This is a genomic window from Sphingomonas benefaciens (assembly GCF_052907485.1).
The window spans coordinates 57672-112838 of record NZ_JBREIC010000001.1; the positions used below are offsets into that span (position 1 = coordinate 57672).

The following is a 55167-nucleotide window of genomic DNA, read 5'->3' on the forward strand; positions in this document are numbered from 1 at the left end:
CGGCTACCAGTTCGGCGCGCCGCAGGATCGTTACAAGGCGATCTACGAGGCCTCCGGCCTGCAGTGCATTCTGTTCCAATATCCCGACGTCACCAAGGCCACTTACAACCTCAAGACCCAGCTGGAGATCGCCGCACAGCCGGGCGTCGTCGCCACCAAGAACGGCGTGCGCAACATGAAGCGCTGGGACACCGAGATTCCTGTTCTGCGCGCCGAATTCCCGGATCTGCAAATCCTGACCTGCCATGACGAATACCTGCTGCACACGATGTTCGACGTCGACGGCGCACTGGTCGGCTACGGCAATGTCGCTCCCGAGCTGCTCGTCCAGCTCATCGAGGCAGGCAAGGCAAAGGATTATGTCCGCGCCCGCAAACTGCACGACCAGCTGCTGCCCGTCACCAAGAACATCTACCATCGTGGCAGCCATATGGAGGGCACCGTCGCGCTCAAGATCGCCCTGCGCGCGCGCGGGATCATCGACAACGCAACGATCCGATCGCCGCTGCTCGACCTTAGTCCGGAGGCGGAAGCGGAGATCGAAGCCGCGCTGAAGGAGGCGGGCATCGTCTGAATGACAGGGCCGGGGGCCGCACGGCGGCACCCGGCTCATCCGCGCCGGTGATCCCGGTCGAAATCCCAACGAGAACAGACGTGCCGGCTTCGCTGCCAGAGCGCGCCAATGGGAGAGAATGCTGTGAACGCATCCATTGCCTCGGCCAGCGGATTGGCCGACGACTACGCCATGGCGCACAGCCGGGCGGATAGCGGAACCCTGATCGCGCGACTGGAGCGCCTGCCCGTGACGCGGCCCGTCCTTTGGGCGCGCGGGTGCGTGGGAATGGCCACCTTCTTCGACGGCTATACGACCATCGCGCTCGCCTATGCTTTGCCGATACTTGCGAAGGAATGGGGCCTGGCGCCCGCGACCACGGCGGCGATTATCTCGTCGGGCTATCTTGGCCAATTGTTCGGCGCGATCTTCTTCGGCTGGTTGGCGGAGCGTATCGGGCGCCTTCCCGTGCTCGCGATCTGTATCGGCATCTTCGCAGCGATGAGCGCTGCGTGCATCTTCTCCTGGAGTGCCAGCTCGCTGATGCTGTTCCGCTTCCTCCAGGGCATCGGAACCGGAGGAGAAGTGCCGGTCGCGAGCGCCTATGTCAACGAACTGTCGGGCGCGAAGAAGCGGGGCCGGTTCTTCCTGCTCTATGAGCTGCTCTTCCTGGTCGGCCTCACCGCGGCAGGCGGCATCGGCTATTTCCTGGTACCGTCGCTCGGCTGGCAGGCGATGTTCGTCGTCGGCATGGTGCCGGTTCTGCTGGTGATGCCGCTTCGCTTCTTCCTCGCGGAGAGCCCGCGCTGGCTGATCACGCGTGGCCGGTTGGCGGATGCCGAAAAGGTCATTGCCCAATTGGAGGCGAGTGCCGTCAAGCATGGCCAGCCCTTGGCCGAACCCCGTGCCATCGTGACGACGACGCCGACCTCCGGTCGGCGAACCAGCTCGTGGCGGGAACTGTTCAGCCCGCTCTACGGCCCGCGTACGCTGCTGCTGTGGGCGATGTGGTTTGGTGCCTATATGGTCAACAACGGCCTGCTGACCTGGCTGCCGACCCTGTACAAGACCGTTTTCGACATGCCGCTGGACCAGGCGATCGGCTACGGCTTCGCCATGACCGGCGTTGCCTTGGTCGCCTCGTTCATTTGTGCGATCACCATCGACAAGGTCGGGCGGCGCAATTGGTATACCGGCGCGCTGCTCTTCGCCGCCGTCCCGTTGCTCGCCCTGTGGTGGCTCGGCGCGACGACCCCGATGATGGTGTTCGCGCTGGCGACACCTGCCTTTGCGGCTCTCCAGACGGTGACCTATTCGCTCTACCTCTATTCGGGTGAGCTCTACCCGACGCGGCTGCGGTCGCTTGGCGCGGGATTGGGATCGGCATGGCTGCGAGCCGGGTCGATCACGGGTCCGTGGGTCATCGGTCTGATCATGACGAGCGGGTCGGTCGCCCCCGTGTTCCTGACGTTCGCGGTCGTGGCGGCGCTGACCGGACTGGCGGTGCTGCGCTGGGCACCCGAGACGACCGGGCGTCCGCTCGAGGAAGTCTCTCCCTGATGACGACGGGGCGTGTGGCGCGACCACATTCCCCGCCGCCCTTGTGACAATCAGGCCGCCATCGCGGCTCGTCCTGGAGAGTGTTCGTGACCAACAGCATCTATCGCTGGCCGATGCTGGCCAGCGGCCTCCTCGTCGCGTGTCCGTGCCTCGCGCAAAGCACGCCGTCGGACAGTGACAAGGCCGGGTCGCCAGCATCTCCTGCGGCGCAATCGGATGCGAAACCGCAGGCGACGTCCCCCGCCATCTTCCTCAACAACTATCCGAAGCCGCAGGTGCAGAGCACGGCGAGCGTCGCCGGACCGCCAAAGGGTCCGCTCGTCGGTATCGGCCAGGCCCTGGCGGATCGCGGTATTTACCTGCGAGCGCTAGCCGTCGACGAATTCGCCGGAAACGTCACTGGTGGGCAGGGGCGTGGAACCGCCAACTCCTATGTCTTTCCGTTCGGCTTCGATCTGGATTTCGATCGGCTCGCCGGCTGGAAGGGGGCCGCCCTCCACTACAGCATGAACGTGTCGCAGGGCTCCTCGCTCGCCGTCGATCACACCGGCAATGCCATCAGCTTCCAGACCCGCTACAAGGCGGTGCAGAACCTGCGTCTGGCCGCGCTGGCGCTCGAGCAGAACTTGTGGGGCGGCAAGGTCAACATATCGGGCGGACGCGTCGCCCCGTTGACCTATTTCAACCAGTCCAACATCTACTGCACCTTCCAGAGCAACTCGGTGTGCTTCAACCCGGCGGTGGTCCCCATCCAGGACCGGGCACTGGGGTTCTTCCCCTACAACACCTGGGGTGGGCGCATCAAAATTGCGCCCACCAAATGGTTCTACGCTCAAGCCGGGATCTTTGAGGCCAATACGTCGCTTATTTCGACCAACGGCTTCGACTGGTCGACGAAGGGCTCCACCGGTCACCAGACCGCCGTCGAGATCGGCCTGCAATCCGCTGATCCGAGGGCACGGAACCTGTATCATCTCCGCATCGGTGCGTTCGGCAACACGTCCGACGTCACCGATCCATACCTCAACACGCGTGGTCGCCCGCGGCTCGGACGCGGTGCGGCCGGCGGGGCTGCGCTCGTGCATGACGGACAGGCGGGCGTCTACGTGATGGGCGACATCGCGGCGGCGCACATGGACGGCGATGCCAAGCGTCCCATCACCGTCTTCGGCGGCGTGATCAGCGCGACCAACGACTATGTGCCGTTCAAGGGGCAGGCGCTGGCGGGCGTGATCGTCACCGGCCCGCTGCCGGGTCGCACGAACGACACGTTCGGGATCGTCGGCAGCTACATTCGTCTCGGCGACCGGCAGCGACAGTTCCTGCAGGCGTCGCGTGCGCTGGCTGGCGGGACCGACACGGTATTCCCGGACGAGGGGGTGTTCGAGGTCAACTACGGCATCGCCGCCCACCGCGGCGTCAGGATCAGCCCGAACGTCCAATATGTCGTCAGCCCCGACAATTTCGCCAAGCCTCGAGCCATCAAGCGATCGGGAGACATCTTGGCGTTCGGTCTGCGCGTGTCGATCGACGGCGCCGCCTTGCTCGGGCTGCCTGCACAGCGATGATGCGCACGTTCCGCGACGAAGTGATCCGTACCCGAACCCTTGCTCGGAAGAGCGATGATCTTCGTGACGTCGGGAGGGCGGCCGCGCCCGACTAACACCAGCTTCGCTGCGATGTCGACCCGATTATGATGTTGGGTCCCGCCGCCTGGACGGAGCTCCTAAGCGGCGCTCCCGCACGTCGGCCCTGAGCGTGACGCCGGTAGCTTCCCGGCATCGCTTAAGGGGACCCGCTCTCGCGCGATGAACGAGCGGCGGAAAGCTGGAAGTGGCCTGGCAGCCTCGACCGATGGCAATTGGATCAGGTCCGGCAGACTTCACACAGTAGTCGACCGATTGCCGACACCAGACCAAGGTTTCGCTAGTCTTCCGACCAGAACAGGCATGGCCAATAACACGAGGGGGTATTGCAACAGCAATCCGGCGATGATCGCGATCGCCAGCGGCTGCTGGATGCCTGCGCCCTGCCCGAGCGCGAGGGCGAGTGGCAGCAGCGTCAGGATCGCGGCGAGGGTCGTCATCGTGATCGGCCGCAGCCGGTTGTACGCGGCCGTCCGCGCCGCCTGTCCGGGCGGCAAGGTACTGGCCAGCTCCTGGAATTCGCTGACGTAGAAGATCGCCATTTCGGTACCGATGCCGATGATCATGGTCATGCCCATCAAAGCGGTGATGTTGAGGTCGACGCCGGTGATCCACAGCGCGGTGAAGACCGCGGTCGTCGACAGCAGCGAACAGCCGATGATGATCAGCGGCAGCAGCAGCCGGCGGTAGAGGATCAGCAGCAGGATGAACTCGGCGATCAGTGCGGCGAGAAACACCTTGATGAGACCGGCAAAGGCGATCTGCTGTTGCTGGTAGAGGCCGCCGAGATCGTAGCGCACGCCGGGACCGAGCACGCCGGGCCGGGCAAGCGCGCGCGTGACGTCCGCTATCGTCGCACCCAAGCCGCGGCCCTGGATGCGCCCCGTCACCGCGACCATCGGTTCCAGATTCTCGCGCGCGATCTGCGGCTGGCCGGTGACGGGCACCAGATCCGCGACGCGGGACAGCGGCAGGACGTGGCCGTCGGCGGCGCGAATCGGCAGCCGCGCCAGCGCCTCGCGCGTGATCGTGGTGGCGCCGGGCAGCCGGACGCGGACGTCGACCGCTTTGGTCGGCAGCGCCAGCGTGGTGGCGACGCTGCCCTGCAGCGCGACGTCGACCGCGGTCTGGACGTCGGCGGGCGTGACGCCCTGAAAGCCCGCGCGGATGGGATCGATGCGCACGTCGATCGCGTCGCCGGCGAGCTGGACGCCGTCCTTCACCTCGACGACGCCAGCGACCTTGTCGATCACGGCGGCGACCTTGCGCGCCTGATCGGTGAGGACCGTGGGGTCCGCGGCGAACAGCTTGATCTCGATCGGCTGGGGCACCGCGGTCAGGTCGCCGATCAGATCCTCCATCAGCTGCGCGACCTCGACCTGCACGCCCGGCACCTGCGAAGCGACCCGATCGGCGACGGCCGCGGCGACATCCTCGGTGCCGCGGGCGTGATCCGCCTTGAGGCGCACGAAATAATCGCCGTGGTAGCTCTGGCCGAGATCGCCGCCGAGCCCGGTGCCGAGCCGGCGCGAAAAGGTGAGGACGTCCGGATCGGCGCGCAGCAGCGCGTCGACCTGCGCCATCCGCCGTTCCGTCTCGTCGAGCGACGTACCGGGCGGCGTGTAATAGTCCATCACGAAGCCGCCTTCGTCCACCTTGGGCATGAAGCCGGTGGGCACGTCGGCATAGCCGATATAGCCGAGCGCGAGCAGCGGCACGGCGATGATGGCGAGCAGCCAGGGGCATGCCGACAGGCGGTCGAGGACAGCGGCGTGGCTCCGCGCGAGCCGGCCGTCGTCGTCGGTGGCGCCATGGGCCGTACCGAACGTCACCCATCGCTGCGCGAGCACGGGGACGACGAAGGCGGTCATCGCCCAGGAGATCGCCAGCGCCGCCGCCATCGTCACCGACAGCGCCTTGGAAAAGGCGCCGGTCACCCCGGTCAGGAACGACAGCGGCAGGAAGACGATCAGCGTCGCGAGGCTCGATCCGGTCAGCGGCACGAGGAATTCGCGCGCGGCGGGCAGCGCCGCGGCGCGTCCGACCGGGGCGCCGTCGGTGGCCGGCGCGGCGGCGCGGCGGACGATGTGTTCGACCATGACGATGACGTCGTCGATGAGCAGCCCGACCGCAGCCGCGATGCCGCCCAAGGTCATGATGTTGAAGCTCATGTCGAGGATCGCGAGCACCAGCACGGTGGCGGCGAGCGTCGCGGGCACGACGATCGCGGCGATCAGCGTGATCCGCCAACTGCGCAGGAAGAGCAGCAGCACAAGCGCGGCGAGCGTCAGGCCGATCAGCACGGCGTCGCGGACGCTCGCCACGGACTGCGTGACGAGTTCGCTTTGATCGTACCAGCTGACCAGCCGCGTGCCCGGCGGCAGCGAGGCAGTGGCGAGCCTGGCGGCGACGGCATGGGCGATCTGCACCGCATTGCCGTCCGGCTGTTCGTAGATATTGAGCAACACCGCTGGCCGGCCGTCCTCGCTGACCCGCAGCCATTGCGGCACGACGCCCTGCTGCACGGTCGCGACGTCGCGAACGCGTACGACCCCGGCGGGGTCGGTGCGGACCACGACATCGCCTACTGCGGCGGGACCGGCCAGCGTGCGGTCGGCGACGACCAACGACAGACGACCGCGATCCTGCACCCGCCCGACCGCGCTTAGCACATTGCCGTTGGCGATGGCGGTGGATAGGTCGCTCATCGCGAGGTTGTGGCTGGCGAGGCGGGCAGGGTCGGCGAGCACCTCCACCTCCGCCGTCTCGCCGCCCTGGACGTCGACGCGCGCCAGCCCCTCGATCCCGCTGAGCAGCGGCACGAGCTGGTAGCGGGCGACGTCCTGTACCTGGGTCGGCGATGCGCGCGAGGTTTCGATCGCATAGGAGATGATCGGGAAGACGGTCGGGTCCATCCGCCGGACGTTGTAGGTGGTACCTGGCGGCAAGGCGCCGAGCGCGCGCGACATCGCGGCTTCGACCAGCAGCGTGCTCGCGACCATGTCGCGGCCCCAGCCGAAGTCGATCGAGATCTGTGCGGAACCGCGCGTCGTTTCGGAGCGCACGTTGCGGACGCCCTGGACGGCGCGCAGCGCCTGTTCGACCGGCTTGGTGACGATGAGCGCGGTCTGGTCGGCGGGGCGCGAGCCGGCGTCGATGTCGACGACGACGCGCGGAAAGGCGACCTGCGGGAACAGCCCGATCGGCAGCGACAGCGCCGCCACGGCGCCGGCGAGCGCGACCGCGAGCGCGATGATGACGATCGCCAGCGGCTGGCGTCGCAGCAGCGCGGCGTAGCTCACCGAATGCCGCCGGTACGCACCGGATCGCCGTCGGCAAGCTGATAGGCGCCATCGACGATCACCGGCGCGCCGGACGACAGACCGCCGCTGACGAGGTCGTCTTGCGCGCCATCGACCACGACGCTGACGGGCACGGCCTTCGCCTTGCCGCCGTGCAGCTGAAACAGCTGGGCGCGGCCGTCGGCGGCGACGACGACCGCGCGGTGGGGCACGCGCCAGCCGGTTGCCTGGCCGGTCTCGATCGCGACGCGCAGCGCCTCGCCGGACAGGATCGCGCCGGCAGGATAGGCGATGTCGACGTCGATCTGGCGGGTGCGCGGGTTGAGCATCGCGTCGATCCGTCGCACCCGGCCGGCGATCGGCGCGCCGCCGCCGTCGAGGCGGGTCAGGGTGACGGGCGCATCGACGCGCAGGTCGCCGCGATGTGCGGGATCGACGCCGACGGTGACGATCAGCCCGCCGGCGCGTGCGATCGTCGCCAGCGCCTGGCCGGGCTGGGTCCGATCGCCCGGGGCGACGGGCAGGGTCGCGACCACACCCGAAAAGGGCGCCCGCATCACCGTCTCGCCGACGCCGGCGCCCTCGCTGCGCAGGGCGGCGAGCGCGGTGCGTGCGTCGGCGACCGCCTTGTCCGCCTGAACGAGCTGGTCGCGCGTCGCGAGCTGCTGGGTCAGCAATTGGGCGGTGGTCGCGCGCTGTGCCGTTGCCGCGTTCACCGCGTCGACGGCCTGGCGGTAGGCGCTGCGCGCCGAGGGCGCGACCGTGAAGCGGAGTATGGGCTGGCCGGCGCGGACGGTGGCGCCGGCGACCGCGGCGACCGCCGTCACCTGGCCGGGTTGCTGCACACTGAGCGTGACGACGCCGTTGCTGGCAGGCGTCGCCTCGCCGAAGGCCTCGGTCGTGCGCGCCTCGGTATCCTGCCGCGCGGGTGTGGTGGTGACGAGCACCGTCGGCGTCGGCGTGGGTTCGGCCGCGGGCTCGCCGGTGCCACATGCGGCGAGCGCCAGCAGCGGCGAGAAGGCGAGGAGGCGCATGGTCATCGCGCCGCTCCCTGCGTGCCCGGATCGGCGAGGCCGAGCGTCGTCACCCCGGGCAATCCGAGGCCGAGCAGGGTGCTGACCGCGACTTGCCGGTCGAGCAGGCCAAGCCGCAACGTCGCCACTTCCTGTTCCTTTGCGAAGCGATTGGTGATGAGGTCGACATAGGCGCGCTCGTCCAGCGCAGCCGCACCGAAGGCGGCGGCGGCGCGCGTCGCGGCGGCGCGGGCGGCGGGCAGATCGCGTTCCACGATCATCAGTTGCCGCTGCAACTGCGCCATCTCGCCGAGCAGTGCGCCGACCTCTCCGGTCGTGGCGGCGAGACGCGCCGCATATTCGGCCTGGAGCTGCGCGCGGGTGGCGCGGGCGATGGCGACATTGCCCTGGTTGCGGTCGAACAGCGGCAGGCCGAGCTGCGCGTTCGGGCCGGCGTTGACGACGCGCGAGCTGTCGCTCGATGCACCGCCGCCGAGGATCAGGTCGGGAAACTGGGCGAGAATCGCGGCGCGCAGCGTTTCGTCCTGCGCGAGATAGCCGAAGCGCAGCGCGAGCAAATCCGGCCGCCGCGCGGGTAGCGTCGCGATCGTGGCGCGCGCGGCCGCCATGTCGAAGGCCGGCAGCTGCGGCACCGACTGCAACGGCACGATCGCATCGGGCGTCAGGCCGAGCAGCGCGTTGAGCTTGTGCCGATCCTGCACCTGCGTCTGGTCGAGCGTCTGGAGGCTGGCGCGCGCCTGCTGGAAGCCGACGGCGCTCGGTGCGGCGGTCACCAGGGTCGCATTGCCCTGCGCCAGAGCGGCCTGCGTCACGGCGTTGCGATGGCCGAGGATGCGCACCGCCTCGTCGAGCAGCGGCCGCGTCTGCTCGCGCGCGATCAGGTCGACGGCGAGCTGGCGCGCCTGGCCCGCGACCTGCCATTCCTGCCACAATAGATCGGCGCGGACCTGGGCGGTGGCGGCCCGCGCGCTGCGGACGCGTGGCTTGTAGACGAGCAGGGCCTTGATGTCCTGCGCCAGGCCGATGTTCCACGCGGGGACCTCGCCCGCCCCGGAGACGAGCGGCAGCAGCGCACCGGTCAGCGCGGGATTGGGCAGCACCCCGGCCTGCGTCCGTTGCGCCTGGGCGACGCTCAATCTGGTGCGGGCCGCGATCAGATCCGGATTTCGCGCCAGCGCCAGCGCGACGACGTCCTCGACGGCGAGCGGCGCGGCGCTCGTGGTCGCAGGCAGCGCAGGGGCGAGCGTCGGCGCCGCGGCGAGAGGCGCCGGCGTGTAGTGGGCGCAGCCCGCCGCCAGCAGGGCGAGCGCCGGCGCCAGTGGGGCCTGCATGCGCACGGGATCGTCACTCCTTCGGGCCGGCAAGTGTATCCGCCCGATCGCAGGGCGCTGTAGCGATCGCGGCGACGGACAAACATTATGTCTTCCCAATGTCGCGCAAACACGCTGGTGTCGGATCGCGTGCCACGATCAAGAGGGGCAAAGGAGACTCGTCACATGCCGTCGATCCGACCGCTCGCCTTGATCTTGCTGGCGCTCGCCGCGCCGGTCGTCGCCAGCGATGCCGTCCGTTCCGTCGCCGTACCCGGCGGCTCCGTCCGTTCGGTCGCCGTACCTGGCGACGGCGGCTGGGACTATGCCAGCGTCGATGCGACGGCGCGGCGGCTCTACATCGCGCACGGCGACGCCGTCTCGGTGGTCGACCTGACCAGCGGGCGGGCGCTGGCGCCGATCGGGCCGGCAGCGCACGCGCATGCCGTGGTGCCGCTGCCCACCGGCGAGATCGCGGTGACCAATGGTACGGACAACAGCGTGCGCTTCTTCGCCGTGACATCTGGGCGCCAGGTGGCAAGCCTGACAGTCGGCGCGAAACCCGACGCGGCGGTGATCGACCCCGCCACCGGTCATCTGTTGGCGATGGACGCCGATGCCGGATCGGTGGCGGAGATCGACGTCCGCGCGCACCGGCTGGTGCGGACGATTCCGGTCGCCGAGGGCCTGGAATATGCCGCGGTCGCGGGGCGGACGCTGTTCGTCAACAACGAGGACAGGAGCGAGATCGACGTCGTCGACCTGAACCGCGGCGCCGCCGTCGCGCCGATCGCGATGCCGGGGTGCGAGGCGCCGACGGGACTCGGCCTCGATGCGGTGCATCACCGGCTGATCGCCGCCTGCGCCAACGGTGTCGCGGCGATCGTCGACACGGCCAAGCGCCTGCTGGTCGGGCGGGTGCCGATCGGGCGCGGCCCCGATGCGGTAATCGTCGATCAAGCCCGCAATCGCGCCTATATTCCTGCAGGCAAGGACGGCGTCCTCGACATACTGTCGTTGGCCGACGCGCGGGCGGTGACGCATCAGGCAAGCGTCCGCACCGAACCGAGCGCGCGGACCGGCGCGCTCGATCCGCAGTCGGGAACGGTGTGGCTGCCCGCGGCGCGTCTGGTGCCGGCAGGCCATGGCGGCAAGCCCAGGGCGGTGCCCGGCAGCTTCCACGTCCTTGCCGTCCACCCCGGCTGACCGGAACGCCACCTGCGATGCGCATCCTGCTGGCAGAGGACGACGCCGCCACCGCCGCCCAGGTTGCGGATGGCCTCCGCGCCATCGGCCATGTGGTCGTGGTGCTCGCTGACGGCGCGGCGGTGCGCGAGGCGGGGCTGGGTGAGCCGTTCGACCTGGCGATCCTCGATCGCATGCTGCCGGCCGCCGACGGGGTCGCGATCCTCACGGCATGGCGCGCGGCCGGCATCCGCATGCCGGTCATCATGCTGACCGCGCGCGGCAGCATCGCCGATCGCGTCACCGGGCTGGATGCGGGGGCGGACGATTATCTGGTCAAACCGTTCGCCTTTCCGGAACTGTCGGCGCGGGTCAGCGCGCTGCTGCGCCGGCCGCCGATCGCGGAGACGCCGACGCAGCTCAGGGTCGGCGACGTGACGCTGGATGCGCTCCGCCGCGACGTGCGCCGGGGGCCGCGTGACGTGCGGCTGCAGCCGCGCGAGTTCCGCATTCTCGAGGAATTGATGCGCCACGCCGGTCGCGTGGTGACGCGCAAGATGCTGCTGGAGGCGGTGTGGGGGTTCCACTTCGATCCGCAGACGAATATCGTCGAGAGCCATCTCAGTCGCATGCGGGCCAAGCTCAACGACGGGTTCGATCGGGACCCGATCGAGACGTTGCGCGGCGAGGGATACCGGATGCGCAAAGATGACTGACTGGCGGCGCAGCGCCGCCTATCGCATCGCGCTGACCCATTCGGCCGCGTTCGCGCTGGCGATCGCGGTGCTCGGCACATTGGTCTATTTTGCCGCCGATGCGGCCTTCCGCCGCCAACAGGACATCGCGCTGGCGGAGGCGAGCGCCGACCTGATCCGCGACTATCGCGCCAAGGGCCTTGCCGAGGTCGCCGACACGATCGCGGCGCGCAGCGGACGTAGCGGTGTCGTCACCTTCGGCTATGCGCTGTTCGACGCGCACGGGCGGCGCATCGCCGGTACGTTCGACCTGGCGATGCCGCCGCTCGGCTATGCCGATGTCGCCTTCCGCGATCCGGTGGAGGGGGCGGATGCGGCGCGGACGCTGACCAGCCGGCTTCCCGACGGCAGCCGGCTGGTCGTCGGTGTCGATTCGCAGGCGTTGGAGCAGATCGACGACGTCATCCTCAGCCTGTTCGCCGGCGCCTTCTTCCTCGTCGTGCTGATCGGCACGGCCGCGGCACTGTGGATCGGCGGCTATTTGCGGCGACGGATAGAGCAGGTCAGCCTGACCGCGGAAGCGATCATGGCCGGCGACATCCGCCACCGCGTGCCGGTATCGGGACGCGGCGACGAGTTCGATCACCTGGGCGTCGTGCTCAACCGGATGCTGGAGCGGATCGGGCGGCTGCTCGAGAACCTGCGCCAGGTGTCGGCGGATGTCGCGCATGACCTGCGCAGCCCGCTCGCACGCCTGCGCGGCGGCATGGAGAGCGCCCTTGCCGCGCCCGATGGGCCAGCCCGCGATGCGGCGATCGCCCGCGCCATCCGCCAGAGCGACGATCTGCTCGCGCTGTTCGCCGGCATTCTGCACATCGTCGATGTCGACGCCGGCGACGTCCGCCAGCGGTTCGCGCCGCTCGACCTCGGCGCGCTGGTCGAGGACCTGTGTGACAGCTACGCGCCGGCGGTCAGCGACGGCGGGCGGAGTCTGTCCTGCACCAGCGAGTCCGGACTGATCGTCGCCGGCAGCGCCGAACTCTTATTCCAGGCGGTGATCAACCTCCTCGACAATGCCCAAGCGCATACCCCGACCGGAACGCACGTCCGCGTTGATGTCGCAGCGGCCGGCGATGGCGTCGTGGTGGTTGTTGCGGACGATGGCCCCGGCGTTCCCGCTGTCGACCGCGAGCGGATCGTCGAGCGGTTTGTGCGGCTCGACCGGACGCGCGCCGCTGCCGGACACGGCCTTGGCCTCAACCTCGTCGCGGCGATCGCCCGTGCGCACGACGGCACGCTGACGATCGGCGACGCCGGCCCCGGCCTGACCGCGACGCTGCGCCTACCGCGTGCCTGATGCGATGCGCGACGGTCGCATCGGTGCTGCTCATGCGTTCGGCCTGCGCGGGGCACAGCGCTGTGCCGACCGTCGCTGCTCGCTGGCGGGCGATGTTCGTGCCGTTGAACGGGCGCGGGCAGACGCCCGGAGCACGCGCCGCCCTGCTCGATCGGTCGATCCCGCTCTGCGACGGCGCGCCGATCACCTGATCCGCGCCGCTGCCAATTCCGCCTGCGCCTGGGTGAAGACGGCACGGAAGGCGGGTTTCGCCATCAGCCGCTCGGCGAGCAGCAGGCCGAACGCCTCGCCTGCGGTCAGGTCGCTGCGCCAATGCTGTTCGCAGGTGATGCGCGTTTCGGCATATTCGGCCGCCCGTGCCATGAGGGCCGGCGCCTTGGCCGACACCAACTGCGCGAGCACCGCGGCCATGGCATAGGCGTTGGTCGCATGCCCGCTTGGATAGCTCGACAGCGGTTCCTTGCCGAGCTTGCAGGGGGTGAGGGCAGGATCGACGATCCACGGCCGCTGGCGTGCGAAATGATCCTTGCCGCGGTCGATTGCTTCCTTTTCTGTCGCTCGCACGATGGCGAGCAGGCGGGCGGTCGCGGGGAGGCGAGCGAGGTCGAAGCGCGGGCCGAGGACGCCGGCGAAGATCGTCGCATTCTTGGTCTCGCCGGTCCGCTCCGCCGCGTCCTTCTGCTGTGCGGTCCGACTCGCCTGCATCGTCCGCAGTTCGGCGAGTTCGGCGCGCGCCTGTGCGCTGCCCGGCGCGGGCGGCGGCGGCAGCACGCGCGCCGGATCAAGGTCCGTGGCGCCCAGCATCGACGCCGCCTTGTCCGCCTGCGCCGCCGCCAACGCGAGGAGCAGCGCCAGCATCAGAAGGTCAGCGTCACGTCGCCGGTGACCGTCCGCGGCACCTGGTAGAAATATTGGTCGAATGGCGCGGTCTTGCCGGTGCTGATGTTGGTCACCCGCTGCGAATCGAACAGGTTGTTGACCTCGACGCCGACCCGCACCGGCCCGACGTCGTAGCGTGCGGCGAGGATCGCGGTGTTGTAGCCCTTCGACTGATAGGTCGGGCTGTCGTAGGTGCCGCCGACCTTGCCGTCCGGCCCGACGAACCATTGGCGCCCGACCCATTTGTCGATCAGCGAGAAGCGGATCGGGCCGCTCTTGTAGAGCACGCCGCCGGCCGCCGTCCACTCCGGCGCCTTGGCGACCTGTTGCTGGACGGTGCCCGGATTGTCGGTCTTGGCATAGTTGCGCGAGCCGTTGGCGAAGACCGCGAAACCCATCGGCAGGGCGTAGGTCACCTGCGCTTCGACACCCTTATACTGCACCGCGCCCTGGTTGACGAAGATCACGCCCTCACCCGGCGTGGCGGAGGTGAACGAGGCGAACTTGTTGGTGAAGTCGATCTTGTAGACGTCGGCGTCGAACGACAGCGACGGGCCATGATAGACGATGCCCGCCTGATAGTTGGTCGACCGCTGCGGCGCGACCGTCGAGAGGCGCGGATTGGCGACGTACAGCACGCTGAGCGGCGGGGCCAGAAAGCCGCGGGCATATTGCGCATAGGCGGCGAAGCGCGAGCTCACCGCATAGTTGATCGTCGCGAACGGCAGGTCGGCGGTATAGGTGTTGCTGAGCGATTGCGCGTAGCGGGTCGTCTGGTTGTACGACGCGCGGATCTGGCGGTTGAAGTCGACGTGCTTGTAGCCCGGCGTGATCGTCAGCCCAGGCAGCGGGCGCAGCTCCAGCTCCGCGAATTCCTCGGTATGGTTGGTGTGGCTGTTCTGGTCGAACTTGATGTTCTGCGGCGTCGCGGCGCCGCTGACCGGATCGGTCACCGCCTTCTCGACGTAATTGGGCGCCATGGTGACCAGGTTGACGTCGCGCTGCTGGCGGTAGGTGTTGGACCATTCGATCCACGCGCCGGCGGTCAGCGCGCCGAAGCCGAAGTCGAGCCGCGTCTTGGCGATGTCGCCGAACATCCGATATTTGTTGGTCTTCGTATAGCCCGGGATGCCCGCCACGGCCTTGGCGCCCGGCGCGAGGGTGACGACGTTCGCCTTGGCGATGGTCGCTGCATCCGCAGTCGCGTAGAGCGTCACGTCGTTACCCGACAGCGTCTCATTGTCGTAGCTGTAGGTATAGGCCCGGTTCTCGAACGTCGAACCGGGGGCGAGATCCGCCTCGAACTTGACGATCTCGAAATCGGTCGTCTTGCGCGTGGAATTATAGCCGTAGAACGTCTGGCTGGTCGCATCGTCGGTCAGGCTGAATTGCTTGCCGAACTTGGCAACTTGCGACAGCGTCGCGCCGTCATTGTCGGGCTGGTTGAAGCGGTTGACGTTGTAGGTGCCGAGCAGCGTCAGGCGCGCATGCGCGCCGATCGGGATCAGCACCTTGCCGAACGCATTCCACGAGCGGAACGGGCTGAAGGTGCGCGCGCCGTCGGACTTGATCCACTGCGTGCTGAACACCGCCTGCGTGCCGCCCAGACTGTCGATCGCGCCGGTCTGCGCGACGGCGCGCAGCAGATAGGTGTTGTAGCTGCCGTAGCTGCCCTTCGCCTCCAGGCTGGCGTCGTCGCGGGTCGCGCGGCTGAACAGATTCATGTTGCCGCCGAACGTCGCCTGGCCCAGCGTCGCGGCATTGCCCGGTCCGCGATCGACGATCAGCGTCTCGATCGTGTTCGACGGGAAGAAGGTGTTGCTATGGTGCGTCGGGTCGTTGGTGTCGCCGAACGGCACGCCGTCATAGGTGATATTGTATTCGCCGTCCTGGAAGCCGCGGATCTGCGCCTTGGATTCGGACAGGCCGGCGCCATTGGCGTTGCCGGTGTTCGACACCGAGGGCGAGATCAGCGCGATCAGGTTGAAGTCCGCGGTCGCAGGCAGCGAATCCTCGATGAAGGATCGCGACACGATCGATTGCGGCTGCGTCGTCTGGAGCGAGGCGGTCACCGGCGCCAGCGTGTTGGCGCGCGTGCCGGTGACGAGGATGTCGGAACCCTCGGCAATGCCGTTCGACGCCTGACCGTTGGACGTCTGCGCCTGGTCGTCGGTGGCAGGCGCGGTGGCGGCACCGGGGGCGGGCGTCGATACGGCGACCGGCGCATTGGTGCGGTCGCTCGGCGTTGCCGACGCGGGCGACACCGCACCGATCGAACATGCCAGGATGGTGGCGCCGAGCAACTGCCGGCGCGTCTGCAACGCGAATGTCATGATACCCCGCCCTTCGCCGTGATCGGCTGGCCGCGGGCTATGGATGGTGTGTGACGCTTTGGTTGCGGTTGCGCGTCAATCGGAAGATTGGGGTTTTATAATGAACGAAGTCTCCAACGTCGGCCGTGCAAGATATGGCCCGTCGTTCATAGCCCTGCGCGTGCCGCCCGCGCCCGAAAGCCGCTACGTCGTCGACCGAGACGGCGGTCGCATGGATAGTAATATGTTGCCTGTTTGCAGCAATGCGTGCCCCGAGGCTCGACGCTGGTGGGGGTTCTTCCGTCCTCGCCCGCGCCAGTCCAGTGTTCGGGTTGAACGGCGGCCATGGCGCCGTTCCGGCACGACGACATTCGCCGCGACACCGCTGCCGATGTCTCGGCGACCGTACCCGACGACGTCTGACAGATCCGGACGATCTACGTTGACGACCAAGCCAGGAATGTGGCAGTCGGCCATCGGATCGCACGCGGGTCTGTGAACCGAAGCCCCGCAAGCGGTCAGATCAGCGCCAAGTCGTTGGTTCGCGGGTGTAGCTCAATGGTAGAGCAGAAGCTTCCCAAGCTTACGACGAGGGTTCGATTCCCTTCACCCGCTCCCTGATCACTCGTGTGTGATTCGATACCCCGCCCCCGTGAAAGACGGCCAGTCCTCCGCCGATGGGGAGAGCCGACATACGACTGATCGCTGTAACTCCGGGCTACTGGCGTATGGTGCCTGGCATGGGTCCTTTGACGCGCTTCTTCATCGCAATGTTCGCGCCACTCCCATTGATACCGCTTACGGTCTTGGCCGGTAGCTCCGATGATCGCCTCGGGCGGTATCATCTTTGGGTAATGCTCGGTGTGTTTCTGTTTTCGACTATCTTCGGGCAACTCTTCGCGCGTTGCCTGAAATGCCGCTGGAGTATCCCTTTGTCCGGCAAGCCATTCGATTGCTCGCTGCCGCCCCACCAATGTCCTCGGTATGGCACCGACCTTACCGCCCCAGCTTGCCCAGCACGATTTCGGGATCGTTGGCGTTTCCTGGATCGGAGGCTGACACATCATGGATGCAAGGCAGGAGGTAACGGAAATCCGGCTCGTCCCCGACAGTCAGGAACGCGCCAGACACGTAGCCCCAGAGCTGCTGCCGCGTGATCTGGCGAAGCGGCGTTGTGAGCAGGACATCCGTCCCGCGCGTCGAAATGCAGCAGGGGCAGCCCTCGATGACGGCTGGCGGTGGCAAGTCGAAGGTGCGGTAGAGTGCTTCTACCGCTTGGCGGACGCGCTGCCCCGCTTGAGAGGATGCCTGATCGTTCACTCTGGCAGGTTGGCCACCTAACCTTGACGACGCAACGGAATCAACCGGCGGATTGTCCGCTATTCGGCATTAGCGGAACGTTCGATTTTGGCGGTGAGCGGACATGCCGCTGTCAGGCGGTCGCCTTCGGAAACCGACGCTTGTGTCTATTTCGCCTTCCCGTCAGCCACTCCAGGCGACTGCGTGCGCCGGGCAACAACACGGCCTCATCCCGCCACCAGCCTGCCTCACCTCGGCCCGCCGCTCAACCGATGCGGCCCGTGCTCCGTTCGATCAGCGCCGCGGCTTCGGCCGCCCCTGCGTCGACGAGCGTTTTTCCCGCCGCGATGTCGTCGCCGATGTTGAGCAGCCGGGCGCTGATCACCGTGCCGGTCTCCGCCTCCTCGGCGATCGCGATGCCGCCCTTGCTGTCGGCGGCCTTCGCCCAGGCGGCGCGGACCCGCGCCCAATAGTCCTGAGTTTTCGTCCAATAGGCGTCGGCAGCCTTCGTGTCGAAATCCTCGGCTCGTTGGTAGGTGTTGAGCACCGATTCCTGGACGATCGGTACGAGCCTGCCCTGCTTCAGGCCCATCTTCAGATTGTCCTGCCAGTGGATCCAGCCGGTCGGCGTTGGCTGGTGGCGGTTGATCGCATAATAACGATCGTAGACCGGATGCCGGACCGCATCGCGGCGGGCGACGGGGCGCCAGGTCCAGTTCGATCGCCAGCGCCGGATGCCGCCCTGCGTCTCGAACTGGCCCCAGCCGGCGTAACGCGGACTGTCGTCGACCTGGTAGACGGTCTGCGACCAGCGGCCGGCCCGCATCCGCTCGGGCACCGCCTCCCACACCCATTTGCCGGGACCGGCATAGACCAGCACGCGGCTGGGCTGATAATCCCAATCCTGGCGCCAGTGCTTGATGACATGCGTCTGGCCGCCCGCGGACACGACCAGCAGATGCTGGAGCGCGATATGGTCCGGCCTGTCCTCGACGACGCGGACCACCTCGTTGCCGCCCGAGATCTGGCGCTCGAGCGGCACATAGTCCGCCTGCCACGGCGTCGTCTCCTGCATGTCGAAGCGGACGCGGTAATGGCCGGCCATCGCCAGGATCTCGGCGCGGTCGGCGGCCTTGGTGGCCTGCGCCTCGGCCGCGCTCTGGCGAAGCGGGCCATCGGCGCGCGCCGGGGTGAGGGCGGGGGCGAAGCACAGCGCGACGATCGCGACGGCGGCAAGCGGACGAGTGGACATCGACGGCATCCTTTCAGAAGCGATAGGTCAGCGAGGCGCTGGCGTTACGTCCCGGCTGGGTGAAGGCGGCGGGGGGGACGTCCGCGGCGCCGGCGGGCAGGGGGCGGGGCACGGCGAGGCCGCGTACGTCGGACCAATAGGCGTAGGTCGCATCGGTCAGGTTGAAGATGCCGGCGCGCAGCGTCAGCGCCTCGTTCAACCGGGCGAATAGGGTTGCGTCGAGGATGGTGAAAGCATCGGGCCGGAAGCAGGTGCCGGTGCACAGGCCGTCGGTGTCGTGCGCGGCCTTGCGGGCGCTGTGGGTGAGCAGCAATTGACCGCCGAACCGGCCGCGCTGCGGCTCGCGCCAGCCGATCCCCGCGACCAGCTTGAGCGGATCGATCGTCGCCAGCGGCTTGGCGATGCCGTCAGGCCCGATCTGCTCGCCCTCGGCATAGGCGATCGCCAATTGCCCGCTCAGCCCGTTGGCCGCGCGCGTCGCGAAGCGCGCCTCGGCACCGCGCACGCTGGCGCGGTCGAGGTTGATGAACTGGAACAGCGCCGGATCGCTCTGCGTGAAGCGGCCGCCGACCAGCTCCTGGCTGATGAAGTCGCGGTATCGGGCGCGGAAGACGCTCGCCGACAGGACCACCGCCGTGCTGTCGAGGCGAAGGCCGGCCTCCACGGCTTCGCTCGTCTCCGGCCGCAGGGCGGGATTGGGGATGGAGGTGTAGCCGGAGGTGAGATTGGAGAAATATTGATTGATCTGCCCCGCTTCGGGCGCACGGAAGCCGCGGGCGTAGCTGGCGAACAGGCGGATCGTCGGGGCGAGTGTGGCCACCGCGCCCAGGCGCGGGCTCAGCCGGTCGCCGCTCTGTCCGGCGGTGGCGAAGTTCGGCAGCAGCGGATCGCGCCGCGGCGACAGGCGGTAGGCGTCATAGCGGACGGCCGGGTGCAGGGTCAGCGGCCCCAGGCCGATCTCGTCGCCGACGAAGGCACCGGCGAGCGTGAAATCGGTGGTCGGAAAGGCGCGGGTCGGAAAGGACTCGCCGCGCGGCGGCACGGTGCCGTCGCGCACCCCGCGCTGGCGCAGTACGCTGAGGTCGGCGCCGGTGACCAGCCGGTGCGTCACGGCACCGGTCGCAAAGCCCAGCCGCAGCTCGCCCGATGTCCCGTAGACGCGGTTCTCGAAGGTATTCAGCCGGGTGCGGCTGGGCAGCGTGCGTCGCTCTTCAGCGCTGAACTGGCGGTTGTCGGCATCCTGCGCATAGGCGGCGGCCCGCGCGAACTGGATCAAGCCGCCGCCGTCATAGGTCCAGTCGAGCGTGCCGCGCCAGCGCCGGGCCGCGTCGCGCGCCTGCAGACCGGCGACGCTGGCGTTGATCCCGGTCAGCACGTCGGTGGCGACATGATGGTCGAGCACCTCTCCGGTCGCGCGCAGCCGCTGGCCGGGGGCAATGTCCCAGACCAGCTTGCCGAGCACGGCATTGGCGTGGCCGGTCTGCGGGTTTGGCGCGGTGCGGGCGACGCCGGTGCCCTCGACGTCGCCGTGGTTCTTCAATTCGGCGAAGTCGCGACGCGTATAGGCCAGCAGCGTCGACACGTCGCCCGATCGTGCCGCGACGACGGCGGACTGGCAGAATTCGGCGTCGGCGGCATTGAACTGGGTACGCACCGATCCGCCGAACGAGCGCCCGCCGAGGATATCGGCGGGGTCGCTGGTGGTGAAACTGACCGCGCCGGCCAGCCCGTCGCTGCCGTACAGCGCCGACGCCGGCCCGCGCAGGAACTCGACCGACTTGATCAGGCCGAGGTCGACAGAGTCGCCGCGTCCGACGTCCTGCGCGCCGAAGCTGAAGCCATAGGGGACGCGCACGCCGTCGACCTGGATCAGCACGCGGTTGCCGCCGATGCCGCGCACCGCGAAGCCTTCGTTGCCGGCGCGCCCGGTCGATCCCATCGCCGCACCGAACCGCGTCGGGGCGCGGCGGACGCTGATCCCGGGCTCGAAGCGGACGAGGTCGCGGATGTCGGTCGCCAATTCCCCGGCGATGTCGTCCGCGGTCTTGGCGGAGACGGTGACCGGCGCGTCCTGCGCCGCGACCGGCGTGCGCGTGGCGGTGACGACCACGTCCCGCTGGTCTCGTGCATCATCTCCCTTGGATGGCACCGGGCCGCCCAATGCCGCCAAAGCGGCCAGCGTCACCAGCATATTTCCCCCTTACGCTATCGAAACTCAGTCGCAATAAAGCGGCAGGACGGGTCGTACAACAGTTTTTGCGAGTCGATCGCAAGAGGTGGTAGGAACAGGATTTTTGGTCTGGCCGAACCGAGCACCGGCGTACGAACGAGTCGCTTCAGGTCCGCGGCGGTGGAGTTTATTCCGGCCCGGTGTCACGGAGTGGCGATCCGCCCGGTTTCGCGGGGCCGGTCAGGTTCGCCGCGACTCCTTCATCCGGAGTGCGTGGCGGTCTAGTCTCTCGTATCAATTCGGAGACGCAAGATGCGTGTGCTGGGCGGCCTGATCCCCCTCTTGCTCGGTGTGGCGGCGCCGGTGACGTCTGTGCCGCCGGAGACGTTCTGGACCTGGGGCACCCACCCCGTCGTCCCGCTGGCGCTGACGGCCGGCGGCCTGACCGTGACGGTGACCGCCACGCCCTGTCGTGAGCGGATGCAGAACGAAGGGTGCAATAACGAAGGCGTCAGCAACCAGGCCCGGATCACGGTGACGCAGCCGGGCCTGCCGCCGTTCGACATGATCAGCGACCGCCAGGCGTCGTACGTGCGGGTCGCCATCGTCCGCCTGTCCCGGTCGGGCCGCGCCGGGGTGGTGGTGGACAATCAATGGGGCGGTTCGGCCGGGATCACCGCCGTCACGGTCGTCGAGCCGACCGCCGGCGGGTTCCGGGCGGTGCCGTTGACCCATCAGGGCTCGGCCGAGCTGATCGGCAAGGTGAGACTGGTTCCACTCGGTCGCCGGCAGCAGGGCTGGCCAGGCTTCGTGCTGGAGGCGCCGGGCTTCAACTTTTCTGAAGAATGCAATGCCTGCGGGCGAGGCATACCGATGGTCCTGACCCTGCGTCAGGGGCGAAGCGTCGACATATCCGCCGATCCCGCCGTGCGACGCCTGTTCGCCCGCGATCTGCCGGCGCGACGCCGACTCTGCCTGTCGACGGAGACCGAGCGGAACGGCGAATGCGCTGCCTTCGTCGCGGATGCCGCGCGTCTCGGGCGGGTATCCGCCGCGTGGCGCGTCATGCTGGCCCATTACAGCCGGCACACGCCCGACTTCCCGGCCCGCCTGCGCGCCTTTCTGGTCAACGACGGCTATGTCGATCCCGCGACGGCGCAGACCCTGCCCTTGGCCCAGCCGCACGGCACCGCCGCCGAACCTTCGCGTGGCCCCGGCGCGCATTAACCGGACCGACAGACATACGGCCTAAGCGGCCGGACCTGGTTGGACGCGATCGCCCGTGGGGAGCCTGGCACACGACATGAAGATCCTGGTGCTGTCCAGCCTGTATCCCAATACGGTGCAGCGTCGGCACGGCATCTTCATCGAACATCGCGTCGCCCATCTCGCCGCGGCGGCGGGGGATGCGGTACGCGTCGTCGCGCCGCTGCCGTGGTTCCCCAGCCGGCATGCCCGCTTCGGCCGCTATGCCGAACTGGCCGAAGTGCCGGCGGCGGCGGAGCGGCGCGGCATTGCGATCAGCCATCCCCGCTATCCGATGCTGCCGCGGATCGGCATGACCGCGCAGCCGTGGCTGATGGCGGCGGCGCTCTATCCGCATCTCGCGCGGTTGCGGCAGGATTTCGTCTTCGACGTCATCGATTCCTATTATCTCTACCCGGACGGCGTCGCCGCGGCGCTGCTCGCCCGGCGGCTCGGCGTGCCCTATCTGATGACCGCGCTCGGCACCGACGTCAGCGTCATCGCTGGCTTCCGCCGCCAGCGCGCGATGATGCTGCGCGCGATCCGCGGCGCGGCGGCGGTCACCACCGTCTGCGCCGCGCTGCGCGACGCGCTGATCGAGGCCGGCGCGCCGCCGGCGCGGCTCCACGTCGTCGAACATGGCGTCGACCTCGCCCTGTTCCACCCCCCGGCGGACCGCGCCGCCGTCCGCGCCGCGCGCGGTTGGGACGGGCCGGTGGTGCTGTCGGTCGGCCATCTCGTCGACGGCAAGGGCCATGATTATGCGATCCGCGCCGTCGCCGCGCTGCCCGGCGTGCGGCTGGCGATCGTCGGCCACGGACCGCGCGAGGCGGCGCTGCGTGCGCTGATCGCGCAACTCGGCGTCGCAGACCGGGTCGCGCTGCTCGGCCACGTTGACCAGCCCGATCTGCCGGCGCTCTACGGCGCCGCCGACGTCACGGTGAATTGCTCGGATCGCGAGGGAATCGCCAACGTCCTGCTCGAATCGCTCGCCTGCGGCACGCCGCTGGTCGCGACGCCGGTCTGGGGCTCGCCGGAGGTGGTGCGCGCTCCCGCCGCCGGCCGCCTCGCCGCCGGGCGCAGCGTCGCCGCGATCCGCGACGCGCTCGCCGCGCTGCTCGCCGATCCGCCGGCCCGCGCCGCGACCCGCGCCTATGCCGAGCGCTACGATTGGGCGGAGACCGGCCGCCAGCATCGCGCGCTGATCGCCGCGGCGGTGGCGGGCGATCCCGCCGACGCTTTGACGGCGTCCGTCTAGCCGCTTATCGTTCCCGTTATGGCCACCGATTTCCAGGAGCCGCCGATCGGCGTGCTCGACGCGCCCTTCGACAGCGCTTTGTCCGAACGCTATCTCGTCTACGCGCTGTCGACGATCACGGCGCGTTCGCTGCCCGACGTGCGCGACGGGCTGAAGCCGGTGCACCGCCGCCTGCTGTGGGCGATGCGACTGCTCCGCCTCGATCCTGCCTCCGGCTACAAGAAGTGCGCGCGCGTCGTCGGCGACGTGATCGGCAAATACCATCCCCACGGCGACCAGTCGGTGTATGACGCGATGGTCCGCCTCGCGCAGGATTTCGCGCTGCGCTATCCGCTCGTCGACGGGCAGGGCAATTTCGGCAACATCGACGGCGATAACGCCGCCGCCTATCGCTATACCGAGGCGCGGCTGACCCAGGTCGCGATCGACCTGATGGACGGCCTCGACGAGGATGCCGTCGCCTACCGCCCGACCTACAATGGCGAGGAGCAGGAGCCGGAGCTGTTTCCCGGCCTGTTCCCCAATCTGCTCGCCAACGGTGCGGCGGGGATCGCGGTCGGCATGGCGACCAACATCCCGCCGCACAATGCCGCCGAGCTGCTCGACGCGGCGATCATGCTGGTCGACCGTCCCGACGCCAGCGACGCGATGGTGCTGGAACACGTCAAGGGCCCCGACTTCCCGACCGGCGGCCTGGTCGTCGACCCGCCCGCGGTGATCGCGGAAAGCTATGCGACCGGCCGCGGCTCGTTCCGCATCCGCGCGCGCTGGGAGATCGAGCGCGAGAAGGGCGGCGGCTGGCAGATCGTCGTCAGCGAAATTCCCTATGGCGTCCAGAAGGGCAAGTTGATCGAGCAGATCGCGGCGCTGATCAACGAGCGCAAGCTGCCGATCCTTGCCGACGTCCGCGACGAATCCGATGCCGAGATCCGCGTCGTCCTCGAACCGCGCAGCCGCACCGTCGATCCGCAGGTGCTAATGGACGGCCTGTTCCGCTTCAGCGATCTGGAGACGCGCTTCGGCCTCAACCTCAACGTCCTCGACCATGAGCGCACGCCGCGCGTCATGTCGCTGCGCGAGGCGCTGAAGGCCTGGGTCGACCATCAGTTCGTCGTCCTGCGCCGCCGCACCGAGCATCGGCTGGCCAAGATCGCCGACCGGATCGAACTGCTCGACGGCTATCTCGTCGCCTATCTCAACCTCGACCGCGTCATCGAGATCATCCGCACGGAGGACGAGCCCAAGCAGGTGATGATCGCCGAGTTCCGCCTGACCGACCGGCAGGCGGAGGCGATCCTCAACATGCGCCTGCGCTCCCTACGCCGACTGGAGGAGTTCGAGATCCGCGGCGAGCGCGACAAGCTCGACAAGGAACAGGCCGATCTGACCACGCTGCTCGGTTCGGAGGCGCGGCAGCGTACCCGGCTGAAGCGCGACCTGGGCAAGGTTCGCGACCGCTACGGGCCGGAGACGGCGCTCGGCAAGCGCCGCACGCGGATCGAGGAAGCCGGTCCGACCCGCGACATCCCGCTGGAGGCGATGATCGAGCGCGAGCCGATCACCGTGATTCTGTCGCAGCGCGGCTGGATCCGCGCGATGAAGGGTCACGGCGATCTCGCCGCCATGAACGCAGGGGGCGCCGAGACGCTGAAGTTCAAGGAGGGTGACGGCCCGGCCTTCGCCTTCCATGCCCAGACCACCGACAAATTGCTGCTCGCAGCGGAAAACGGCCGCTTCTACACGCTCGCCGCCGACAAGCTGCCGGGCGGCCGTGGCTTTGGCGAGCCGGTGCGCGCGATGATCGATCTCGACGGGTCGGTCGGCGTCGCCGCGTTCCTCAACGCCCGGGCGCAGGAGAAACTGCTGCTCGCGGCGAGCGATGGCCGCGGCTTCATCGTGCCGGTCGCGGAGACGATCGCGGAGACGCGCAAGGGCAAGACGGTGATGACGCCGCGTACCGGTGCGAAACTGGTCGTCGTCCGCCCGGTCGCGCCGGAGGCCGATTATGTCGCGGCGGTCGGCGACAATCGCAAGTTCCTGGTCTTCCCGATCGCCGAGCTGCCGGTGATGAGCCGCGGGCAGGGGGTGCAAATCCAGCGCTTCCGCGAAGGCAGCCTGTCGGATGCCACCGCCTTCGTTTTCGCGCAGGGCATGAGCTGGCCGATGGGTGGCGAGAGCGGCCGGATGCGGACCGAGGCCGATCTGTCGCTGTGGCGCACCGCCCGCGGCGCCGCCGGCCGGACGCCGCCGACCGGCTTCCCCCGCGACAATCGGTTCGTCGGCTAGCCTGCCGCCTCGTCCGCCAGAGAGGAGGCGTGCGGCGCACAGGGACGGGCGTACCCCGTTCGCCAGACTCGCCCTCATGTCGCGCCGATCCGCCGCCCGGTCGGCAGCGAAAGACTGGCAGCGGTGAAAACGGTTACAAGAAAGGTTGGCCGCCGACCAACTTCAGAAGCCTTTAACGAACGGCCTCTAGAATGAAGCCATGGCCACCGCCTCGACCGACGTCGTGATGCCCGAACCTGCCGAGCCGGTGACGCTCGCGCAGGACCTGGAGCTGATTCCGATCCCGGCGGTGCAGGTCGTCCGCCGCGGCGATGGTTTCGACTTCCTCGCGATCAATCGCGCCTACCGGCTCGCCGGGCTCGGCGTCGTCGCCGATCGCTCGGCGATGCTGCGTGCCTTGGCGCCGCGCATCGATGCCTTCCTGCGCTCGACCGAATTGCGCAGCGATTTCGAATGGTCGATCGGCGAGGTGATCGACTCGCGCTATTACCGCGTCACGCTCGCGCGACCGGGGCAATCGGTGCGGGACCGTTGCCAGATCGGCTTCGTCGACCTGACCGCGCAGATCCACACCGAACGCTCGCTCCGCCGCGAGATGACCACCGACAGCTTGACCGGTCTGCCTAATCGCGAAGGCTTCAGCGACATGATCGAGGCGGTGCAGGCCAAGCGCCAGCGCCATGCCGTGCTGGTCGTCGACCTCGAACGGTTCGGCCGACTCAACGCCTGCCTCGGCGGCCTTGCCGGCGACGAACTGCTGATCACCGTCGCACGCCGGATCAAGGGCGCGCTTCGCGCCCGCGATGCGCTGGCCCGGATCGGCGGCGACGAATTCGGCGTGCTGATGGGGATCGACACCGATGGCGACGAGGCGCGGCATCTCGCCGATCGCATCCATCGCGCGCTCAGCACCCCGTTCCGGCTCAGCGATTATGAAATCGGCGTCGAATGTTCGATCGGCATCGCCCAGGGCGACGATGCGCTCGACGATGTCGAGGAACTGATCCGCAACGCCCAGTTCGCGGTGAAGCGCGCCAAGGCCGGCAGCAAGGTCGAATCCTACCAGACCCAGGCGTTCACCATCGCCCGCGAGCAATTTGCGATGGAGACGGCGCTGCGCCGCGCGATCGAGGACTCGCGGCTCCGCCTGACCTTCCAGCCGATCTGCGACCTGTCGAGCGGCCGCATCGTCTCGTTCGAGGCGCTGACCCGCTGGCGCGACCATGAGGGCGTCGAGCAGGAGCCGAGCAACTTCATTCCGGTGGCGGAGGAGACGGGGCTGATCCTGCCGCTCGGCCGCTGGGCGATGGAAGAGGCGGCGCGGACGCTCGCCTGGCTCGACACCGAATGCGGCGGCGATTGCGGCATGCGCGTCGCGGTCAATCTGTCGGCGATCCAGATCCAGCGCGACGACATCGCCGGCGTCGTCGAGGGCAGCCTGATCCGCCACGGCCTGCCCGGCGAGCGCCTGACGCTGGAACTCACCGAAAGCGCGATCGTCAGCGATCCCGATCGTACCGCCCGGGCGATGCATGCGCTGCGCGCGCTCGGCACGACGCTGGCGATGGACGATTTCGGCACCGGCTATTCGAACCTCGCCTATCTGCAAAAGCTGCCGATCGATGTTCTCAAGATGGACCGCAGCTTCGTCACGGGCATGCTCGCCGATCGCGACAAGATGGCGATCGTCCGGGCCATCCTCAGTCTCGCCCAGGCGCTCGGCATGAAGACCACCGCCGAGGGGGTGGAGACCAACGAACTGGCGCAGACACTGGCCGCGCTCGGCTGCACTTATGGCCAGGGCTATCATTACGCCCGCCCGCTCGAGGCGGCGCAGACCCTCGCCCTGATCCGCCAGCTCCGCGCCCGCGGGCGCTGAGCCCAGCCCAACTAGGCCGACGACATCGCCGCCACTTCGGCATCGGCGATCGCCTCGACCCGCGTGGAATCGGGAAATCCCTCCGCGATCCAGCGCGTCTCGATCCTCCGCAGCGCCCTGGCGACGTCCGGGCCCTTGGCCAGTCCGCGCGCGACCAAGGCGCCGCCACCGATCGGCAGCGCCGGCGGCGTCCAGCCGTCGAGCGGGGCGACGTCCGCCCCGGCGAGCAGCAGCCGATCGACGGCCACTGTCCCGCCGACGCGATAGGCGAGGGCGCGCGGCCCCTCGTCGCCCGGACCGGCGGTCGCCTGCATCAGCCGCTTGCGGTCGGCGTTGGACAGTTTCAGCCGCGCGCCGATCGTCTCCGCCGCGTCGGGTGGCACCAGCGCAGCGAGGCGACGGATCGGATCGGGGCTGATCCCCGCCGCCGCTTCGCGTGTCGCCAGCGCTCGCAGTGGTTCGGCGGACGTGATCTCCGGCAGCACCGCGCGCAGGATGTGCCGCTCGATCATCAGCGCGACGACCGGGACCGCCGCCGGCGCGATCAGCAGCTTCAGGAATTCCGCCGCGATCCGCTCGCGCGACAGGGCCATCAGATCGTTGGCGCGCGCCGCGCAGGCTGCCAGCCCGTCCGGATCGATCGCGTCGCCGAAGCGTGCGTGGAAGCGGAAGAAGCGCAGGATGCGCAGATGGTCCTCCGCGATCCGCTGCAACGGATCGCCGATGAAGCGCACCCGCCGCGCCGCCAGATCGGCAAGGCCGTCGAAATAGTCGAAGACGATGCCGCTCTCCGGTTCGGCGTAGAGCGCGTTCATCGTGAAGTCGCGTCGCGCCGCATCGTCGCGCCACTGATCGGTGAAGGCGACCACCGCGTGCCGCCCGTCGGTGCTGACGTCACGGCGCAGCGTCGTCACCTCGACCGCGCCCGACGGCAGCACGGCGGTGACCGTGCCATGGGCGATGCCGGTCGGCACCGCGCGGATGCCCGCCGCCGCCAGCCGCGCCATGACGTCATCGGGTGGTACGATGGTGGCGAGATCGATGTCCGCCGGCGTCAGGCCCAGCAAGGTGTCGCGCACCACGCCGCCGACCAGCCGCGCCGCCGCTGCGCCGCCCAGGGCGGCGACCAGCGCGTCGAAACCGTCGCGGGCGCGGATCGCGCCCAGGTCCAGCGTCACCGCCATGCCAGCCGCCGCGACAGATTGACGATCATCGCCGCCGTCGCGCCCCAGATCCGCCGGTCTTCCCACAGGATCTCGTAGAAATGCCGCATCCGCCCCTGCCATTCGACGCTCGCCTCGCGATGGTTGGCGGGGTCGAGCAGGAAGGCGAGGGGCACTTCGAACACACTCGCCACCTCCGCCTCGCTCGGCCGCAGCGGCAAATCGGCGGGCACCGCGGCCAGCACCGGCGTGACGGTGAAGCCGGTGATCGTGCGATAGGTGTCGACCGCGCCGATCACCGTCGCCCGTTCGCGCGGCAGGGCGATCTCCTCTTCCGCCTCGCGCAGCGCCGCGGCGATCGCGGTCTCGCCGGGGTCGAGCCGGCCGCCGGGAAAGGCGACCTGACCAGCGTGGCGGCGCAACGTCTCGGTGCGCTGGGTCAGCAGCACCCCCGGTTCCGGCCGGTCGGTCACCGCCACCAGCACCGCCGCCGGCGTCAGCTCATGGTCTTCGCGCGTGTCGAGCTCGCGGGCGTCGCCGGTCAGCAGCTCCGGCGTCGCGTCGCGGCGCGCGGCCAATGCGGCATGCAGCCGATCGACCAAAGTCATGCCGCGGCCAGTGGGAAAAAGGCGCCGCCGCTCCACACGCCGGGCGTGTCGCCGCCGTCGGCGAGCCCGCGCTCGACCAGTTCGTAATAGACCGGCCGGGCGACCAGCGCCTCCAGTCCGCCGCGCACATGCAGATAGGGGCGCGGCGACTCCGCATCGCCGGCGACGCGCAGGGGATGGTCCCGTCCGGCCGTGACGAAATCGCCGGTGTTGAGCCGGAACGCCAGCCGCGCGTCGCGTCCGATCCCTTCCGCCTTCATCTCGACCGCGACGAACGGAGCATCGTCGACCGCAATGTCCAGCTTCTCGACCGGCGTGACCAGCACGTAGCGGCCGTCCGCCTCGCGCCGCAGGATGGTCGAAAACAACCGCACCATCGCCGGCCGACCGATCGGCGACCCCTCGTGGAACCAGGTGCCGTCGGCGGCGATCCGCATCGCACTGTCGCCGCAATGCGCGGGGTTCCACTGCTCCACCGGGGGCAGCCGCCGCTGTTCGGCGAGGGTGGCGATCTGCGCCAGCGACAAGGACGCGAGGTCCGGCAACTCCTCCATCGGCATGGCCGGCAGGTAGGGGCGCCGGGCCGCGCCGTAAAGGTTCAGCGCGGTGCCGCGCGCAGTTCGCCCGTCGTGGCGGGCACGGCCGCGCCCTTGGCGAGCAGCCGCCGCGCCTCGAACGGGCCGGGCAGCCGCCAGCCGCCGGTCCGTTCCGCGGAAAAGCCGAAGAAGCGGCCATAATATTCCGGATCGCCGATCAGCATCAGCGCCCCGTCCAATCCGCCCTCGTGCGCGGCGCGCAACGCATGGGTCATCAGCATCCGGCCGATCCCGTCGCGCTGCCGCGCCGGCTCGACCGCGACGGGGCCGATCATCACCATGGCGTGGATCGCACCGTCGTCGGCGGCAAGCACCACCGGCCAGCATTGGATCGTGCCGATCAGTTGCCCATCCTCGACCGCGGCGATGCTGAGCGCGGCGATCGGCGCGCTCTCGCCGCGTACGCGATAGGCCGTGCGCGCGTGGCGGCCTGGGCCGAAGGCGCGATCGAGCAGCGCCTCGACCATCGGCGCGGCGACGCTGTCGAGCGGCACGAAGGCGACGGCGGCGGCGGGCGGGGGCAGGGTGGCGGAGGCGGTCACGGGCAGGTCCTTTGCGCGGCGCGCATGCGTCGGCGCCGCGCCGAAGGCAAGCGGGAAAAGGTCGCGATCGGGCGCTTCGACGGCAACGGCCATTGCCGCGCCCTCGTTGCGGGCCTAGGGCGCCCGCCATGCACGACACGCTTCAACTGGAGGTCCATGACCTCGAGGTCCAGGTCCTCACCGGCATCTATTCGGAAGAGACGCATCTGCCGCAGCCGCTGCGTATCTCGCTCACCGTCGACCTCGTCTGCCCCGACCGGTTCGCCCCGGATACGCCGCTCAGCGCGTCGAAGAACTATCTCGACCTCAAGCATGCCGCGACCAGCGCGCTGCCGCCCGGAGTCCATTTCACGCTGGTCGAGGCGGTTGCGGACCATATCTGCGAAACGCTTCTGCTCGGTGACGCGCGGGTGCTCCGCGTCGCGGTGAAGATCGTCAAGCTCGCCATCGCCGAGGCGGGCGAGGCGATCGGCATCACATTGGTGCGTCACCGCCGCTGAGCGGGGGTGTATCGCCGCCGCGCCGCCGCCCGCAGGGGCCCAGCGCGTCGAGCACGAAGCGATAATCCTCCTGCGCCAGCGTCGCGTCGGCCGGCGCGAGCGAGGCGGTGCTGCGTGCCGGCAGCATATGGGGCAGGGCGCAGGCGAGACGATACCACAGCAAGGTGTCGCGCGCCGGCGGCGCTGCCGCTTCATCGACGATCTCCGACAAAGCGACGGCCCAGCGCGGCTGCTCGCCGGGGCGGCGCAATACCGACAGGGACACCGGCGCGCCGTTGGCGGTGGTCAGGAACACCTGCGTCTCGCCCTCGCCGGGCAGGGCACCAGGCACGTGGAAGGCGTTGCCGATGCCGGTGATGACCGGCGGCGCGTCCGCGGCGACCAGATCGCGGGCGATCTGGCGCACGCGTGCGTCGTTGCCGGGGGTCCAGGGAAGCTGCGCGTCGCGCGCGACGAGCTGGATCTGGCCCGGGGTTCCCGGCACCGGCCGGGCGAAGACCAGCACCCGTGCCTTCTTCAATCGCGGCAGGTCGCCGTTCGTATCGGGAGCGACATCGACCAGATAGCCGATCCGCGGCGGGATGCCGCCGGCGCCACGGACCAGGGCGGTGACGTCGGCCTCGACATAGAAACGCGCCCAGCCGGGCGGCACGGAGGCGGCGTCCGCACCCTTCAGACGGCTCGCCGAGCGGATCGTCGCATCCGCGATCACCGGCGCGTCGAGGATCAGGTCGGTCATGTCGGCATAGCCGATGGTCGGCGGCGCCATCGGCGCCGAGGCGACCCCGGCATACTGATTCGCGCGATCAAGATTCTGCGCTCGAATCATGGCGGAATTGGGGAGCAGGGCGGCGAGGGCCGCGACGGGGAGGACGAGGCGAACGGCCGGATTCATAAGGCTTCCTCTAAGGATGTGCGTCTGAACGATACAGAAATAAAAGTGTCGCGTAGCGATTGTACGTTTGTTGCGTCCGACAAAGCGTTTGCGTGTGGAGTGGCGTGGCGATAGGACAGGAGCCACTGCCATAGCGCGGCGTAGGCCGCGGCAGGGACTGCACGCGTTTTCCCCCCGGGACACGTGGTTGTCTGAGAATTAGGGAGTGTCGTTGCTGAATGGCCTATGCTGACCAGAAGATGTCCGGTGGCAGGGTGGTCGCGATCGTCATCGTCGCGCTGATCCATGCTGCACTGGGCTATGCCTTCGTCACTGGTCTCGCGACCAATTTCGTGAAGAAGGCCCAAGAAAAGCTTAACACGTTCGACGTGGAAGAGCCGCCGCCCCCGCCGCCGGATGAGCCACCGCCGCCGCCGCCGGATACGCCGATGACGCCGCCGCCGGTTGTCTCGCCGCCGCCGATCGTGCAGAATCCGAATCCGCCGCCCGTGGTGATTCAAACGGTGACGACTCCGCCGCCGTCGATCAACCTGACGCCGATCGCTGCGCCGCCGGCGCCGCCGGCGCCGCCGGCCGCTCCGCCCGCCCCGCCGCGGGTGGCAACGCCGGTCAGCCCGCGCGGCAACCAGGGCGACTGGTTCCCGCAGGACAGCTATCCGCCCGCGGCGCGTCGCGCCGGTGCGGAAGGCCGGGTCAGCGTGTCGGTGACGATTGGCACCAATGGTCGTGTCACCGCCTGTTCGGTGACCTCGTCCAGCGGCAACTCGGACCTCGACAACGCGACGTGCAACCTCGCGAAGCGCAACGGCCGGTTCAATCCGGCCAAGGATCCGAGCGGCAATCCGATCGAATCCACCTATGCGCTGCGCGGCGTGCGCTGGCAGCTCGAGAACGAATGATCTTCGCGGCGGCCCCGCCGATACGGGGCCGCCGACTAGCAAATTGAACGAGAGGGATTACTCACATGCTCACCACCATCCTCGCGGCGGGCGGTACCGCAGCCGCCGAGAACCAGTTCGGTCTGCAGCAGGCGCTGAAGGAAGGCGGCCTGATCTCGCAGTCGGTGTTCTCCATCCTGGTCCTGATGTCGGTCGTTTCCTTCTACATCCTGTTCTCGAAGCTCTTCGAGCAGCAGAAGATCCTGAACCAGGCGAAGCGCGTCCGTCAGGGCTTCTGGCAGTCGAGCAACCTGCGTGAAGGTTCGGCCAAGCTCGAGAAGAACTCGGCCTACAAGCAGCTCGTCGACGACGGCCTGCAGGCGCAGGACCAGCACGCCAAGCTGACCGACCCGGTCGAGGCGCACGACTGGCTGCACGGTTCACTCGCCCGTTCGGAAGCGGCGATCAACTCGAAGCTGGGCGGTGGTCTGGCGTTCCTCGCGACCGTCGGCGCGACCGCACCGTTCATCGGTCTGTTCGGCACCGTGGTCGGCATCTACCGCGCGCTGATCAAGATCGGCGCGTCGGGCGATCCGTCGATCGACAAGGTTGCCGGCCCGGTCGGTGAGGCGCTGATCATGACCGCGCTTGGTCTGGTCGTCGCGGTTCCGGCCGTGCTCGCCTACAACTGGCTGCAGCGCCGCAACAAGTCGATCGCGGAAGACCTGTCGGCCTTCTCGAACGACGTGCTCGGCTACCTGGCTTCGGGCGGCAACGTCCGTCCGTCGATCGCCGGTGCGGCTCCGAAGGCGCCGGTGAAGCCGGCGGCTGCGACCACGACCGCCGGCCAGGCCGGTGGCGTGCAGACCCGCGCGTAAAACAAAAGGGGCGGGGCGGCGTCGTGCCGCCCTGCACCCCATGGTCGGCTCGATCAGGTGCCGGCCGAAAGAATGGATAGGATGAATCGCGCATGGCGATGAGTGCTGGCGGGGGCGACCCCGAGAAACCGATGTCGGACATCAACACCACGCCCCTCGTGGACGTGATGCTGGTGCTCCTGATCATCTTCCTGATCGCGGTCCCGGTCGCGATTCAGACCGTCAAGGGCATCAAGCTGCCGCAAGTCCGCTTCGACCCGACGGTGACCAAGCCCGAGAACGTATCCCTCTCGGTATCGACCAAGCCGGACGGCAGCTGCGCGGTCTATTGGGGCACGGCGCCGGTGACCAGCAAGGAACTGCTGGACCGTGCGGTCGCCAAGCTCAAGGCCGAGATCGACCGCCAGGGCGGCCCGGGCAATCCGGCGCTCGAACTGCCGGAAGCGCATATCCGCGGTGACGTGAACACCCCGTATCGCTGCATCGGCGGTACGATCTTCACGATGCAGCAGGCGGGCTTCGCGCGCGTCGGCTTCATCTCGCAGCCGCCCGCCGGCGGCGGCGCGTAAGCTGCGGCCAGGACTGGAGTAGACCCGCATGGCAATGAGTGGTGGCCGCGACGACGGCGAGCCGATGATGGAAATGAACACGACGCCGTTGATCGACGTCATGCTCGTGCTCCTCATCATGTTCATCATTACCCTTCCGATCCCGACCCACGCGGTCAAGGTCGACCTGCCGGTCAACGACCCGCGGCAGCAGAAGCCGCCCGTTGATCCGCAGAAGAACAAGATCTCGATCGATCCTGCCGGTACGGTGTCGTGGAACGGCACCCCGGTCGATCAGGTCACGCTGCGCCAGTATCTCGACCAGGCAGCTGGCATGAATCCGGAACCGGAGCTGCACTTCCAGCCCGATCCGGCCGCCAAGTACGAAAAGGTCGACGAGACGCTGGCGATCATCAAGCGCTCCAACGTGACCAAGCTCGGCTTCATCGGCAACGAGCAGTATCGCAACGACTTCTGATCGATCCCGATCAGATGTCGCTTTCAGGGCGGTCCCGTGAGGGGCCGCCCTTTTCGTATGGGCCCGACGCCGGCGAACCGCCGTCCGTCGCCCGACGCACCAACTTCGGCGGTTGCGTGCTTGTCTCCAAAGTGACACGTTAGTGTCACAAAAATGAAACCTGCCGCGATGGTGGAGAGGAGACGATGCCATGACGATCAGGACGATGACGATCCTTGCCTGCGGCGCCGCGCTGGCGACCCCGGCGCTGGCGCAGGATCGTACCGGCTATCAAGCCATCGCCGCCGGCGATTACGCGTCCGCGGCCAAGCAGATCGAGGCCGAGCGGCGGATATTCCCCGATCGCCCGGAACTGATGCTCAACCTTGCCGCGCTGTACGGGCGGGCGGGGCGAACCGGCGAAGCTCGCGCGCTCTATGGCGCGGTGATGGAGCGGCCGAAGGTCGCGATGGACATGCCCGACGGGACCGTGCTTTCGTCGCACGACGTCGCCGCACGCGGCCTGGCGAAGCTGACGGCGCTCGCCGTCCGCTGATCGACGCTGTCCTACAAGAGCGGGGTGTGCCACAGATGCACGCGCCCGCTCTTTCTCATGGCGATCCTAGAACCAGCCGCCCTTGGCGGGGAGGGGGAGATTCCCCGTTCAGGCGTCAAATCTGTCAAGACTCGCCCATATTCGACCGTCGTTCAGCGGCTTGCAGCCTTAACTGGAAGCTCGCGGCTCACAGCTTGGGCAGGGTTACCCCGCGCTGGCCCATATATTTGCCCGCCCGGTCGGCATAGCTGATCTCGCACGGCTCGTTGCCCTGCAGGAACAGGAACTGGCAGGCGCCCTCGTTGGCGTAGATTTTTGCGGGAAGGGGCGTGGTGTTGGAGAATTCGAGCGTGACATGCCCCTCCCAGCCCGGCTCGAGCGGCGTGACGTTGACGATGATCCCGCACCGGGCATAGGTCGACTTGCCCAGGCAGATGACCAGCACGTCGCGCGGGATGCGGAAATACTCCACCGTCCGGGCCAGGGCGAAGCTGTTCGGCGGGATGATGCAGACGTCGGTCTTGCGGTCGACGAAGCTGTTCGAGGCAAAGTCCTTGGGGTCGACCAGGGCATTGTCGACGTTGGTGAAGATCTTGAACTCGTCGGCGACGCGCGCGTCATAGCCATAGGACGACAGGCCGTAGCTGATGCAGCCGTCGCGGCGCTGCGCCTCGACGAACGGCTCGATCATCGCCTGCTCCTGTGCGGCGCGGCGGATCCAGCGGTCGGACAGGATGGACATGGGCGCAAATCTCCGAGGCGAACCGTGCGCCTCTTCGCCGGAATGGCCATCGAGGGCAAGCATGCGCCGGTCGCCGATCGCTGCTAGCCTCGCGGGCCGAGGCAGAGGAGAGGTAAGATGCGGATCGATGCGTCGCGGGCTTGGGGCGGCTATGCCGCGGTGATGACCGGCATGGCGGCGTGGCTCGCGCTCGGCGGCGCGGCGGAGGATCGCGCCCGGCTGTCGGTGCTCGACGTCGAACGGATCAACGTCCGCGAGCCCGACGGCAAGCTGCGCATGGTGATCGCCAGCAGCAAGCGCATGCCCGGCATCATCATCGACGGCCGCGATCACCCGCACCCGACTCGGACGGAGGGCGGCATGCTGTTCTACAATGACGAGGAATCGGAAAATGGCGGATTGATCTTCGACGGCCGGATCCGGAACGGCCAACCAACGAATGGTGGCAGCCTAACCTTCGACCGCTGGCATCAAGACCAGACGGTGCAGCTGTTCACCGACGAGAAGGGGGCGAAACGGCGTGCCGGCGTCATCGTCAACGATCATCCCGACGGGCCGATGGACATCGCCGCGACGACGCGGGCAATGGCGCTGCCGGAGCCGGCACGCAGCGCCGCCTTCCGTCACGCCAATGTCGAGTTCCAGCAACGCGCCTATCTCGGCCGCAAGGCGGACGGCTCGTCGCAACTCGAACTCGGCGATGCGGCCGGCCGGCCGCGGCTCCGCCTGCAGGTCACCGCCGATGGTCGACCCAGTATCGCCTTGTTGGATGCCGGTGGCCGGGTGACCCGGACGATCGAGTGAGGATCAGCCGATGCCGAGATCGGCCGGTCCGAACGCCTGCGGCAACAGCTCGGACAGACGGTAGGTCGCGATCGCGTCGCCCTCTGCGGCACCGCAATGGACGACCAGATCGCGCCCGCCGAGTTGCGCCGCCTCGTTCAGCACCTGCCGGCAGCGGCCGCACGGGCTGACCGGCGTCACGCCGGTGGCGCGACCGGCGGGGTCCATCGCGCCGCCGATCACGCCGACCGCGACGACGTCGCGCAGCCGTCCCGCAGCGCTGGCGGTGGCTATCGCGACCGTCTCGGCGCAGAGCGACAGGCCGTAACTGGCATTTTCGACATTGGCGCCGGTGACCAGCGATCCGTCGGCCATCAGCAGCGCCGCGCCGACCGCGAACCGGGAATAGGGGGCATGGGCATGCGCCGCTGCCTCGCGGGCGGCGGCGATCAGCCGGGTGGCGGTTTCGGTCTCGGTCATGGTGTGACGACGTCCCAATTGACGGGGCCTTCGATGCCGTCGATCCGGCGGATGTCGCTGGCGCGCCACATCCGCCACGGCCGCGCGGCATAGGCTGGGGTGAAGAAGGTGGCGCTCGACCAGACCGGCCGGTCGATCGCCGCCGTGAGTTGATAGGCGCGCTCGACCGGTCGGGCGACCCGCAGCATCACCGGCTTGCGGGTATGCGCCTCGACCATGCGGATGAAGCGCCCGAGCTCGGCCACGACCGCCTCGCGCTCCGGTCGTGCCGCGCAATCGTCGTGGAAGGACACGTCGACCGCCACCGGTAAGGCGTCCTGCGTTCGCGGAACGAAGGCGTTGAAGGCATTGGCCTGATCCGTGGCCGCCTGGCAGAGCGAGAAGACGTGCACGGCGCCGCGACGCAGCCCCGCCTCCGGCAACGCGGCCCAATTCGCTTCGAAGGTCGGGTCGCGCTGATCCCCACCGATCGTCGCGACGAGATAGGCGAAGTCCGCCCCCCGCGCCCGTACGGTCCCCCACTCGACGGGACCCGGCGTCGCTTCGAGGTCGATGCCCTGCAGCGGATATTGCGACGCGGCCGGATGCCAGTTGGTCGCGTAACTCCAGCCGCCGACACCGATCGCACCCACCGCCGCCAGGACCGCCGCCGCCTTGAGGATGCCGTACGCCATCAGCCGCGCAGGTGCAGGACGCAGATCAGCGTGAACAGCCGCCGTGCGGTGTCGAAATCGACATCGATCTTTCCGGCCAGCCGCTCGCGCAGCAATTCGGCGGCCTCATTGTGAATGGCGCGGCGGGCCATGTCGACGGTCTCGATCTGTTGCGGGGTGGCCGCCCTTATCGCCTGATAGTAACTGTCGCAAATCGCGAAATAGTCCTTGATCGGCCGGCGGAAGCGGCCGAGCGCGAGGACCAATGTTTCCAAATGGCTGCCGTCCGCACGGTGCAGGTGCAGGCCGAGCCGCCCCTCCGCCGATTCGAGCCTGACGCGATAAGGCCCGGCATAGCCGTCGGCATGCACCCGTTGCGGGGCAAAGTGATTGTCCTCCAGCAGGTCGAAGATCGCGATCCGCCGCTCCTGCTCGACATCCGCCGATCGCCAGCCGATGCTGGTTTCGTCGATGTCGATGGCGATGATCCGCGGGTCGGCCATCGTCGCCCGATAGAGGGCTTGGTCGCCCACGACAATTCCGAGTTTGTCGGCAGCCCGCCGGACAGAGTAAGGATGGCCGATGGCGACTCTGGCATTTCCGACCCCCGCGGCTGCGGCGGAACCCCTCCACCTGCCCCGCAACGTCGAGGCGGAAGCGGCGATGCTGGGCGCGATGATGATCGACAACCGGTTGGCCGACGATCTCGTCGACCGGCTGGAGCCGGTGCACTTCTACGAGCCGGTGCACGGCCGCATCTTCGCCGCGATCAAGACGCTACGCTCCAACGACATGTTGGCAACGCCGGTCACGCTGCGCCCGATGTTCGAGGCGGACGAGGGGATGAGGGAGTTGGGCGGCCCGGCCTATCTGGCGCAGCTGACCAGTTCGGGCGCCGGCCTAATCGGTGCGCGCCAATTCGCGACGCAGATCTACGATCTGGCGATGTTGCGCGCGCTGGTCAGCGTCGGCCGGACCCTGGTCGAGCGGGCGATGGACACGTCGGAAGAGGTCAATCCGCGCGCGCAGATCGAGGCGGCCGAGGAGGAGCTGTACAAGGTCGCCGGCGATGGCGGGGTTGAAAATTCGATCAAGAGCTTCGCGCAGGCGACGACCATGGCGGTCAAGATGGCGGAGCGCGCGCTCAACTCGGGCGGCAACCTGTCGGGCGTCACCACTGGCCTCGACTCGGTCAACGCCAAGATCGGCGGCATGCATCATTCGGACTTGATGATTCTCGCTGGCCGTCCCGGCATGGGCAAGACCTCGCTCGCCACCAACATTGCCTTCAACGCCGCACGGCGCTGGATGCGCGACATGGCGGACGGCATCCCGCCGAGCGAATCGGTCGGCGCCAAGGTCGCCTTCTTCAGCCTTGAAATGAGCGCCGACCAGCTGGCGACGCGTATTCTGGCCGAGCAGTCGGGGATCAGCTCCGAAAATTTGCGCATGGGTAAGATCAGCAAGGCGGAGTTCGGTCAGCTCGCCGCCGCGGCGGCGGAACTGGAGAACCTGCCGTTCTTCATCGACGATACCGGCGGCCTGTCGATCAGTGCGCTGCATACCCGCGTCCGGCGGCTGCAGCGGCGGCACAATAACGAGATCGGGCTGGTCGTCGTCGACTATCTGCAGCTGCTGACCAGCGGCAAGGGTAGCAACGAGAACCGGGTTCAGGAAATCTCGGAGATCAGCCGCGGTCTGAAAACCTTGGCCAAGGACATGAACGTCCCAGTGCTGGCGCTGTCGCAGCTCAGCCGCGCGGTCGAAAGCCGTGAGGACAAGCGGCCGATGCTGTCGGATCTGCGCGAATCGGGGTCGATCGAGCAGGACGCCGACATGGTATGGTTCGTGTTCCGGGAGGATTATTACACCGCGCAGCGCGAGCCCAAGCGGCCGATGGAGGGCGACGAGGCCAAGATCTTCGAAGATCACGCCAAATGGGCCGCCGACATGGAGCGGGTCTATGGTCTGGCGGAGCTGATCGTCGCCAAGCAACGCCATGGTGCGACGGGCAAAGTGGTGTTGAAGTTCGATCCGACGATCACGCGCTTCTCGGATTATGCGGGCTATTGACTCCGACCGGCGCGGGAACCGGGCGCTTCATCGACACGTTTGCTCGCCCAGTTCATCCTAGGAGGAGCAATCATGCGTAGGATTCTGGTGTGCGCCACGGCCCTGTCCGGTCTGGTGCTGGCGGCTAGCCCGGCTCTGGCGGAAGGCAAGACCGACCGCGCCCGCGCCGCGATCGCCGAGGCGCGCGGCAAGGTTGAAACGCTGAGCACGCTCAATGCCGCCGGCGAGGTGCCGCGGATGGTCGCGCAGGCGCAGGCGGCGCTGCGCGCGGCGGAAGACGACCTGAAGGGCAGTCACAAGGAACAGGCAATCGCCGACGCGCATCGTGCCTCCGAACTGGCCGACACGGCGATCGGCCTGTCGCAGAAGCAGCAGGCGCAGACGCAGGCGGCGACCGTCGCCGCAGCGGCGGAGACTACCGCAGCGGCGCAGCAGGAGGCGGACGCAGCACGTGCCCGTGCCGCAGCCGCCGAGGCCGCGGCACAGTCAGCCGCATCCGACGCCGCCGCCGCGCGCTTGGCGGCCGCGACGCCCCAGCCCCAGCCCCAGCCGCAACCGGTGACCACCGTTACTACCGAGACGACGCGGACTGCCGCGGCGAGCACCACGCGGGCGGCGACGCCGCGCCGGACGGTCAAGCGCGTGATTCACCGCAAAGCGGTGACGCGGCCGGCGGTGACCGAGAAGACGACCACGACCGTCACGACCAACTGACGGGTTGCTGCAAGGCGGACAGGGCGGGGGCAACCATCACGGTCGTCCCCGTTTGTCGTTCGACGGTACGGACAGGATCAGAAGACCGGGTCGTCGCCCGGCGGGTGCGCGACGTGGATGCCGCATTCGACCTTGTTCCAACCACGCCAGCGGCCGGCGCGAGGGTCTTCGCCCGGCTTGACCTTGCTGGTGCACGGTGCACAGCCGATCGAGAGATATCCTTCCGCCTCCAGCGGATGCCGCGGCAGTTCGTGCTCGGCGAAATAGCTATCGAGATCGGTCTTGGTCCAATCGGCGAGCGGATTGATCTTCAGCCGGCCCTCGTCGATCTCGAACCGCGGCAGCGCCCGACGGGTACCGGCCTGAAAGCCTTTTCGACCTGAAATCCAGGCGTCGAAGGGTGCGAGGGCGCGACGCAACGGTTCGACCTTGCGAAGGTCGCAGCAACCGTCCGGATCGTAGGACCAGCGCAGGCCCGTCGCGTCTTTGGCGGCGAGCAACCGCGGATCGGGGCGGAAGACGCGCAGGTCCGTCAGCCCCAGCCGTTCGACGAGCTCGTCGCGATAGGCGAGGGTCTCGCCGAACATCTTCTGCGTGTTGGTGAAGATGACGGGCACGTCGCGGTCGATGGCGGCGACCATGTGGAGCAGCACCGCCGATTCCGCGCCGAACGACGAGACGGAGGCGATCCGCCCGGCCAGCTCACCGGTCAGCAGCTCTGCCAGCATCGCTGCGGCGGGGACATTCGCAAAGCGAGCTCGGAGGGCTGCGGCATCCACCTCGGTAAAGGCCGGGGCGGCGTCGATCACGTCGATGGCACGCAAGGGCTCAGCCATGACGCCGCTTCCACACCGGCACCGCATCGTCCGCCGCGGCCTGATAGCGATAGGCATAACGATCGAGGCTGCGGCGGAGGACGTCTGCGTCGATCGGCGCTTCGGGGGCGAAGCTGTCGAAGCCGCAGCGGCGCATCAGCGGCAGCTGATCGACCAAGACGTCACCCGCCGCGCGCAGCTCGCCGGCATAGCCGGCCTCGCGCAGGATCCGGGCGGCGGAATAGCCGCGGCCATCGCGGAACGTCGGGAAGCTAACCTCGACCAGGGCGAGCTGGCCGAGCTGCGGCAACAGCGTGCGCGCATCCTCCCCCGCCTCCAGCCGTACGGCGGTGGCGTTGCTCTGGCCGAGGAAGGCATCGAGGGTGACGGCGGGCTCGTCATGCGGCTCGTCGTCGCGGAAGCGGAGCAGGGCATCAGCCATAGATGGCCTCCTTGAACGGTTCGAAGCCGACGCGGCGATAGGTGTCGAGGAAGCGCTCCCCCGCCTCGCGCACGGCGAGATAGCGGTCGGTGACCCGCTCGATCGCATCGACGACGCCGTCCTCGTCGAAGCCGGGGCCGGTGATCTTGGCGAGGCTGACGTCCTCTGCTCCCGATCCGCCGAGCGACAGCTGGTAGTTTTCGGTGCCTTTCTTGTCGACGCCGAGGATGCCGATGTGGCCGGCATGGTGATGGCCACAGGCGTTGATACAGCCCGAGATCTTGAGCTTCAGCTCGCCGAGCTCGCGCTGGCGGTCGCGATCGGCGAAGCGGGTAGCGATCTTTTGCGCCAGCGGGATCGAGCGGGCATTGGCCAGGCTGCAATAGTCGAGGCCGGGGCAGGCGATGATATCGGTGATCAGATCGAGATTGGGTTCGGCGAGGCCACCGTCGACCAGCCGCTGCCAAAGTTCCCGAAGGTCACGCATAGCAACATGCGGCAGGACGATGTTCTGGGCGTGAGTTACACGTAACTCATTAAAGGAAAACGACTCTGCCAGATCGGCGAGCAAGGCGATCTGATCGGCAGAGGCGTCGCCGGGTATGCCGCCGGCGGGTTTCAGGCTGACGTTGACGATCGCATAGCCCGGCGCCTTGTGCGGGCGGACATTCTGGTCGAGCCAGACGGCGAAATCGGGATCGCTGCGGTCGACCTCGGTCGGCAGATGCGTCTCGAAAGCCGGCGGCGCGAACATCGCCTGGATGCGCTCGAGCTCGGCGACCGGCGGGTCGATGCCGAGCAGCTTCACCGCGGCGAACTCCTCCTCGACCTGGCGGCGGTATTCGTCGGCACCGATCTCGTGCAGCAGGATCTTGATCCGCGCCTTGTAGATATTGTCGCGCCGGCCGTAGCGGTTGTAGACACGTAGACACGCCTCTAGATAGCTCATCAGCTCGTCGGCACGCACGAAGTCGCGGATCAGATGGCTGATCATCGGCGTGCGCCCCATGCCGCCACCGACATAAATTTGCGCGCCCACTTCGCCATCGCGTTCGACCAGCCGGATGCCGATGTCGTGCAGCCGCATCGCGGCGCGATCCTCCTCGGCCGCGATTACCGCGATCTTGAACTTGCGCGGCAGATAGCTGAATTCGGGGTGGAAGGTGCTCCACTGGCGGAGCAGTTCCGCCCAGGGTCGCGGATCGGTGACCTCGTCGGCGCTCGCGCCGGCATATTGGTCGGCGGAGATGTTGCGGATGCAATTGCCGCTGGTCTGGATGGCGTGCATCTCCACCTTCGCCAGTTCGGCGAGGATGTCGGGCGTATCGGCGAGCTTGATCCAGTTGAACTGGATGTTCTGACGCGTCGTGAAATGGCCGTAGCCGCGATCATAGGTGCGCGCGATATGCGCGAGCATGCGCATCTGGCGGCTGTCCAACGTGCCATAGGGGACGGCGACGCGCAGCATATAGGCATGCAGCTGCAGATAAAGGCCGTTCATCAGCCGCAGCGGCTTGAACTGGTCCTCGGACAGCTGGCCCGAGAGGCGGCGCTCCACCTGATCGCGAAATTCCTCGACGCGGGCGTCGACGATGCTCTGATCATATTCGTCGTACTTGTACATGCGATCTTCTTCCAAAGTCCTCCCGCTGGCGGAGAGGGGACCGCCGCCCAAGGGCGGTGGCGAAGGGGGCTTCCTCACCCGTTGCGCTGGCGGACGTTTCCACCCCTGCGGAGCGGACGTCCGGGGCGGATGTCCGGGTCAGATCACCCAGCTGCCCGCCTGCGGATCGGCAGGCTTGAGCGTTAGGTCGGGGCGGACGGTCGGGCCGAGCGCCCGGATGCGGTCCTTGATATGGGCGGGCCGGGGGCCGTCCGCCGTCGCGGTCGCGTCGATCAGATAAGGGACGTTGACGCGCCGTGCGCCCTCCTCGGCGCGCAGGATCGCCTCGCCGCCAGCGCCCACGTCGACCGCATCCTCGACATGGCGCGACCAGCCCTGGCCGTTCCACCAGACCACGTCGCCGCTCGCCAGATCGTTGCCGGTCAGCAGCCTCATGCCGCCATGCCTTCGGCGACGCGCGCCCAGCGCGCGAGCTTGTCCTCGGCGTCAGACAGCTCGACGACCTCGCCGACGACGATGATCGCCGGGCTCTTCACGGCCTCGCGGGCGACCATCGGCCCGAGATCGGCGAGCAGAGTGCGCAGCGCACGGCTGCCCGCGAGCGTGCCGCGTTCGAGCACCGCAACCGGCATGTCGGGCGCGACGCCGTCGGCCATCAATTTGTCGGCGATGTCCCCGGCAGTCGCGACGCCCATGTAGATGACGAGCGTACGGCCCTGGCCGGCGAGGCCAGACCAATCCTGTTCAGACAAGCCCTTGCATTGACCGGCAACGAAGCTGACTGCGCTGGAATGATCGCGATGGGTGAGGGGCAGCATCGCCTCCGCCGCGCAGCCGAGCGCCGCGGAAACGCCGGGGATCACCTCGACGGGCAGGCCGGCGGCACGCACCGCCTCCACCTCTTCGCCGCCGCGACCGAAGATGAACGGATCGCCGCCCTTCAGCCGGACGACGACGCTGCCGGTCTTCACATGCGCGACAATCAATGCGTTGATCGCGTCCTGCGGTAAAGTGTGGCGGGCCCGGCTCTTCGCTACCGAAATGCGCTGGGCGGCGGGCGGTGCGAGATTCAGCACCCGCGGGTCGATCAGTCCATCGTGGACGACGACGTCGGCGCGGCGCAACGCCTCGACCGCGCGGACGGTGAGCAGGCCGGGATCACCCGGACCCGCACCGACGAGGATGACGCGCCCGCGGGCGCTCGGATCGAGAAGCGTAGCCATGATGTTGGAAAATGGGCCGCACCGCCCGACCGGGCAATGCAGGGATGCTTTCCAATGGGGTAGCCGAACTTGCGTGAAGCCTCAGGTCACGCGTCGCGCAGGCCGATGCCGATATTGGCCCGCGCCGCGTCCGCCTCGTTGCTGACCACGGGATAGGCGCAATAATCGGCGGCGTAATAGGCGCTGGGCCGGTGGTTGCCCGACCAGCCGATGCCGCCGAACGGGGCGGCGGAGCTGGCGCCGTTGGTCGGGCGGTTCCAGTTGACGATGCCGGCGCGGACATTGGCCCAGAAGCGGTCGTAGAGCGCCGGCGTCTGGCTGATCAGCGAGGCGGAAAGGCCGTAGCGGGTGTTGTTCGCCTCGGCGATCGCGGCGTCGAAATCGTCGGTGCGGATCACCTGCAAGATCGGGCCGAACAATTCGATGTCAGGGCGTTCCGCCATGTCGGTGGTGTCGATCATCGCCGGCATCAGGAACGGCTTGTCGTCCGACAGGCGTTCCAGATGGCGGATCGGCCGGCCGCCGCGCATCAGCAGCGCAAGGAAGCTCTCGGTGAGCATGTCGGCGGTGGCATTGTCGATCACCGGGCCCATGAACGGCTGCGGATCGTCGAACGGGCTGCCGACGATCAGCCGGCCGACCATCTGGTTGATCGTGTCGATCAGCGGATCGTAGAGCTTGCTGTCGACGATCAGCCGGCGCGCGGCGGTGCAGCGCTGGCCGGCGGTGGTGAAGGCGGACTGGATGACCAGCACCGCGGCGGCGTGCAGGTCTGGCGTGTCCCAGACGATGATCGGATTGTTGCCGCCCATCTCCAGCGCCAGGATCTTCTCCGGCTTGGCGGCGAAGGCGCGGTTGAGCGCGATGCCGGTGCGTGCCGAGCCGGTGAACAGCAGGCCGTCGATGTCGGGATGATCGGCGAGCGCCTTGCCCTCCGCAGGGCCGCCGATGACGACGCGGGCGCATTCCGCCGGCACCCCGGCGGCGCGGTAGCAGTCGATCAGAAAGGCGCCGGTCGCCGGGGTCTTTTCCGACGGCTTGAACACGATCGCATTGCCGGCGAGCAGGGCGGGGACGATATGGCCGTTGGGCAGATGCGCGGGAAAATTATAGGGGCCGAGTACCGCGAGCACGCCATGCGGCTTGTGGCGCAGCGCCATGCGGCTGCCCATCGGGGAATCGAGACGGCGCTGCGCGGTGCGCTCGGCATAAGCGGTGACCGAGATGTCGACCTTGGCGATCACCGTGTCGATCTCGGTACGCGCTTCCCACAACGGCTTGCCGGTTTCGCGGGCGAGCAGTTCGCTGAACTCGTCGTGGCGCTGGCGTACGACATTGGCGAAGCGGCGCATCGTCTCAATCCGCACCGCCAGCGGCTGCGCGGCCCAGGGTGCCCAGCCGCTGCGCGCGGCGGCGACCTCCGCATCGACGTCGCCGATCGCGCCACGCCACAGCTCCGCGCCCGTCGCCGGTTCGTGGGAGATGATCTCGCTCATAAACCTCTCTCGCTCAAGCGATGTCGGTTAGGGGATGGGCGGCATGGCGGCAAGGTGGGTGTGGGGCGGGGTGTCCCGGGTTGGGGAAGCTTGCCTGGGGGAGAGCGCTACCCACCATCGTCATCCCCGCGCAGGCGGGGATCCAGAGACGCAAACGATGCGGGCAATCGACTGACCTGCGCGTCCGGATTCCCGCCTTCGCGGGAATGACGTCTTGGGCTGGAACGGCACCTCAAGCCAGTGCCTCGCCCATCTGGCGGATCGCGTCGACCTTGGCGTGGAGGCGCGACCAGTCGTCGCTGTCCGCGATTGGTGCCCAGATTGCCTCGACCTCGTCGATCAGCATCGCACAGGGTTCGCCCTGCCAATAGGGATGGTCGCTGGGTTTGCGCGGCCGATAATCAGCGAGTGCGGCGCGCAATCCGTCCCAGGCCGCATCGTAGCTCGCCGGCACGGTACCGCCGAACAGATCGAAGAAGGTGCGGTCGAGCGGAGCGGCGGTGGTGCGCAGCGCGCGTTCGAGCGTCTGGACCAAGGCGCGGTCCGGCTCCGCGCCGCGCGGCACGACGCCGAGCCGCCAGAGCAAGGCGTCGGCGATCGCCGGCTGGTAATGGGACGCGAAGGTCTGCAGCGTCTCGATCAGCGGCTCGCTCTCCGCCACCAGCCTGAGCGAGGCGGCGAGCTGCATCACGTCCCAATGGATCGCCTCCGGCTGGCGGCCGAAGGCATAAAGGCCGGTCTGGTCGAAATAGGCGGCGGTGAAATTGGGGTCCCAGCTCGGCGCGAACCGCCACGGGCCGTAGTCGAAGCTTTCGCCGGTGACGTTGATATTGTCGCTGTTGAGCACGCCGTGGACGAAGCCGGCCGCCATGTAGCGCGCCGCGAGCGTCGCGGTGCGGCGCACGACATGGTCGAGCAGGCGGATCGGATCGTCGGACTCTTCGCCGTAGAGCCGGCGCAGCACGTAGCCGACGAGCGCGCGCATCCCGTCCTCGTCCTGCTCATAGGCAAGGCGCTGAAAGGTGCCGATGCGGATATGGCCGTGGCTGAGCCGGACCAGCACCGCCGAGCGGGTCGGCGAAGGCTCGTCGCCGCGAACGAGCTCCTCGCCCGTCTCGATCAGCGACAGCGTGCGGCTGGTCGGCACGTTGAGCGCCTCGAGCATCTCGGTCGCCAGGATCTCGCGCACGCCGCCCTTCAGCGTCAGGCGTCCGTCGCCAAAGCGGCTGTAGGGAGTCTGGCCCGACCCCTTGGTGCCGAGGTCCATCAGCCGGCCGGCACGGTCGTAAAGTTGTGCGAAGGTGAAGCCGCGGCCGTCGCCGATGTCGGGATTGTAGGAGCGGAACTGATGGCCGTGATAGCGTAGCGCCAGCGGTTGCGGCAGCGTGTCCGGCAGCGGCGCGAAGCGCCCGAAGTGCCGCACCCATTCGGCGTCGTCGAGATCGGCCAGGCCGACCTCCGCCGCGGCGCGGTCGTTGCGATACCGCACGATCGTCCCGGGGAAGTTCGCGCCCTCGACCGGGTCCCAGAAGGTCGGCCCGAGATCGAGCAGGGCGGTGGCGGGGCGATAGGCTTGCGGGGCAGGGGGCATGCGTGGATATGGAGGCCGCGACTCCGGGGGCGCAAGGCATGAACGCGTATCAAAACTGCTACTGGATGTCCGCCGACGGGCTGAAGCTGCATTATCGCGATTATCCGGGGGATGCGGCCAAGCCGCCGATCCTCTGCTTTCCCGGCCTGACCCGCAACGCCCGCGACTATGATGCGCTGGCGACGCGCCTGGCGGGGGCGTGGCGCGTGCTGGCGGTCGATTTCCGCGGTCGCGGGCGCAGCGAATATGCCAAGGACCCGATGAGCTACGTGCCGCAGACCTATGTCGCGGACGTGCAGGCGCTGCTCGCCGAGCAGGGCATCGACCGCTTCGTGGCGATCGGCACCTCCTTGGGCGGGATCGTCACCATGTTGCTGGCGGCGGCGGGCGCGAACATCGCCGCGGCGCTGATCAACGACGTCGGGCCGGAGATCGACCCCGCCGGCCTTGCCCGCATCCGCGGCTATGTCGGCAAGGGCGGCAGCTGTCCGACCTGGATGCACGCGGCGCGCAGCGTCTGGGACTCGAACGCCGACGTCTATCCGGACTGGCAGATCGAGGATTGGCTGGCGATGGCCAAAAGGCTGTACCGGCTGACCAGCAGCGGGCGGATCGTACCCGACTACGACCTGAAGATCGCCGAGCCGTTTCGTGCGCCGGGCAATGAAGCGCCGCCCGATCTGTGGGCGGCGCTGGCGCACCTGCGCGACGTGCCGACGCTGCTGGTGCGAGGCGAGCGGTCCGACGTGCTGGCGGCGTCGGTCGCGGAACGGATGGCCGCGGCGCTCGACCGCGCAGAGTTGGTCACCCTGCCCGGCATCGGCCACGCGCCGACGTTGGGCGAAGAGGGCTTGCGGCAGCCGATCGACCGGCTGCTAAACCAGGTCGCGTAGACAGCGTATTATCAGACTGATACACCCGTTCACGGGAAATCGGGGCACGGGCCAATGGCGACGGACGTGATTGCGGGCGGGGCGGTGGAGCCGGACGGCGCGCCGCGCATTCCGGTGCTGGACATCGCGCGCGGGGTGGCGATCCTCGGCATCCTGTTCATGAACGTCAACGACATGGGCGCATCCATGACCGCCTCGGGGGCGGAGGTGCGGCATCTGGGCTGGAGCGGGCTCGACCGGGCGGCCTGGCTGCTGCGCAACGTTCTCGCGGACGGCACGGCTCGTTGCCTGCTCGAAATGCTGTTCGGGGCCGGCATGCTGATCCTGACCGACCGGATGGCGCGCGCGGCCGAGGGGCGCTGGGGCGTGCTGAAGCGCTATGGCTGGCGCAATCTGGTGCTGTGGCTGTTCGGCATGGCGCACATGTTTCTGCTGCTGTGGCCGGGCGACATCCTCCACACCTATGCGGTGGCGGCGATGGTCGCCTGTGCCTTCCGCGGGCTGGCGGCGCGCTGGCTGCTGACGATCGGACTGTTGCTGACCGCGCTCAATGCGGTCGGCGGCACGGTCGGGATCGTCTATACCCATGCCAGCGAGACGCAGCGGATCGAACTGACCGGTAAGCTCGCGGCGGGGCAGACGCTGACCAAGGCGCAGACGACGATGCTCGCCGACATCCGCAAGCGCGCGACGCAGCGCGCCAGGAACAAGGCGGAGACGCAGGCGAAGATCGTCGCCGAGGATGCCTATGGTCGCGGCACCCCATGGCAATGGGTGCGCGGGCAATGGGCGATGAACCGCGAGCGGCTGGGCGCGATGGAGATCGGCGCGATCTGGGAGGCGGCGTCGGTGATGCTGATCGGCGCGGCGCTGTTCAAGCTCGGCATCCTGCAGGGCGGCCGCAGCCGGCGCTTCTACTGGGGGATGACGGCGACCGGCTGGCTAATCGGCGGTGGCCTGCGGCTGGCGGCGACGCTGGCGATGATGCGCTTCGACGGCCAGCCGCATATCGGCTGGGCGACCTATGAGGGCGCGCGCATCCTGATGACCTTGGGGCATCTCGGCGCGATCAACCTGCTGGCGGGCAGCGCGCTGATGCGGCCGTTCGTCGCGGCGGGGCGAACCGCGCTGACGCTGTACGTCTGCCAGACGATCATCATGTCGTGGCTGCTGTTCCCACCGTTCGGGCTGGGCCTGTACGGCCAATTCGGCTGGGCGGCGCTGATGGCGCTGTCGGTGGCGGTCGACCTGCTGCTGCTGGTCGCCGCCAACCTCTACCTGCGCCATTTCCTCATCGCGCCGGTGGAATGGGCCTGGCGGTCGATTGTCGAGGGGCGGCGGCTGCCGTTCCGCCGGGTGGCGGCGAACCCGGTCGTGCCGGCGCTGGCGTGATCCGGGTCGCTTTGCGCAGAGGCTTGGGCAATCGGACGCGGCTCGGCTAAGGGGCCGCATCATGGCCCGCCCGATCCGCATCCTGCACCTGCATTCCAGCTTCAACCTCGGCGGCAAGGAAGCGCGGGCGGTGCGGCTGATGAACGCCTTCGGCGACACCGCGCGCCACGTCATCGTGTCGAGCGTGCCCGACCAACTCGGCGCGCGGGCGGCGATCGCCAAGGGCATCCGCTACGAGATCGCGCAGGACGCGCCGGCGCTGACCGGGCGGCCGTCGGTCGCGCGCTACGAGGCGCTGGCCCGGTTCATGCGCGGCTTCGATCTGGTGCTGACCTACAATTGGGGGGCGATCGACGGCGTGATGGCGCGCCGGGTGTTCGCCAAGGGCGCGCCGCCGCTGATCCACCACGAGGACGGCTTCAACGCCGACGAGGCCGGCGGGCTGAAGGTCGAGCGCAACATGTACCGGCGGGTGGCGCTGGCCGCCGCCAATGCTTTGGTCGTGCCGTCCTTCGTGCTGGAGGACATCGCGCTGCGGACCTGGAAGCAGCCGCGCGCGCGCGTCTACCGGATCGCCAACGGCATCGCGACCGACGCCTATGCCGCCAAACCCGATCCGCGCGCCATCCCCGGCTTCGTCCGCAACGCGCAGGAGGTGGTGATCGGCGCGCTCGCCGGGCTGCGCGAGGTCAAGGACCTGCCGATGCTGGTCCGCGCCTGCGGTGGCCTGCCGCAGCGGGTGCGGCTGGTCATCGTCGGTGAGGGGCCGGAGCGCGAGGCGATCGCGCAGGCGGCGGCGCGGATGGCGCTGACCGACCGGTTGGTGATGCCGGGCTTCCTCGACCGGCCCTACCGCTTTCTGCGGTCCTTCGACATCGTCGCGCTGTCGTCGCGGAGCGAACAACAGCCGATCAGCGTCATCGAAGCGATGGCGGCGGGCCTGCCGGTGGCGAGCACACCGGTCGGCGATCTGAAGCAGATGGTGGCGGCGGAAAACCTGCCGTTCATCGCGGAGGGGATGGACGAGGTGCGGCTGCGCGACGCCTTGCGGCCGCTGGTCGCCGACGCGGACCTGCGCGCGCGGGTCGGCGCGGCCAATCAGGCGAAGGCACGGGCCGAATTCGACGAAGGCGTGATGATCGCGCGGTACAAGGCGCTCTACGCCAATGCGCTCGGCCAACCCGGGGTGTTCGGCTGAGGTCGCACTTCCTCGCGATGCGTGTTGCCCCGGCGGAAAGCTGTCACCGACGAGATCAGTTCCGGACGCGGAACCCCTTTGGCAGCTGCATTTGCCGAAACGGCATCGGTCATCTGTGCTGTCCTTTGCCGCGTTCAAGTTTCGGCGCCCTTCTGATGCAAGCCGGTGCCTGCGCTGTGCTTGCCGTCGGAAGTCGAAAAGTGATTGCCCCGGCAACCTTGCTGCAGCGCAATGACGGATTGTCTTGCATTCGGCCGAAAAAGGTCCATCATTCTCGCGCCGGGACACCCCGGATACACGTGGGCCCGGCTCCTTTTGGAGAGGATGGGCCATGACTACGATCAAACATGTCGGGGAATATGGCGTGGTGGCGGTGGTCGCGACCGCGCTGATGGTCGCTGCGACCGGCCTTGCCAAGGTGATGGCGGACGGCGTCATCCTGATCGGCGAGGCGATCATACGCTGAGCCGACGATCTGAACGACCGATACCGGTCATCCCGGCGAGCGCCGGGGTGGCCGATGGGCCCGGCCGGTTCCGCGCCGGCCGTCGTCGGCCAAGGTACAGTGGTGCGGCCCTGTCGCCGCCGCGATGTCGCGCCGCTGCGGATCGGCGGGCCACGCCACGGCATTTGCAGAGCGTCATCGCGATCCGCCGCCGTCTGGCACTGCGTCCTATCTGCCACGGTAGCGCAATTTCTTCGCATCGCCGGAACTTTCGGATATAGGCTCGCGGATTATCCCTGAGAGGTGCCGTTTCCTGTGTTCAAGGGCCTGAAGCCGATCGTCTATAATGGCCGCGAAGTCTGGCCGCTCGTCGAGGGCGGCAAGGGCGTGGCGGCGACCAATCACGCCTCGGCCGGTGCCTGGGCAGCGGCGGGCGGGATCGGCACGGTATCGGCGGTCAACGCCGACAGCTACGATCCGGACGGCAAGATCATTCCGCAGATCTATCGCGCGCTGACCCGCCGCGAGCGGCACGAGGAACTGATCGAATATGCGATCGAAGGCGCGGTGCAGCAGGTCAAGCGCGCGTTCGACATCGCCGGCGGCAAGGGTGCGATCAACATCAACGTGCTGTGGGAGATGGGCGGCGCGCAGCGCGTGCTGCACGGCGTGCTGGAGCGCACCCGCGGGCTGGTGGCGGGTGTCACCTGCGGCGCCGGCATGCCCTATAAATTGTCGGAGATCGCGGCCTCCTATCAGGTCAGCTACCTGCCGATCGTCTCGTCTGGCCGGGCCTTCCGCGCCCTGTGGAAGCGCGCCTATTCCAAGGCGGCGGACTGGCTGGCGGCGGTTGTCTATGAGGACCCCTGGCTGGCCGGCGGCCACAACGGCCTGTCCAACGCCGAAGACCCGCTGAAGCCGCAGGATCCCTATCCGCGCGTCAAGGAATTGCGCGAGACGATGCGCGAGGGCGGCATCCCCGACACGACGCCGATCGTGATGGCCGGCGGCGTCTGGTATCTGCGCGACTGGAACGACTGGATCGACAATCCGGAGCTCGGCACGATCGCCTTCCAATATGGCACGCGCCCGCTGCTGACGCAGGAAAGCCCGATCCCCGATGCGTGGAAGGCGCAGCTGACCCAGATCGAGGAAGGCGGCGTGCTGCTGCACCGCTTCTCGCCGACCGGCTTCTATTCGTCAGCGGTGCGCAACCCGTTCCTGCGCGCGCTGGAGGCGCGGTCGGAGCGGCAGATCGCCTTTTCGACGCAGGAAGCGGGCGACCATGTCTTCCAGCTCGACGTCGGCGTGAAGGGCAAGAATTTCTGGGTGACGCGCGGCGACCTGCTGCGCGCGCGGGAATGGTTCGGCCACGGCTTCACCATGGCGCTGAAGACGCCGGACAATACCTTGGTGTTCGTGACGCCGGAGGAGGCCAAGGAAATCCGCAAGGATCAGGCCGATTGCATGGGCTGTCTGTCGCAATGCCTGTTCTCGAGCTGGGCGGACACCGAGACCAACTCGACCGGGCGGCTCGCCGACCCGCGCAGCTTCTGCATCCAGAAGACGCTGCAGGACATCGCGCATGGCGGCGACGTCGACAACAATCTGATGTTCGCCGGCCACGCCGCCTATAATTTCAAGAAGGACCCGTTCTACTCGAACGGCTTCGTGCCGACGGTCAAACAGCTGGTCGATCGCATCCTGACGGGCGATTGATCACGGCGATGCCGCCTCCGCTGCGTGCGACGCTCTGCGCCGTCGCGGCGGCGATGGCGGCCGATCCGGACGGCTGGTGGATCATCGGTAGCGCCGCTGTCGCCTTGCACGGTGGCGATGCCGGCAGGGTGCGTGACGTCGATCTGCTGGTCGACGCGAATATTGTCGGCGGGCTGCTGTCGCGGCTCGGTATCCGGCCGATGGCGATGGCTCCCGACCCGTTGTTCCATTCGGCTGTATTTGCGCGCTGGGACGGGCTGCCGCTGCCGGTCGAGGTTATGGCGGGGTTTTGCGTAGCCGTGCAGAACACGTGGCACGACGTCACTCCGATTTCGCGTCAGCGGATCATGGTGGACGGATCGACGGTATTCGTGCCGGAGCGCGAAGAGCTGCTAGCGCTTCTGCGCCTGTTCGGGCGACCGAAAGACCTGGCCCGTGCCGGGTCATTGGCGAGGCGGGAGCCGGGTTGAGGCTGTCGGCTCCCGCCCCATGTTACTTGGCGACGGTGCCGACCACCGCTCCTGCGGTGCCGCCGACGGCCGCGCCTTTCTCGACGCTGCCGCCGGTCGCGGCGGCGACGCCGGCCCCGCCCGCAGCGCCGATTCCCGCGCCCTTCAAGGTCGAGCAACCGGACACAAGAGTGGCGGCGACGAGCAGGGCGGCGGAAGCCGCGCCGAACTTGATGGTCATCACAAACATCCTTTGCTGATGGGGGAGCCCCACGAATGCTGCGGCGCAGCGATCGGTTCCGCCCGGCAAGCTTTTGTCGCAAAAGGATTTGGTGGGTGGCGCCGATCCTGGCGTCAGGCCCAGCCGTCGAGTACCTGGTCGGGTGGCCGGTGGCCGTCGGCCCACATGCGGATGTTCTGGATGACCCGCTCGCCCGACGCCACCCGACCCTCGACCGTGGCGGAGCCCATGTGCGGGGTCATCACCACATTGGGCAGGGCGAGCAGCCGTGGATCGATGCGCGGCTCATGTTCCCAGACGTCGAGCCCGGCGCCGGCGAGGCGGCCGGCCTCGAGCGCCTCGACCATCGCGACCTCGTCGACGATGCCGCCGCGCGAGGTGTTGATCAGATAGACGTGCGGCCGCATCAGCGAGAGGCGGCGGCGGTCGATCAGCATGCGGCTGTCGGCGTTGAGCGGCGTGTGGATCGAGACGATGTCCGCGGCCGCGAGCAGCGTATCGATGTCCGGGTGGAAGACCGCGCCCAGTTCCGCCTCGACCACCGCGGGCAGGCGGCGGCGGTTGTGATAGTGGATCGCCAGGCCGAAGGCGCGGGCGCGCCGCGCCACCGCCTGGCCGATGCGGCCCATGCCGACGATGCCGAGCGTCTTGCCGCCGATGCGATGGCCGAGCATGCCGCCCGGGCTCCAGCCATGCCACTGGCCGGAGCGGACCAGCTTCTCGCCCTCCGCCAGCCGTCGCGGCACCGAAAGGATCAGCGCCATTGCCATGTCGGCGGTATCCTCGGTCAGCACGCCGGGGGTATTGGTGACGATGATGCCGCGCGCCCGCGCCGCCCTGAGCGCGATATGGTTCACGCCGGCGCCGTAATTGGCGATCAGCTTCAGCCGCGCGCCGGCTTCGGCGATCAATCGCTCGTCGATCTCGTCCGTGACGGTCGGCACGAGCACATCGCAGTCGGCCATCGCCGCGGCGAGCTGGTCGCGGGTCAATTTGGCGTCGCCGCGATTGTTGGTGGTGTCGAACAGCGCCTCTAGCCGCGTCATCACGCCTTCCGCCAACTCGCGGGTGACGACGACTTTCGGGTTGGGGCAGCGGCGGGTGTCCGGCATCGTGCGGCATGGCTTGGCGATTGGGAGCCGGCGCGTCAACGGATGGTTGATGCCGCCGGGACCGGCGCTATGCAGGCGACTTGCAGGGAAAGGACAGGGACGATGCGGCATTTGGCGTTCACGATCGCCGCGGTCGCGATGCTAGCGCCGGCGGCGATGCTGCCGGTCGGGCAGGGTGGGGCGGCGATCGCCGCCGAGACCAAGAAGGCCATGCCTTATTACGGCTCCATCGCCGCCGG

General features: G+C 68.4%; 53 protein-coding genes and 1 tRNA gene (2 of these 54 running past the window's edge). 28 read left to right on the forward strand and 26 right to left on the reverse strand.

Annotated elements, in window-relative coordinates; genetic code table 11:
* From ACU5AX_RS00275 to ACU5AX_RS00285, 3 genes are all read left to right on the forward strand, one after another.
* Positions 1-574: the 3' portion of a dihydrodipicolinate synthase family protein gene (locus ACU5AX_RS00275; protein WP_446689187.1), read on the forward strand. It extends 389 nt beyond the left edge of the window; only the last 574 of its 963 coding nucleotides appear in the window; its start codon lies beyond the left edge, outside the window; its stop codon occupies positions 572-574.
* A 123-nt stretch (positions 575-697) separates the two neighbouring features.
* Positions 698-2113: an MFS transporter gene (locus tag ACU5AX_RS00280; protein WP_446689188.1), complete on the forward strand. Its 1416-nt coding sequence runs from the start codon at positions 698-700 to the stop codon at positions 2111-2113.
* A gap of 86 nt (positions 2114-2199) precedes the next feature.
* Positions 2200-3681 (forward strand): carbohydrate porin, encoded by a 1482-nt coding sequence (locus tag ACU5AX_RS00285; RefSeq protein ID WP_446689189.1) that lies wholly within the window; start codon positions 2200-2202, stop codon positions 3679-3681.
* A gap of 314 nt (positions 3682-3995) precedes the next feature.
* Here ACU5AX_RS00285 and ACU5AX_RS00290 read toward each other — a convergent pair whose 3' ends face one another.
* The 3 genes from ACU5AX_RS00290 to ACU5AX_RS00300 are packed head-to-tail and all read right to left on the reverse strand — an operon-like array spanning position 3996 to position 9426.
* On the reverse strand, positions 3996-7061 hold the full coding sequence (locus ACU5AX_RS00290) for an efflux RND transporter permease subunit (protein ID WP_446689190.1): 3066 nt from the start codon (positions 7059-7061) through the stop codon (positions 3996-3998).
* Entirely contained in the window at positions 7058-8101 is a 1044-nt protein-coding gene (locus tag ACU5AX_RS00295; protein ID WP_446689191.1) for an efflux RND transporter periplasmic adaptor subunit, read from the reverse strand. The genes ACU5AX_RS00290 and ACU5AX_RS00295 overlap by 4 nt, the downstream gene beginning before the upstream one ends.
* Positions 8098-9426, reverse strand: a complete 1329-nt coding sequence (locus tag ACU5AX_RS00300; protein WP_446689192.1) for a TolC family protein — start codon at positions 9424-9426, stop codon at positions 8098-8100. Before ACU5AX_RS00300 ends, ACU5AX_RS00295 begins: the two co-directional genes overlap by 4 nt.
* Positions 9427-9591: 165 nt before the next feature.
* On the opposite strand from ACU5AX_RS00300, the gene ACU5AX_RS00305 reads away from it, so the two are divergent.
* The 4 genes from ACU5AX_RS00305 to ACU5AX_RS00320 are packed head-to-tail and all read left to right on the forward strand — an operon-like array spanning position 9592 to position 12833.
* The gene (locus ACU5AX_RS00305) at positions 9592-10611 is read left to right on the forward strand and encodes a YncE family protein (RefSeq protein ID WP_446689193.1); all 1020 of its coding nucleotides are present in this window, start codon (positions 9592-9594) and stop codon (positions 10609-10611) included.
* Between the two features lie 17 nt (positions 10612-10628).
* Positions 10629-11306, forward strand: coding sequence for a response regulator transcription factor (locus tag ACU5AX_RS00310; protein ID WP_198353245.1), 678 nt, complete (start codon positions 10629-10631; stop codon positions 11304-11306).
* On the forward strand, positions 11299-12642 hold the full coding sequence (locus tag ACU5AX_RS00315) for a sensor histidine kinase (RefSeq protein WP_446689194.1): 1344 nt from the start codon (positions 11299-11301) through the stop codon (positions 12640-12642). The genes ACU5AX_RS00310 and ACU5AX_RS00315 overlap by 8 nt, the downstream gene beginning before the upstream one ends.
* A complete protein-coding gene (locus ACU5AX_RS00320) occupies positions 12642-12833 on the forward strand; it encodes a hypothetical protein (RefSeq protein ID WP_446689195.1) in 192 nt (63 codons plus the stop codon). Before ACU5AX_RS00315 ends, ACU5AX_RS00320 begins: the two co-directional genes overlap by 1 nt.
* Here the strand turns inward: ACU5AX_RS00320 and ACU5AX_RS00325 are convergent.
* Positions 12826-13500, reverse strand: coding sequence for a phosphatase PAP2 family protein (locus tag ACU5AX_RS00325; RefSeq protein WP_446689196.1), 675 nt, complete (start codon positions 13498-13500; stop codon positions 12826-12828). The genes ACU5AX_RS00320 and ACU5AX_RS00325 overlap by 8 nt on opposite strands.
* Positions 13500-15854, reverse strand: coding sequence for a TonB-dependent receptor (locus ACU5AX_RS00330; RefSeq protein ID WP_446689197.1), 2355 nt, complete (start codon positions 15852-15854; stop codon positions 13500-13502). Before ACU5AX_RS00330 ends, ACU5AX_RS00325 begins: the two co-directional genes overlap by 1 nt.
* 523 nt (positions 15855-16377) lie before the next feature.
* Here ACU5AX_RS00330 and ACU5AX_RS00335 point away from each other — a divergent pair.
* Positions 16378-16448 (forward strand) — tRNA-Gly (locus ACU5AX_RS00335).
* Between the two features lie 381 nt (positions 16449-16829).
* Here ACU5AX_RS00335 and ACU5AX_RS00340 read toward each other — a convergent pair.
* The 3 genes from ACU5AX_RS00340 to ACU5AX_RS00350 form a co-directional block, all read right to left on the reverse strand.
* Positions 16830-17153: a hypothetical protein gene (locus tag ACU5AX_RS00340; RefSeq protein WP_446689198.1), complete on the reverse strand. Its 324-nt coding sequence runs from the start codon at positions 17151-17153 to the stop codon at positions 16830-16832.
* Between the two features lie 244 nt (positions 17154-17397).
* Complete coding sequence (locus tag ACU5AX_RS00345; protein ID WP_446689199.1) at positions 17398-18384, reverse strand: DUF6607 family protein; 987 nt, start codon at positions 18382-18384, stop codon at positions 17398-17400.
* A 13-nt stretch (positions 18385-18397) separates the two neighbouring features.
* The gene (locus ACU5AX_RS00350; protein WP_446689200.1) at positions 18398-20575 is read right to left on the reverse strand and encodes a TonB-dependent hemoglobin/transferrin/lactoferrin family receptor; all 2178 of its coding nucleotides are present in this window, start codon (positions 20573-20575) and stop codon (positions 18398-18400) included.
* A 291-nt stretch (positions 20576-20866) separates the two neighbouring features.
* Here ACU5AX_RS00350 and ACU5AX_RS00355 point away from each other — a divergent pair, with 291 nt between their 5' ends.
* The 4 genes from ACU5AX_RS00355 (at position 20867) to ACU5AX_RS00370 (ending at position 27222) form a co-directional block, all read left to right on the forward strand.
* Positions 20867-21781 (forward strand): hypothetical protein, encoded by a 915-nt coding sequence (locus ACU5AX_RS00355; protein ID WP_446689201.1) that lies wholly within the window; start codon positions 20867-20869, stop codon positions 21779-21781.
* 76 nt (positions 21782-21857) lie between these two features.
* On the forward strand, positions 21858-23057 hold the full coding sequence (locus ACU5AX_RS00360) for a glycosyltransferase (RefSeq protein WP_446689202.1): 1200 nt from the start codon (positions 21858-21860) through the stop codon (positions 23055-23057).
* Positions 23058-23075: 18 nt separating this feature from the next.
* Complete coding sequence (gene parC / locus ACU5AX_RS00365; RefSeq protein ID WP_446689203.1) at positions 23076-25343, forward strand: DNA topoisomerase IV subunit A; 2268 nt, start codon at positions 23076-23078, stop codon at positions 25341-25343.
* Positions 25344-25542: 199 nt separating this feature from the next.
* Positions 25543-27222, forward strand: a complete 1680-nt coding sequence (locus ACU5AX_RS00370; protein WP_446689204.1) for a putative bifunctional diguanylate cyclase/phosphodiesterase — start codon at positions 25543-25545, stop codon at positions 27220-27222.
* An 11-nt stretch (positions 27223-27233) separates the two neighbouring features.
* On the opposite strand, the gene ACU5AX_RS00375 is transcribed toward ACU5AX_RS00370, so the two are convergent.
* The 4 genes from ACU5AX_RS00375 to ACU5AX_RS00390 are packed head-to-tail and all read right to left on the reverse strand — an operon-like array spanning position 27234 to position 30224.
* Positions 27234-28406, reverse strand: coding sequence for a CCA tRNA nucleotidyltransferase (locus tag ACU5AX_RS00375; protein ID WP_446689205.1), 1173 nt, complete (start codon positions 28404-28406; stop codon positions 27234-27236).
* On the reverse strand, positions 28397-28993 hold the full coding sequence (locus tag ACU5AX_RS00380) for a CoA pyrophosphatase (protein WP_446689206.1): 597 nt from the start codon (positions 28991-28993) through the stop codon (positions 28397-28399). Before ACU5AX_RS00380 ends, ACU5AX_RS00375 begins: the two co-directional genes overlap by 10 nt.
* Entirely contained in the window at positions 28990-29553 is a 564-nt protein-coding gene (locus ACU5AX_RS00385) for a DUF1285 domain-containing protein (RefSeq protein WP_446689207.1), read from the reverse strand. The genes ACU5AX_RS00380 and ACU5AX_RS00385 overlap by 4 nt, the downstream gene beginning before the upstream one ends.
* 38 nt (positions 29554-29591) lie before the next feature.
* Positions 29592-30224 carry a GNAT family N-acetyltransferase gene (locus tag ACU5AX_RS00390; RefSeq protein WP_443024709.1) on the reverse strand — a complete coding sequence of 211 codons (633 nt, stop codon included), beginning with the start codon at positions 30222-30224 and terminating at the stop codon, positions 29592-29594.
* A gap of 35 nt (positions 30225-30259) precedes the next feature.
* On the opposite strand from ACU5AX_RS00390, the gene ACU5AX_RS00395 reads away from it, so the two are divergent.
* Positions 30260-30631, forward strand: coding sequence for a dihydroneopterin aldolase (locus tag ACU5AX_RS00395; protein WP_198353231.1), 372 nt, complete (start codon positions 30260-30262; stop codon positions 30629-30631).
* Here the strand turns inward: ACU5AX_RS00395 and ACU5AX_RS00400 are convergent.
* Positions 30606-31526, reverse strand: a complete 921-nt coding sequence (locus ACU5AX_RS00400) for a hypothetical protein (RefSeq protein WP_446689208.1) — start codon at positions 31524-31526, stop codon at positions 30606-30608. The two genes, ACU5AX_RS00395 and ACU5AX_RS00400, sit on opposite strands and share 26 nt — an antisense overlap.
* Positions 31527-31744: 218 nt before the next feature.
* Between ACU5AX_RS00400 and ACU5AX_RS00405 the strand changes: the two genes are divergently transcribed.
* The 5 genes from ACU5AX_RS00405 (at position 31745) to ACU5AX_RS00425 (ending at position 34843) form a co-directional block, all read left to right on the forward strand.
* The gene (locus ACU5AX_RS00405; RefSeq protein WP_446689209.1) at positions 31745-32425 is read left to right on the forward strand and encodes an energy transducer TonB; all 681 of its coding nucleotides are present in this window, start codon (positions 31745-31747) and stop codon (positions 32423-32425) included.
* Between the two features lie 65 nt (positions 32426-32490).
* A complete protein-coding gene (locus ACU5AX_RS00410; protein ID WP_198353229.1) occupies positions 32491-33282 on the forward strand; it encodes a MotA/TolQ/ExbB proton channel family protein in 792 nt (263 codons plus the stop codon).
* 92 nt (positions 33283-33374) lie between these two features.
* Positions 33375-33851 (forward strand): ExbD/TolR family protein, encoded by a 477-nt coding sequence (locus ACU5AX_RS00415; protein WP_198353228.1) that lies wholly within the window; start codon positions 33375-33377, stop codon positions 33849-33851.
* A gap of 28 nt (positions 33852-33879) precedes the next feature.
* Complete coding sequence (locus ACU5AX_RS00420) at positions 33880-34308, forward strand: ExbD/TolR family protein (protein ID WP_446689210.1); 429 nt, start codon at positions 33880-33882, stop codon at positions 34306-34308.
* Between the two features lie 190 nt (positions 34309-34498).
* Positions 34499-34843 carry a tetratricopeptide repeat protein gene (locus ACU5AX_RS00425; protein WP_446689211.1) on the forward strand — a complete coding sequence of 115 codons (345 nt, stop codon included), beginning with the start codon at positions 34499-34501 and terminating at the stop codon, positions 34841-34843.
* A 187-nt stretch (positions 34844-35030) separates the two neighbouring features.
* Here ACU5AX_RS00425 and dcd read toward each other — a convergent pair whose 3' ends face one another.
* Positions 35031-35585 (reverse strand): dCTP deaminase, encoded by a 555-nt coding sequence (gene dcd, locus ACU5AX_RS00430; RefSeq protein ID WP_198353225.1) that lies wholly within the window; start codon positions 35583-35585, stop codon positions 35031-35033.
* Positions 35586-35702: 117 nt separating this feature from the next.
* Between dcd and ACU5AX_RS00435 the strand changes: the two genes are divergently transcribed.
* The gene (locus ACU5AX_RS00435; protein ID WP_446689212.1) at positions 35703-36389 is read left to right on the forward strand and encodes a hypothetical protein; all 687 of its coding nucleotides are present in this window, start codon (positions 35703-35705) and stop codon (positions 36387-36389) included.
* A 3-nt stretch (positions 36390-36392) separates the two neighbouring features.
* Here the strand turns inward: ACU5AX_RS00435 and ACU5AX_RS00440 are convergent, their stop codons facing one another.
* The 3 genes from ACU5AX_RS00440 to ACU5AX_RS00450 are packed head-to-tail and all read right to left on the reverse strand — an operon-like array spanning position 36393 to position 38004.
* A complete protein-coding gene (locus ACU5AX_RS00440; protein WP_446689213.1) occupies positions 36393-36848 on the reverse strand; it encodes a cytidine deaminase in 456 nt (151 codons plus the stop codon).
* Positions 36845-37522, reverse strand: coding sequence for a GH25 family lysozyme (locus tag ACU5AX_RS00445; protein ID WP_446689214.1), 678 nt, complete (start codon positions 37520-37522; stop codon positions 36845-36847). The genes ACU5AX_RS00440 and ACU5AX_RS00445 overlap by 4 nt, the downstream gene beginning before the upstream one ends.
* Complete coding sequence (locus ACU5AX_RS00450; RefSeq protein ID WP_198353222.1) at positions 37522-38004, reverse strand: UPF0262 family protein; 483 nt, start codon at positions 38002-38004, stop codon at positions 37522-37524. Before ACU5AX_RS00450 ends, ACU5AX_RS00445 begins: the two co-directional genes overlap by 1 nt.
* 79 nt (positions 38005-38083) lie before the next feature.
* On the opposite strand from ACU5AX_RS00450, the gene ACU5AX_RS00455 reads away from it, so the two are divergent.
* A complete protein-coding gene (locus ACU5AX_RS00455; RefSeq protein WP_198353221.1) occupies positions 38084-39574 on the forward strand; it encodes a replicative DNA helicase in 1491 nt (496 codons plus the stop codon).
* Positions 39575-39646: 72 nt separating this feature from the next.
* Entirely contained in the window at positions 39647-40288 is a 642-nt protein-coding gene (locus ACU5AX_RS00460; RefSeq protein WP_446689215.1) for a hypothetical protein, read from the forward strand.
* 77 nt (positions 40289-40365) lie between these two features.
* On the opposite strand, the gene ACU5AX_RS00465 is transcribed toward ACU5AX_RS00460, so the two are convergent.
* The 7 genes from ACU5AX_RS00465 to ACU5AX_RS00495 all read right to left on the reverse strand — a co-directional run bounded on the left by ACU5AX_RS00465 (position 40366) and on the right by ACU5AX_RS00495 (position 47479).
* Complete coding sequence (locus tag ACU5AX_RS00465) at positions 40366-41124, reverse strand: phosphoadenylyl-sulfate reductase (RefSeq protein ID WP_446689216.1); 759 nt, start codon at positions 41122-41124, stop codon at positions 40366-40368.
* Complete coding sequence (locus ACU5AX_RS00470) at positions 41117-41545, reverse strand: DUF934 domain-containing protein (RefSeq protein ID WP_198353218.1); 429 nt, start codon at positions 41543-41545, stop codon at positions 41117-41119. Before ACU5AX_RS00470 ends, ACU5AX_RS00465 begins: the two co-directional genes overlap by 8 nt.
* The gene (locus tag ACU5AX_RS00475; protein ID WP_446689217.1) at positions 41538-43169 is read right to left on the reverse strand and encodes a nitrite/sulfite reductase; all 1632 of its coding nucleotides are present in this window, start codon (positions 43167-43169) and stop codon (positions 41538-41540) included. The genes ACU5AX_RS00470 and ACU5AX_RS00475 overlap by 8 nt, the downstream gene beginning before the upstream one ends.
* Positions 43170-43307: 138 nt before the next feature.
* On the reverse strand, positions 43308-43604 hold the full coding sequence (locus tag ACU5AX_RS00480; protein ID WP_198353216.1) for a DUF2849 domain-containing protein: 297 nt from the start codon (positions 43602-43604) through the stop codon (positions 43308-43310).
* On the reverse strand, positions 43601-44392 hold the full coding sequence (gene cobA / locus ACU5AX_RS00485; protein ID WP_446689218.1) for a uroporphyrinogen-III C-methyltransferase: 792 nt from the start codon (positions 44390-44392) through the stop codon (positions 43601-43603). Before cobA ends, ACU5AX_RS00480 begins: the two co-directional genes overlap by 4 nt.
* 86 nt (positions 44393-44478) lie before the next feature.
* On the reverse strand, positions 44479-45888 hold the full coding sequence (gene astD / locus ACU5AX_RS00490; RefSeq protein ID WP_198353214.1) for a succinylglutamate-semialdehyde dehydrogenase: 1410 nt from the start codon (positions 45886-45888) through the stop codon (positions 44479-44481).
* 232 nt (positions 45889-46120) lie between these two features.
* Positions 46121-47479 carry a protein adenylyltransferase SelO family protein gene (locus tag ACU5AX_RS00495; protein WP_446689219.1) on the reverse strand — a complete coding sequence of 453 codons (1359 nt, stop codon included), beginning with the start codon at positions 47477-47479 and terminating at the stop codon, positions 46121-46123.
* Between the two features lie 38 nt (positions 47480-47517).
* On the opposite strand from ACU5AX_RS00495, the gene ACU5AX_RS00500 reads away from it, so the two are divergent.
* The 6 genes from ACU5AX_RS00500 to ACU5AX_RS00525 all read left to right on the forward strand — a co-directional run bounded on the left by ACU5AX_RS00500 (position 47518) and on the right by ACU5AX_RS00525 (position 53596).
* The gene (locus ACU5AX_RS00500; protein ID WP_446689220.1) at positions 47518-48372 is read left to right on the forward strand and encodes an alpha/beta fold hydrolase; all 855 of its coding nucleotides are present in this window, start codon (positions 47518-47520) and stop codon (positions 48370-48372) included.
* Positions 48373-48426: 54 nt separating this feature from the next.
* Positions 48427-49764, forward strand: a complete 1338-nt coding sequence (locus tag ACU5AX_RS00505) for a DUF418 domain-containing protein (protein ID WP_446689221.1) — start codon at positions 48427-48429, stop codon at positions 49762-49764.
* A 61-nt stretch (positions 49765-49825) separates the two neighbouring features.
* Positions 49826-50962 carry a glycosyltransferase family 4 protein gene (locus ACU5AX_RS00510; RefSeq protein WP_446689222.1) on the forward strand — a complete coding sequence of 379 codons (1137 nt, stop codon included), beginning with the start codon at positions 49826-49828 and terminating at the stop codon, positions 50960-50962.
* Between the two features lie 331 nt (positions 50963-51293).
* Positions 51294-51428, forward strand: a complete 135-nt coding sequence (locus ACU5AX_RS00515) for a hypothetical protein (RefSeq protein ID WP_269769648.1) — start codon at positions 51294-51296, stop codon at positions 51426-51428.
* A gap of 294 nt (positions 51429-51722) precedes the next feature.
* Positions 51723-53126: an NAD(P)H-dependent flavin oxidoreductase gene (locus tag ACU5AX_RS00520; RefSeq protein ID WP_198353453.1), complete on the forward strand. Its 1404-nt coding sequence runs from the start codon at positions 51723-51725 to the stop codon at positions 53124-53126.
* The gene (locus tag ACU5AX_RS00525) at positions 53123-53596 is read left to right on the forward strand and encodes a hypothetical protein (RefSeq protein ID WP_446689223.1); all 474 of its coding nucleotides are present in this window, start codon (positions 53123-53125) and stop codon (positions 53594-53596) included. The genes ACU5AX_RS00520 and ACU5AX_RS00525 overlap by 4 nt, the downstream gene beginning before the upstream one ends.
* 22 nt (positions 53597-53618) lie before the next feature.
* Here the strand turns inward: ACU5AX_RS00525 and ACU5AX_RS00530 are convergent, their stop codons facing one another.
* Both ACU5AX_RS00530 and ACU5AX_RS00535 read right to left on the reverse strand, forming a co-directional pair.
* Positions 53619-53816 (reverse strand): hypothetical protein, encoded by a 198-nt coding sequence (locus tag ACU5AX_RS00530; protein ID WP_198353208.1) that lies wholly within the window; start codon positions 53814-53816, stop codon positions 53619-53621.
* A gap of 113 nt (positions 53817-53929) precedes the next feature.
* Positions 53930-54928, reverse strand: a complete 999-nt coding sequence (locus tag ACU5AX_RS00535; protein WP_446689224.1) for a 2-hydroxyacid dehydrogenase — start codon at positions 54926-54928, stop codon at positions 53930-53932.
* Positions 54929-55030: 102 nt separating this feature from the next.
* Here ACU5AX_RS00535 and ACU5AX_RS00540 point away from each other — a divergent pair, with 102 nt between their 5' ends.
* Positions 55031-55167, forward strand: partial view of an SH3 domain-containing protein gene (locus ACU5AX_RS00540; RefSeq protein WP_198353206.1) — the 5' end (the start) only. 376 nt of this gene lie beyond the right edge of the window; the window shows 137 of its 513 coding nt (coding positions 1-137); its start codon is at positions 55031-55033; the stop codon falls past the right edge of the window.

What these genes read in the sequence shown, in the direction of transcription:
- ACU5AX_RS00295 (WP_446689191.1), bottom strand. Translation starts at nt 8,101, where the DNA reads ATGACCATGCGCCTCCTCGCCTTCTCGCCGCTGCTGGCGCTCGCCGCA.
- ACU5AX_RS00300 (WP_446689192.1), bottom strand. Translation starts at nt 9,426, where the DNA reads ATGCAGGCCCCACTGGCGCCGGCGCTCGCCCTGCTGGCGGCGGGCTGC.
- ACU5AX_RS00305 (WP_446689193.1), top strand. Translation starts at nt 9,592, where the DNA reads ATGCCGTCGATCCGACCGCTCGCCTTGATCTTGCTGGCGCTCGCCGCG.
- ACU5AX_RS00310 (WP_198353245.1), top strand. Translation starts at nt 10,629, where the DNA reads ATGCGCATCCTGCTGGCAGAGGACGACGCCGCCACCGCCGCCCAGGTT.
- ACU5AX_RS00315 (WP_446689194.1), top strand. Translation starts at nt 11,299, where the DNA reads ATGACTGACTGGCGGCGCAGCGCCGCCTATCGCATCGCGCTGACCCAT.
- ACU5AX_RS00320 (WP_446689195.1), top strand. Translation starts at nt 12,642, where the DNA reads ATGCGATGCGCGACGGTCGCATCGGTGCTGCTCATGCGTTCGGCCTGC.
- ACU5AX_RS00325 (WP_446689196.1), bottom strand. Translation starts at nt 13,500, where the DNA reads ATGCTGGCGCTGCTCCTCGCGTTGGCGGCGGCGCAGGCGGACAAGGCG.
- ACU5AX_RS00330 (WP_446689197.1), bottom strand. Translation starts at nt 15,854, where the DNA reads ATGACATTCGCGTTGCAGACGCGCCGGCAGTTGCTCGGCGCCACCATC.
- ACU5AX_RS00345 (WP_446689199.1), bottom strand. Translation starts at nt 18,384, where the DNA reads ATGTCCACTCGTCCGCTTGCCGCCGTCGCGATCGTCGCGCTGTGCTTC.
- ACU5AX_RS00350 (WP_446689200.1), bottom strand. Translation starts at nt 20,575, where the DNA reads ATGCTGGTGACGCTGGCCGCTTTGGCGGCATTGGGCGGCCCGGTGCCA.
- ACU5AX_RS00355 (WP_446689201.1), top strand. Translation starts at nt 20,867, where the DNA reads ATGCGTGTGCTGGGCGGCCTGATCCCCCTCTTGCTCGGTGTGGCGGCG.
- ACU5AX_RS00360 (WP_446689202.1), top strand. Translation starts at nt 21,858, where the DNA reads ATGAAGATCCTGGTGCTGTCCAGCCTGTATCCCAATACGGTGCAGCGT.
- parC (WP_446689203.1), top strand. Translation starts at nt 23,076, where the DNA reads ATGGCCACCGATTTCCAGGAGCCGCCGATCGGCGTGCTCGACGCGCCC.
- ACU5AX_RS00370 (WP_446689204.1), top strand. Translation starts at nt 25,543, where the DNA reads ATGGCCACCGCCTCGACCGACGTCGTGATGCCCGAACCTGCCGAGCCG.
- ACU5AX_RS00375 (WP_446689205.1), bottom strand. Translation starts at nt 28,406, where the DNA reads ATGGCGGTGACGCTGGACCTGGGCGCGATCCGCGCCCGCGACGGTTTC.
- ACU5AX_RS00380 (WP_446689206.1), bottom strand. Translation starts at nt 28,993, where the DNA reads ATGACTTTGGTCGATCGGCTGCATGCCGCATTGGCCGCGCGCCGCGAC.
- ACU5AX_RS00385 (WP_446689207.1), bottom strand. Translation starts at nt 29,553, where the DNA reads ATGCCGATGGAGGAGTTGCCGGACCTCGCGTCCTTGTCGCTGGCGCAG.
- ACU5AX_RS00390 (WP_443024709.1), bottom strand. Translation starts at nt 30,224, where the DNA reads ATGGCCGTTGCCGTCGAAGCGCCCGATCGCGACCTTTTCCCGCTTGCC.
- ACU5AX_RS00395 (WP_198353231.1), top strand. Translation starts at nt 30,260, where the DNA reads ATGCACGACACGCTTCAACTGGAGGTCCATGACCTCGAGGTCCAGGTC.
- ACU5AX_RS00400 (WP_446689208.1), bottom strand. Translation starts at nt 31,526, where the DNA reads ATGAATCCGGCCGTTCGCCTCGTCCTCCCCGTCGCGGCCCTCGCCGCC.
- ACU5AX_RS00405 (WP_446689209.1), top strand. Translation starts at nt 31,745, where the DNA reads ATGGCCTATGCTGACCAGAAGATGTCCGGTGGCAGGGTGGTCGCGATC.
- ACU5AX_RS00410 (WP_198353229.1), top strand. Translation starts at nt 32,491, where the DNA reads ATGCTCACCACCATCCTCGCGGCGGGCGGTACCGCAGCCGCCGAGAAC.
- ACU5AX_RS00415 (WP_198353228.1), top strand. Translation starts at nt 33,375, where the DNA reads ATGGCGATGAGTGCTGGCGGGGGCGACCCCGAGAAACCGATGTCGGAC.
- ACU5AX_RS00420 (WP_446689210.1), top strand. Translation starts at nt 33,880, where the DNA reads ATGGCAATGAGTGGTGGCCGCGACGACGGCGAGCCGATGATGGAAATG.
- ACU5AX_RS00425 (WP_446689211.1), top strand. Translation starts at nt 34,499, where the DNA reads ATGACGATCAGGACGATGACGATCCTTGCCTGCGGCGCCGCGCTGGCG.
- dcd (WP_198353225.1), bottom strand. Translation starts at nt 35,585, where the DNA reads ATGTCCATCCTGTCCGACCGCTGGATCCGCCGCGCCGCACAGGAGCAG.
- ACU5AX_RS00435 (WP_446689212.1), top strand. Translation starts at nt 35,703, where the DNA reads ATGCGGATCGATGCGTCGCGGGCTTGGGGCGGCTATGCCGCGGTGATG.
- ACU5AX_RS00440 (WP_446689213.1), bottom strand. Translation starts at nt 36,848, where the DNA reads ATGACCGAGACCGAAACCGCCACCCGGCTGATCGCCGCCGCCCGCGAG.
- ACU5AX_RS00445 (WP_446689214.1), bottom strand. Translation starts at nt 37,522, where the DNA reads ATGGCGTACGGCATCCTCAAGGCGGCGGCGGTCCTGGCGGCGGTGGGT.
- ACU5AX_RS00450 (WP_198353222.1), bottom strand. Translation starts at nt 38,004, where the DNA reads ATGGCCGACCCGCGGATCATCGCCATCGACATCGACGAAACCAGCATC.
- ACU5AX_RS00455 (WP_198353221.1), top strand. Translation starts at nt 38,084, where the DNA reads ATGGCGACTCTGGCATTTCCGACCCCCGCGGCTGCGGCGGAACCCCTC.
- ACU5AX_RS00460 (WP_446689215.1), top strand. Translation starts at nt 39,647, where the DNA reads ATGCGTAGGATTCTGGTGTGCGCCACGGCCCTGTCCGGTCTGGTGCTG.
- ACU5AX_RS00465 (WP_446689216.1), bottom strand. Translation starts at nt 41,124, where the DNA reads ATGGCTGAGCCCTTGCGTGCCATCGACGTGATCGACGCCGCCCCGGCC.
- ACU5AX_RS00470 (WP_198353218.1), bottom strand. Translation starts at nt 41,545, where the DNA reads ATGGCTGATGCCCTGCTCCGCTTCCGCGACGACGAGCCGCATGACGAG.
- ACU5AX_RS00475 (WP_446689217.1), bottom strand. Translation starts at nt 43,169, where the DNA reads ATGTACAAGTACGACGAATATGATCAGAGCATCGTCGACGCCCGCGTC.
- ACU5AX_RS00480 (WP_198353216.1), bottom strand. Translation starts at nt 43,604, where the DNA reads ATGAGGCTGCTGACCGGCAACGATCTGGCGAGCGGCGACGTGGTCTGG.
- cobA (WP_446689218.1), bottom strand. Translation starts at nt 44,392, where the DNA reads ATGGCTACGCTTCTCGATCCGAGCGCCCGCGGGCGCGTCATCCTCGTC.
- astD (WP_198353214.1), bottom strand. Translation starts at nt 45,888, where the DNA reads ATGAGCGAGATCATCTCCCACGAACCGGCGACGGGCGCGGAGCTGTGG.
- ACU5AX_RS00495 (WP_446689219.1), bottom strand. Translation starts at nt 47,479, where the DNA reads ATGCCCCCTGCCCCGCAAGCCTATCGCCCCGCCACCGCCCTGCTCGAT.
- ACU5AX_RS00500 (WP_446689220.1), top strand. Translation starts at nt 47,518, where the DNA reads ATGAACGCGTATCAAAACTGCTACTGGATGTCCGCCGACGGGCTGAAG.
- ACU5AX_RS00505 (WP_446689221.1), top strand. Translation starts at nt 48,427, where the DNA reads ATGGCGACGGACGTGATTGCGGGCGGGGCGGTGGAGCCGGACGGCGCG.
- ACU5AX_RS00510 (WP_446689222.1), top strand. Translation starts at nt 49,826, where the DNA reads ATGGCCCGCCCGATCCGCATCCTGCACCTGCATTCCAGCTTCAACCTC.
- ACU5AX_RS00515 (WP_269769648.1), top strand. Translation starts at nt 51,294, where the DNA reads ATGACTACGATCAAACATGTCGGGGAATATGGCGTGGTGGCGGTGGTC.
- ACU5AX_RS00530 (WP_198353208.1), bottom strand. Translation starts at nt 53,816, where the DNA reads ATGACCATCAAGTTCGGCGCGGCTTCCGCCGCCCTGCTCGTCGCCGCC.
- ACU5AX_RS00535 (WP_446689224.1), bottom strand. Translation starts at nt 54,928, where the DNA reads ATGCCGGACACCCGCCGCTGCCCCAACCCGAAAGTCGTCGTCACCCGC.